We start from the raw sequence: 55,442 nt of genomic DNA, 5'->3' as shown, positions 1-55,442 counted from the left end.
GCCCGCTGGATCGCGAGGCCGACGTCGCTCATCTCCTCGGAGATGCCGGAGAAGGACTCGGCGATCCGGGTCTGCGCCTGGGCCGCCGTGTAGGTCGCCTTGATGGTCTCCTTCTTGGTACGGAAGGCGTCCACCTTGGCCTGGAGGCGCTGGGCGGCGAGGGTCAGCTTCTCCTCTTCGCCCTGCAGCGTCTGGTGCTGCACCTCCAGGTCGCTGACCTGCTGCTGCAGCGCGGCCCGACGGGACAGCGCTTCCCGCGCCAGGTCCTCGCGGCCGAGTGCCAGCGCCTTGCGGCCCTGGTCCTCCAGCTTGGCGGACTGGCCCTGCAGCTGGTTCAGCTGGAGTTCGAGCCGCTTGCGGGAGGTGGCGACGTCGGCCACGCCCCGACGGACCTTCTGCAACAGCTCCAGCTGCTTCTGGTAGGAGTAATCGAGCGTCTCCCGCGGATCCTCGGCCCGGTCAAGGGCCTTGTTCGCCTTCGCGCGGAAGATCATCCCCATACGCTTCATGACACCGCTCATGGGCTTCGCGCGCCCCCTTCTGACGGACTCGGCTCCAGCTCTTCAACAGGATCCACAGTACGGGCCCTGCCTCCATTACCGCACTGTTCGGAGCGGGATGCGCTCCTCCCCAAGGACGAATGCGTGCGGTGTTTCCTCCCGCGCAGGGAGTAGACGGACCCCGGGGAGACCACGCCCGCCCCGCGCGCACACCGCCCAAGACGCAGTCCGTTAGCAGATCGTTCCCGCCCTGCACGGGGTTCATGCCCACCACCCCGTACCCTTGGGCTTTGTGTTCCGTAGCCGTTCGAAGGACGAGAAGGCCCCCACCGACAAGGTGACGGCGGACCTCTCCACCAAGCAGCCCCGCGACCCCGAGGCCCCCAAGGGCCGCCCGACCCCGAAGCGGAGCGAGGCGCAATCACAGCGCCGTCGCGCCGCGAAGGTGCCGACCGACCGCAAGGAGGCCGCCAAGCGGCAGCGCGAGGCACGCCGCGCCGACCTGGCCCGCCAGCGCGAGGCGCTGGCCAGCGGCGACGAGCGCTACCTGCCGGCCCGCGACAAGGGTCCGGTGCGCCGCTTCGTGCGCGACTTCGTCGACTCGCGGTTCGCCATCGCCGAGTTCTTCCTGCCGATGGCCGTGGTGATCCTCGTGCTGTCGATCTTCGGCAACAAGAACCCGGGCCTGCAGAACATCTCCCTGCTGCTCTGGCTCGGCGTGATCATCCTGATCGTGCTCGACTCGATCGGCATCTGGATCCGTCTCCGGAAGCAGCTGAAGGAGCGCTTCCCGAACGAGCCGAAGCGGGGCGCCATCGCCTACGGCTTGATGCGCACGCTCCAGATGCGCCGACTGCGTCTGCCGAAACCCCAGGTCAAGCGCGGAGAGCGACCCTGACTGCCGAAGGCTCGGAGTTCGACGGGGCCGCCTTCGGTACGGCCACGTCGGAGCCGGAAGGCCCGGTCCTGCCCGTCGTCACGCACTGGCCCGCCGGCCCCGGCGGCCTTCGTGACACCATCCGGCAGGAGCTCGTCGCCCGTCAGCTCGACGAGCAGATAACCGGCCGCTACCCGGTGGGACAGCGGCTGCGCATCCTGGACGCCGGCATGGGGCAGGGCACCCAGGCCTTGCGCCTGGCGCGGGCCGGGCACACCGTGACCGGTCTGGAGTCCGACCCCGAGCTGTTGCAGACGGCACGGGAATCGCTGGCGACGGAGCCCGCCGGAATCCGCGAGCGGGTCCGGCTGATCCAGGGCGACGGGCGCGAGACCGGGGTGCACTTCCTGCCCGGCAGCTTCGACGTCGTCCTCTGCCACGGCGTGATCATGTACGCGGACGAGCCGGACGCACTGCTCGCGGGCCTGGCCCGGATGCTGGCCCCCGGCGGCCTGCTGTCCCTGGTGGTGCGGAACGCCGAGGCCCTCGCCATGCGGCCGGGGCTCGCCGGCGACTGGTCGGGGGCGCTCGCCGCCTTCGACTCGGACGTCTACACCGATGACAACGGCACGAAGGTGCGGGCCGACCGGCTGGACGTGCTCACGATGACCCTCGCGGGGATCGCGGCACCGCTGCACGCCTGGTACGGGGTGCGGGTCTTCACCGAGGACCTCCCGGCGGACGCCGGACTTCCGGCCGCGGAGGAGCTGGAACGGCTGCTCGCCGCGGAGGACCGGGCGGGACGCACGGAACCGTACCGCCGGGTCGCGGGGCTGTTGCACCTGTGCGGGGTCCGCGGCTGACCGACGCCCGGACGGACACCCGGGTACCGCCCCGGATCCCGTGCCGTGGTGCCGAAGGACCACGAAGGACCACGAAGGGCCGGGGCGACGTGGACGGTGCGGTGCCCCGCGCCCCCACGCCTCCCCTGCCGGTGACCGGGTGCCGTGGCCGGAAGGCGGCCGGGCGGCGCGGCGGCACGGCGGGGCCGTGCCGGTCGTCACCGACCGGTGGACCGTTCCGGCCCTCGGCGCTACCCCTCCGCGTCGAGGGGCATCGGACCGTAGACCTTGGCCCCGTCCTCCGAGAGGGTCACCTGGTCCGCACCGCCCGAGAGGAGGTCGCGCCAGTGCTCACCGATCCAGCTCTCGGCGTCGCCCTGGGTGGTGAACTCCTCCGGAGCCACCACCGGCTCGACCTCGGTGCCGTCGGACTTCTCGAACCGCCACGTCCATGCCATGTACGCCTCCTGGCGCTCACCGGATGATCGGTTTCCTGCCCGCAGCGTAGCCGGGCGCGCACGCCCAGCGGCGGCGCGGGAGGATCTGAGGGTGGAACTGACTCTGCTCGGCACCGGCGCACCCCCCGGACTCCCCCGCCCCGACTGCCCCTGCGCGGTGTGCGCCCGTTCCCTCGGGCCCCGGGCCCGGGCCGCGACGGCGCTGCTCGTGGACGGGGCCCTGCTGCTCGACCTGACCCCGGGGGCCGCGCTCGCCGCCGCCCGGTCGGGGCATTCCCTGGTGGGGGTGCGGCAGGTGCTGCTGACCCATCCGCACGACGGACCCGCCGTGGACGTGCCCGCCGGACTTCCCACCGCGGGGCGGGTGCCGGACGGACGGGAGCTGACCCTGATCAGCGGTCACCGGGTGCGGGCCGTGGCGATGGACTCCCCCGGCACCGGGTACGAAGTGGTCTCGGCCGACGGCGAACGGCTGCTCTACCTGCCGCCGGGCGGGGCCGCTGCGGGCCTGAACGGGAACGGCCTGCAGCCGTACGACATGGTCGTCGCCGACGTCACGGGCCGGCCGGACGGGCTCGCCCGGTTGCGGGCGACCGGTGCGGTGGGTCCCACCACCGAGGTGATCGCGGTGCACCTGGACCACGACGTGCCGACGGGCCCCGAGCTGGAGCGGCGGCTCGCGGCGGCGGGGGCGCGGACGGTGCCGGACGGAACGACGCTGTACGTCGGCGAGTACCACGAACTGCCGGACGTGCCCCGGCGGACGCTGGTGACCGGCGGGGCCCGCTCCGGGAAGTCGGTGGAGGCGGAACGGCGCCTGGAGGCCTTCCCCGAGGTGCTGTACGTGGCGACGAGCGGCACCCGGGAGGGCGATCCCGAGTGGTCCGAGCGGGTGGGGCTGCACCGGGAGCGGCGGCCCGCTTCGTGGCGGACCGCGGAGACCTGCGAGCTCGTCCCGCTGCTCGCGGCGGACGGGCCGGCCCTGCTCATCGACTGCCTGTCCCTGTGGTTGACGGACGCCATGGACCGGGTGGGCGCCTGGGACGACGCCACCTGGGCGGCGGGCGGACGGGCGGCACTGCGGGAGCGGACGGCGGCGCTGGTGGCGGCGGTGCGGGCGACGCGCCGCACGGTGGTGGCGGTGACGAACGAGGTCGGCTCGGGGGTGGTGCCGGCGACCGCCGCGGGGCGCCGGTTCCGGGACGAGCTGGGCCGGTTGAACGCCGCCTTCGCCGAGGAGTGCGAGGAGGTTCTCCTCGTGGCCGCGGGGCAGGCCCTCGTGCTGCGCGGGTAGGGTGCGATCACCGATGGCCCTCGCTGATTTGTCACAAGGCGGAACCCGTGAACCTGGACGACTTCTCCGATCTGATCGAGCGCCCCGACGGCGGGATACGGCGTGACGCCGAGGAGCGCCGGGAACGGCTGACCGTGCCGCCGGGGGCGCTCGGCCGGCTGGACGAGCTGGGCGAGTGGCTGTCGGCCGCGCAGGGCTCGGTCAAGGTGCGGGCGATCGAACAGCCGAAGGCGGTGCTGTTCGCGGGCGACCACGGGATCGCCTCGCTCGACGTGTCCGGCCGCACCGCGGGCACCACGCACGAGTTGGTGCGCGCGGTGCTGGAGGGGACGAGCCCGGTGGCCGTCCTGGCCCGCGCGACGGGCGTGCCGGTGCGGGTCGTGGACGCCGGTGTGGACTGTGCCCCGGAGCTGCTGCCCGCCGAGGTGGTGCGGCACCGGGTGCGGCGCGGCAGCGGGCGGATCGACGTCGAGGACGCGCTGACGGTCGAGGAGGCCGAGGCAGCGGTCCGGCTGGGCATCGCGATCGCCGACGAGGAGGCCGACTCGGGCACCGATCTGGTGGTGCTCGGGGACCTGAGCGTCGGCGGGACGACCCCGGCGTCCACGCTGATCGCCGCGCTGTGCGGCACGGACGCCTCGGTGGTGACCGGCCGGGGCGGTGCCGGGATCGACGACCTGGCGTGGATGCGCAAGTGTGCGGCGATCCGGGACGCGCTGAGGCGGGCCCGACCGGTGCTGGGCGACCAGGTGGAGCTGCTCTCCGCGGTCGGCGGCGCGGACCTGGCGGCGATGACCGGGTTCCTGCTGCAGGCCTCGGTGCGGCGGATGCCGGTGATCCTGGACGGCGTGGTGGGAGCCGCGTGCGCGCTCGTGGCGCAGCGGGCGGCCTTCCGGGCGCCGGACTGGTGGCTGGCGGGTCAGGTGAGCGGTGAGCCGGCGCAGACGAAGGCACTGGACCGGATGGCGCTCAACCCCTTGCTGGACCACGGCGTCCATGTGGGTGAGGGAACCGGGGCACTGCTCGCGCTTCCCCTCGTCCAGGCCGCGGCGGCACTCGCCGCGGAGCTGCCCGAGCGCCCGGATCCGACCACTCCGGACGCCGTGGAAGGTGTGGACGGGGAGGCCTGAGCCCAGACGGAATCGTCAGCTCCGGAGGCGGTCACGCGCGACGCGCGCATGGCCGCCTCCGGCGTCTCCGCACGACAAGTGGCGCCCCATATGATCGCTTTTCATGGGAGAAGTCCGTTTGTCTGCCGAAGCAGTGACCCGGAGCAGCACCCCGCGGGGCAGCACCACCCGTTCGCGGCGCAGCGCCACGTTCGCCGTCTGGTACTTGCGCGTCGTGACGTTCATCAACTTCCTGAGCGCCGTCTGGGTCTCGCTCGGGCAGGACCTGCGCCGCCACAACCAGGACGACTACTTCACCCCGTACCTGCTCACCGCGGGCTTCGCCTCGGGGGTGTTCACCCTCTTCCTCGCGATCACCATGCGGCGGCGCAAGCGGGCCGCCTGGATCCTCAACCTGGTGCTCAGCGGCCTCTTCCTGCTGCTCTTCGCGCTCGTGATGCTCTTCCCGGAGATCCGTCAGCACACCCAGAACTGGATCTCGCTGGTGCTGACCGCGACCTTCGTGCTCGCGCTGCTCCTCGGCCGCAGGGAGTTCTACGCGAAGGGCGACCGCTCCAACCCCCTGCTCGCCGGGGCCGTGGCGGTCGGCGGACTGCTCGTCACCTCGCTGCTCGCCGCCGTCCTGGTGACCGTCACCAACGAATCCACCGGAAGTTCCAGCTTCCCGGACCGCTGGAAGTACGGCCTGATGCGGCTGGTGACGCTGGCGTCCGACGACTCACGCTTCGCCGGGATCAGCACGCCCGGCTGGGTCGACGTCACCATCAACGTGCTGTCCACCCTGCTGCTCTTCGCGGTGCTCTTCGCCGCCTTCCGCTCCCGGCGGGCCGTCGATCCGCTCACCGAGGAGGACGAGGAGCGGCTGCGGGCGCTGCTCGACAAGCACGGCGAGCGGGACTCGCTCGGCTACTTCGCGTTGCGCCGGGAGAAGAGCGCGGTCTGGTCGCCGAGCGAGAAGGCCGCGGTCGTCTACCGGGTGGTCGGCGGGGTGTCCTTGGCCTCGGGCGACCCGATCGGCGATCCCGAGGCCTGGCCCGGCGCCATCGAGCCCTGGCTCGCCGAGGCACGCGAACACGGCTGGATCCCGGCGGTGATGGGCGCCGGCGAGGAGGCCGGGGTCATCTACGGCCGGCACGGGCTGGACGCCCTGGAACTGGGCGACGAGGCGATCGTGGAGACCGACGAGTTCACCCTCGACGGACGGGCCATGCGAACGGTCCGACAGGCCTTCAACCGGGTGAAGCGGGCCGGGTACGAGGTCCGGATCCGACGCCACGAGGACATTCCCGCCGGGGAGATGGCCGCACTGCTGCGCAAGGCGGACGACTGGCGGGACGGCGCGACCGAGCGCGGCTTCTCCATGGCGCTCGGTCGGCTCGGCGACCCCCGGGACGGCCGCTGCGTGATGCTGGAGTGCACCGACGAACGGGGCGAGCTGCGGGCCCTGTTGTCCTTCGTCCCCTGGGGACCGAAGGGCCTCTCGCTGGACCTGATGCGCCGCGACCGGGAATCCGAGAACGGCCTGATGGAATTCATGGTGATCGAACTCCTCCAGCGGGCCGAGGAGATCGGGATCACCCAGGTCTCACTGAACTTCGCGATGTTCCGGTCCGTCTTCGAACGCGGCTCGAAGCTCGGGGCGGGACCCGTGCTGCGCATGTGGCGTTCCCTGCTCAGCTTCTTCTCCCGCTGGTGGCAGATCGAGTCGCTGTACCGCGCCAACGCCAAGTACCGACCGATCTGGGAGCCCCGGTTCATGCTCTTCGAAAAAAGCGCCGACCTGCTGCGCATCGGCCTCGCGGCCGGCCGCGCCGAGGGGTTCCTGGAGGCTCCGGGACTGCCGAAGTGGCTGCACCGCAGGCATCTGGAGGGCGGACGTTGATCCGCGGGGTCCGGAGGTTCGTCCACCGCGAGTGGGGACCCCTGTTCGGCACCGTACGGACGGCACTCGTCACCCGGGGGTGGCGGGCGGTTCCGCTGACGCTGACCGCCGTCGGCCTCACCGCGCTCTTGCAGGTCGTGCAGAACCAGGACTGGGGGTACCCACCGGTCCAGGCCGTCGGGTCGGTGCGGGCCGAGGACCCGCTGTGGGCCGCCCTCCTCCGCACGCCGCTCTCGCTCTTCGTCCCCGCGCTCGACCTGCCGGTGTGGGGCGCGCTCGCGCAGGTGCTGCTGGTGTTCGGGATCGCCGAGATCTGCATCGGGCGGTGGCGGACGCTGGGCCTCGCCTATCTGGCGACACTGGCCGGCACGCTCTATGCCCGCCTGGGCATCGCGCTCGGCCCGGACGGCCCGCTCGGGCTGCCCGCCACCGACGCACAGGTCGTCGACACCGGCCCCTCGGCGGCCGTGGTGGGCCTCGCCGTGTACGTCTGCTGGCGGTACGGGGCGCGGTGGACGGGGGCGCTCGTCGTCGTCGCCATGGTCGTCGAGGTGCTCGTGAAGCCGAACCTGGCGGGGAAGGAGCACCTGGCGGCGATCATCGCCGTCCTCGTCCTGATCGCGGTCCGGGGCCGGCGCGGGCGGCGTCAGGCCGGCGGGGTCGGCCCCCGTCCGGGGACGCGTTCCTGGAAGCCGCCGATCAGGTCCTGAAAGCGGCGTCGCCATCTGGTCCAGCGCCGGTCGTGCCGGTAGGTGCGGATCTGGGACCGGGCCCTGGCCCGGTGGCGACGGCCGTAGAAGTGTCGGGACCACCAGGAGCCGGGGCGGGCGAGGCGAACCGCCCCGACCACCGCGACGAAGGGGATGAAGGTCCCGAACACGGCCATCCGGAACTTCCCCTTCACCAACGCGACCAGGACGAAGAGGAAGTTCAGCACCAGGGTGAGCACGACGGTGGCACGGTCCTGCCGTTCGTCGGCGGTCACGCCCTCGACGCCGAGCGGCGAGAAGCCGCCGAGCGCAAGCCCCACCAGGGCCGCGGTGAGCGCGACCACCTCGACGCTCTTGCGGCCGTCTTCCGACCAGTACACGTCGTCGAGGTGCAGGATGAGCGCGAACTCGTCCAGGACGAGACCGGCGCCGACCCCGAAGACGACCGCGAAGACGGACGCTCCGACGCCGTGCCGGCCGCTGAACACCGCGCCGAAGCCGCCGAGGACCGTGAGGACGACGCCGGGCACGACGTGATGGATGTGGAGCCCGCCGGAAGAAACGTTCCGGAAGGGCCCCTTCCCGGCCCGGATGAGTCGGGTGACGGCACGGGTGACCAGGAAAGTCAGGACGAACGAGGTCAGAGCGAGCAGCATCGGGAGCTTGCCCGGCTCGACGATGTTGCGGGAGAACCAGTGACCCATGCCACCCCGTTCCGATATGTGCGATATGCGCAATCTACCGTTCGAGGGCGAGGATTACCCTGCCCGGATGGACGGCCTGCGTTTCGCCTTCGGAACCCTCACCGTGTTCCCCACCCGCATCACCCGCTGGGACCGGGACGCGGCGCGGGCCGGCATGCTCTGCGCCCCGGTCGCCGGTCTGGCCCTCGGCCTCTGCTCGGCCGCGCTCGGCGGGGCCTTCTTCGCGCTCGGCGCGGGGCCGCTGCTCGCCGCCGTCGTCACCGCGGCGGTCCCCGCCGCCCTCACCCGGGGCCTCCACCTCGACGGCCTCGCGGACACCGCCGACGGCCTCGGCAGCGCCAAACCGGCCGAGGACGCGCTGCGCATCATGAAGCAGTCGGACATCGGCCCGTTCGGGGTCATCGCCCTGGTCTTCGTCCTGTTCGCCCAGGTCGCCGCGCTGTACGAGCTGTACGAGGAGGGGTGGGTGCACGGCACGGTCGCCGCCGTCCTCACCGCCGTCCTCGCCCGTCTCGCCCTCACCCACGCGTCCCGCCACGGCGTTCCCGCGGCCCGTCCGGAGGGCCTCGGCGCGATCGTCGCCGCCACCGTCCCGACCAGGTCGGCCACCCTCCTGACCGGGCTCGTCCTGGTGCTCTGCGCCTCGGCGGGCCTGCTCCTGTCCCCGTACCAGGCCATCCACAACGTCCTGGCGGCCGGAGCGGCCCTCTGCACGGCGGCCCTCCTGCTCCGCCGGTGCGTGCGACGGTTCGGCGGGGTGACCGGCGACGTGTTCGGCGCGGTCGAGGAGACGACGGCGACGGTGGCACTGATCGCCCTGGCCCTGGGGTGATCGCTGCCCGGTCACGGACCGGGCGCGACCACCGGCGCCGCTGCTGCTAGCAGGGCTGCCGCCACACCCCCAGCTCGTACTTCTTCCGCATCGAACTGAGGCCCAGTTCCTTCGCCCGGGGGCAGAACCGGTCCGTCGTCAGCTCGTACTCGACGTGGAAGACGGCCTTGCCCGCCGCGACGAACGGGGCGAGCCGACCGCACTCGTCGTACTCCGCGCACTGCTCGTTGACCGCGAAGTCGAAGTCCGGGAGCAGCTTCGGGATCTGGTCCAGGTCGTTCTTGAGGCCGACCGCGAGGCCGCGCTCATGGGCGAGGCGGGCGACGAGCCGGTTGTAGCGCAGTTGGTCGGCGGCGGTGAGGGGGAAGCCGGTGTCGTTCTTGTAGCCGTCCATGTTGTCGGGTTCGACGGCGTCGAAGCCCTTGTCCCGGCACATGTCGAGGCGCTTCGCCATGAGGGGTTCGAGGAGGTCGGTGCGGCGGACGTCGAGCCAGCGCTCGCCCTCCCAGCCGTTGCCCTTGCCGAGCAGTGACTCCGGGAAGGCGTCGGCATCGGGGCGGAAGTCCTCCCAGGCGCCGGTGGAGAGGTAGCAGATCACCTTGCGGCCCCGGTCGTGCAGGTCCCGCACGGTGGACGCCGGGTGGTCGAAGCCGTCGATGTCGTACACCGGGACGTCGACCGTCGGGTCGAGCCTGCCGCTGAGCTGCCACTGCCAGGCGAGCCCCGGAACCGGCCGCCAGCGGTCCTCCCGGGGGGGCTTCGCATCGGAGTCGGGAGCACCGCCGCAGGCCGTGGCGAGGAGGAGCAGCCCCAGGAGCAGGGGCGGCGTGCGCCTCCCGGGGCGGGCGCGGCCGGTGCGGGGGGAACGGCTCGTCGGGTGCGCTCGTGCCGTCGCACGGACTCGTCTCATCGGGCGGGCTCCAAGAGGTGCGGAAGGGTGCCCCAGGGGTGTGCACCGGTGCCCGGGACGGTGCAGTGCACCGGGGTGGCCGGACGCACTTCGGCGGGGGCTGCGTAGACCAGGTGGCAATAGTGCGGGGCGACCGGCAGGGAGAGGGTCCGGTAGGTGTCCCAGGGGCCCTCGAAGGTGACGAGGAGGTCGGCCTGGGCCTCGTAGCCGGGGTCCGGTTGGGCGCCGTGGTTGAAGACGAGGGTGGCGGCCCCGGCCGCCCGGGAGGCGACCGCGATCCGTTGGTAGTGGGCGAGCGCGGCGGGTGCGGTCGCCACCTGGTCCAGGAAGGCGCCGTCGGCGCCGTACCAGTCCCGGTGGCGAAGCAGTTCGGCGATCACCTCGGCGTGCGGGCGACGGCCGTAGGCGGTGTCCACGTAACCGAGGACCCGGACCCCGGCCGCCCGGAGCCGCCCGGCGACCCCGGCGAACGCCGGGTCGGGCGCCTCGCCCGCGCCGCTCGCCGGGTTCAGGACGACGCCGTACAGCGACGGGGCCGCGGCGACGAGGGCCGACCAGGCCTCGGGTCGCTCGGCCGGGTGCTCGTAGTAGGGCACCAGGAGGGAGGGGGGCGTCATGGCATCCCTAGTGGCGGTGGGCGGTCGGTCGTACCAGCAGAGCACAGGTCAGGACGGCGAGCACGGTGGCCGCCCCCGCCGCGGCGGCCGGCCCCGCCGCGGGCTGCACGGCCTGGGCTCCTGCCGCGACCAAGCAGGTGGTGGCGGCGCTGAGCACCGCGCCGAACGCCTGGAGGAGCAGCCCGAGCCAGAGCACGGCACCGATGAGGAGCAGGGTGATCAGGCGCGGGAGCGTCGGCCAGGACGCCCCCGGCCAGGCCAGGGCCGCGGCGAGGGCCAGGGCGAGCAGGACGGTGAGGTAGCCGCCGAGGCAGAGCACCAGGGTGCCGGTGATCGCCCGGCGGAACTCGCGGGCCGTGGTGAGGGTCCGCAGCCGGCTCAGGCCCTGGCCGCGGAAGCGGTGCAGCAACCACTCGGCGGGCCCCATGGAGAGGGTGAGCGCGATGACCGCCCCCACGCCGCTGACCAGGGTGTCGCCCGTGCCGGCACGGAGGACGAGCAGACCGCTGCCGAGGCCGAAGAGGCCGTACGGGAGGGAGGCCGCGCGCGAGGGACCGCCCCGGCCTCCGGCGCCCCGGTGCAGGCCCGGGCGGAGCACGAGCCCGGCGAGGGCGACGGAGGCGGTGAGCGGGGCGAGGAGGAGCCCGACGCGCAGGAGGGCGGGGAGGTCCCAGTGGAGGGCGGGTGCCGCGCCGGAGAGCGGCAGCAGGGCGCAGAGCAGGGCCCGTTCGCGGCCGAGGACCAGGAGGACGGTGGCGGCGGCGAGGTAGAGCGACTGCCCGGCGGCGAAGGCGGTGGCGGCCGTCTCGGTGGGCGCTGCGGCCGCGAGGGCGACGGCCGTCCCGACGGCGGCGCCGGTCGGGGCGCCGACGAGCAGGGTGCGGGCGGCGGCGGGCCGGTCGCCGAGACCGAGCCAGGTGTGGGCGCGGTGGGACAGGGCCTGGTTCCAGACCCAACCGGTGACGGCACCGGCGAGCAGGGGGACGGTTCCGGCGGGCAGGCCGAACCGGCCCTGCTCCCCGGCGAGCAGGGGTGCGGCGAGGACGTATGCCAGACCGGGGAGCGCGAAGACGAGGCCGCGCAGCAGACAGCCCGCGAGCTCGCTGTGCCAGGCCCGGCCGGACGGCGGCTCCGGCTCCGGGTGGTGGCGCTCCACCCGTGCGTAGAGGTCCTCGGCGAGCGCGAAGGAGTCGGCGCGGCCGTAGGTGAGCCGGATGTGGTCGTCGGTCATGCCGTCGGACTCCAGGACGGCGGCGATCTCGTCCGGGTGAACGGCGGCGGCGGCGAGTTCGCCGAGCCTCTCGGTGAGTTCGTCGAGCGGATCTGCCGCGAGCCCGTCTCCGTCGGGGGGCGGGGGGACGGTGGGGGGCGCGGTCCGGGAGCCCCCGGGGTCCGGAACGGGGGCCGGGGGTGTGGGTGGGGCCGGGGGTGAGGGTGTGGGTGGGGTCGGGGGCGTGGGTGGGGCCGGGGCACCGCCCGGGACCGCTCCCCCCGTCCCGGGAGCGGCCCGGCCGGCCGGCCGGCTTTCCGGGCGTGCCCCGGAGGCCGGGGGCGGGGCGTGGCCCGGCCGGGTGGACGGACGTTCCCGCCGGGGGCGGGGGATCGCCGGAAGGGGCGTTGCGCCCGCCGCGGGGGGTTTCAGCCAGAGGGAGCCGCTCATGCCGGGGTGCCTCCTGGGACGAGGGCCGCGGACGTGCGGCGCGGGGCGGGAATGCTCAGGCGCAGCGGCTCCCGGGGCGACGGCACCGGTTGCGGCGGTCGGGCGCCCGCCAGTTCGCGGTAGATCTGGCGGAAGCCGTCCACCGAGCGGCGCAGGGTGAAGCGGTCGACGACCCGCTGTCGGGCGCGGCGGCCCAGTTCGGCGCGTCGGGCGCCGTCGCGGAGCAGTTCGGAGACGGCGGCGGCCATGACGGCCGGTTCTCGGGGCGGGACGACGATGCCGGTGTCCCCGACGGCCTCCCGCACTCCCCCGACGTCCGTGGAGACGGTGGCCCGACCGCAGGACATGGCTTCGATGAGGGAGAAGGGAAAGCCCTCGCTGATGGAGGAGAGCATGACCACGCTGCCGGCCGCGTAGGCGGAGGGGACGTCGGAGATGCGCCCCTCGAAGGTCACCCCGTCGGCGACACCCAGTTCGGCGGCGAGCTTCTCCAACCGGGTCAGGTACTCCTCGTTCCCGGCCGGAACCGGACCGAACAACCGCAGCCGGAGTGCGGGGAGTTCGGCCCGGCAGATCGCATAGGACCGGATCAGGGTTTCCAGGTCCTTGATGGGGTCGACGCGCCCGCACCAGCTGAGGGTGGGGATCTCGGGCTCGGGTCCGGCTTCGGGGAAGAGCGCCGGGTCGACGCCGTTGTAGACGGTGCGGATGCGGGCGGCGGGGGCGCCGCCGCGCTCCTCCCACCGCCGGTTGTACTGGTTGCAGGGGGTGATGAGGTCGGCCTTGCGGTAGCCGAGGGTGTTGAGTTCGCGGTAGAAGCCGAGCATGAGCGCCTTGACCGGCCAGCGTTGGGCTTCGGTGCGGTAGCCGAGGTAGCGCTCCCGCAGGTAGATGCCGTGTTCGGTGAGCAGGAAGGGCACCCCCTCGAAGTGCTGCGCGGCGAGGGCGGGCAGGGTGGCGAGACCGCTGGAGACCGCGTGGGCCACGCTGCCGTCCGCCACCCGGGCGGCGAGCGGGCGCAGGGCGTGCTCCAGGAGGTCGGTGGCGGTGAGGGCGTCGTGGACGGTGGGCCGGGCCGCAAGCGTCGGCAGGTGCGGCATGGTCCAGATCCACATGAGGGAGCGGAGGGCCGGCTCGGAGCGGAGGGCGGCGGTCAGCCGTCCCTGTCGGGCGAGTTCGGCCAGTTCGTACAGACCGGAGCCGAAGTCGCAGTCCGCCTCGGGGTCGAGGAGGGCGAGCAGCAGCCGCTCGTACGCGGCGAGGAAGCGGCGGCGTTCGCGCCCCCGCAGGGGTCGGCGCGCGCCGACGGGGGCGCACCCCCCCTGCGGGAGGCCCCAGAGGGGGTACGCGGTGTGCCGGATGACGTTGGGCGGCAGCTCCCAGGTGACGGGTTCGCGGCCGTTGCCGGTGAGCGCGAGGACCTCGAAGTCGACCTCGGGCATGCCGCGGACGAGTTGGTCGCACCAGGTGCTGACGCCGCCGTGGACGTGTGGATAGGTGCCTTCGGTGAGCATGGTCACGTAACGGCCACTGCTCGGCATGTGCGGTTCCCCCCGGGGAAGTGCTGGTCGGGACGCGCTGCTCAGGCGGTCGGGAGCGTGAGGGTGACGGCGGTCTGGAGCGGTTCGGGCGCGGTCCAGGCGGAGCGGGTGCCCGCGTAGGCGGTGCCGAAGGCGGTGCTGCCGAGGAGGAGCTTCTTGCGGGTGCCCTCGGGGGCGGTGACCGGAACCGTGACGCCGGAGGGCGCCTTGACGGTGACCGTGGTGCCGATGCGGTAGGCGGTGACCTTCCCGGCGGCGAGGGCCTGGTCCCAGGCGGCACGGCGGTTCAGTTCGGTGCCGACGTCCTTCTGGGCCGGGTTCACCAAGGGGGCGTTCGGTGCGAACAGGGCCCGGTAGTCGGCGAGCACCCGGTCGAGGACGGGGTAGAGGAGGCGCTCTTCGGCCAGGTTGGACTGGTGCACGTAGTGCGGTCGGGGGTCGTTGCCGAGGACGTGGGAGAGGGCGATGCGGGCTTCCTGGGGCACGATGTGGTCGGCGTAGCCGGTGGCCGTGGGGAGCGGGGCGGGCAGACAGGTGGAAGCCGGGTTGGACTCGCAGATGCCGCTTCCGCCGTCGGCCCGTGAGGTGTAGACCCAGTTGTACTCGTCGGCCATCTCGGCGGCGGTTCCGACGTTGTAGTACACGTTCATGGGGTGGCGGGGCACGGTCTTCGCGGCGCCGGTGCCGACGGGGCGCTGCTGGGGTTCGCGGGAGTTGTCGCTCGCGATCCACTTCACGCCGTTGTCGGCGAGGGCGGCGGCGAGGTGGGGATTGTCGACCGGCTGCTGGGGCAGGGTCTTGAGGCCGGAGTGCTCACCGGTGACGAGTTCGCTGCGGTCGACGGAGATGCCCTTGCCGACGGCCCAGTCGTGGTTGTCGCGGATCTGGCGGGAGATTTCGGAGCGGCTGACCCAGAGGGTGCTTCCCGCGGCGTTCTCGGCGCACTTCCAGGGGACGGTGCTGTTGTCCTGGACGCAGCCGAGGAAGGGATGGGTGTAGGTGTGGTTGATCCACCGGTACTGGGCCCGGTCGGCGACGAGCCGGTCGGTGAGCGCATCGGTGCCGCCGTGCTCGGCCTTCCACTCCTCGCCCTGGCCGCCGTTGTAGACCATGTCGAGGGTGAAGCCGGAGGACTTCTGCCAGGCCGCGGCGTACTGGGCGTCGGCGGCCGTCATGCGGATCGGGTTGACGCCCTCGCCGTCGTCGTCGACGCAGTCGAAGTCGCCCGGGGTGCAGTTGAGGGCGGTGTCCCAGCGGGCGTCGGGTGCGAAGACGTCGTCGACGTGGACGGAGAGGTAGTTGCGGCCCTGCCCGAGGTGGACCCCCTGGGTGAGCCATTCGACGATGCCGCGGGCGAGGGCGCGGAACTGCCGCTGGTACTGGTTGTAGGCGAAGGTGACGACGAGTTCGCGGCGCCCGTCGGCCGCGTACTCGCCGACGAGGCTGGCCCGGCCGCCGCCGTCGACGGGGACGTCGACGTAGCTGGTGTAGCCGGCACGGGGGCGACCCGCGTATCCGTAGCTCTCGGAGATCGTGGGGTCGTTGTCCTCGAAGGTGAGCTCTCCCGCCAGGTAGCGGAAGGGGCCCGCCTGGCCCGCCGCGGTGATGCCGGCGGTGGTCCCGTCGAGGACGCCGGACCAGCCCCCCTGGTCGGTGTAGTCGAGGCCGACGCCGGGGTGCGACCAGGTGTAGGCGTCGACCTGCGGGATCCCGAAGGTCCGCTCGTACGCCTGGAGGGCGGTGTGCTCGGCGGAGTCGGGGCCGAAGGCGCTCTCGTGGGGCAGGACGACACCCTGGTACTTGGCGCGGGGGCGTCCGCCGACGGTGTCGCTGAGGAAGGCCGTGTCGAGGACCGGCCGGTTCGGGTCGTTGAGGTCGATCCTGCGGTACGGGACGCCGGAGCCCTGCAGCTCGGCGGTGATCGCCCCGACCGCGCTGCCGCCGTCGTCGACGACGAGGACGGTGAGGTCCACCCGGGGCGCCGTCTCGGCGACGGCCTGCGCGGACGGGACGATGGTGGCGAGCAGCGCGGCGGCGGCGAGGGCCGCGATCCGGCCCGTACGAGGAGCCGTGCGGGCTCGACGGGACGCGGTTCCGGGCATACGGATTCGGTCGGAGTCCATGGCGGTATCCCCCCTCGACGGAGCCCGCTCGAATCGGCAGGCTCCGTGGAGATGTCGCAGATGAGGCAAAGAACGGTGTGTCGCCCTTGCATGAATGAGGCGAGTGTGACCGGGCCGCAGCGGCCGAAAGGGTAAACATGAAAGAGACACCACGGATGAGTGAATCACTGCCGCCGTGAGCGAACCGGGCGAGCGAGCGTAGGCTCGTTCTCGGCGCTCTCCGGGCCGAAATACGATGCGGCGGGCACGGTCGGCCCATCCCTCGACCGCCACAGAACTCAATGGAAGCGAGATTTCACCACCGTGACTGCTCTCACTCTCAGCACTGCCGGCGCGGCGACGCTGCGCGCCGACGTCCTCGTCGTCGGCGTCGCGAAGTCCGGGAAGGCGCTGGTCGTCGCCCCGGGCGCCGAGGCCGTCGACAAGGCCTTCGAAGGCCGGCTCGCCGCCGTCCTGGAGACCCTGGGCGCCTCTGGTGCCGAGGGTGAGGCGACGAAGTTGCCCGCCCCCGCCGCACTGAAGGCCCCGGTCGTCCTGGCCGTCGGCCTGGGCGCCGCCCCCGAGGACGACGAGGCGTACGACGGCGAGGCGCTGCGCCGTGCCGCCGGCACCGCCGCCCGGGTGCTGACCGGCACCAAGAAGGCCGCGTTCGCGCTGCCGATCACCGCCCCCGAGGACGCCGCCGCCATCGCGGAGGGCGCGCTGCTCGGTGCGTACTCCTTCACCATGTACCAGGAGGAGGGCAAGGACGCGAAGAAGCCCCTCGCCGAGGTGGCCCTGCTCGGTGCCAAGCCGCGCGACAAGGCCTACAAGGCCGCCGCCGAGCGCGCCCAGGCCGTCGCCGGGGAGATGAACCGCGCCCGTGACCTGATCAACATGCCGCCGAACGAGCTGACCCCGGCCGCCTTCGCCGCCGCCGCCCAGGCCGCCGGCAAGGAGCACGGCCTCAAGGTCCAGGTCCTCGACGAGAAGGCGCTCGCCAAGGGCGGCTACGGCGGCATCATGGGCGTCGGCAAGGGATCCGAGAACCCGCCGCGGCTGGTCCGGATCGCCTACGCCCACCCGAAGGCGGAGAAGACCCTCGCCCTGGTCGGCAAGGGCATCACCTACGACTCGGGCGGCATCTCGCTGAAGCCGGCCGGCCACAACGAGACGATGAAGTGCGACATGAGCGGTGCCGCCGCCGTGTTCTCCTCCGTCGTGGCGGCGGCCCGCCTCGGCCTGGAGGTCAACGTCACCGGCTGGCTCGCCCTTGCGGAGAACATGCCGTCCGGCTCCGCCACCCGCCCGGGTGACGTGCTGAACATGTACAGCGGCAAGACCGTCGAGGTCCTGAACACGGACGCCGAGGGCCGGCTCGTCCTCGCCGACGCGCTGACCAAGGCCTCCGAGGAGAACCCGGACGCGATCGTCGACGTGGCGACCCTGACCGGCTCCATGGTCATGGCGCTCGGCAACCGCACCTTCGGCATCATGGCCAACGACGACGACTACCGGACCGCGATCCACGAGATCGCGGACGAGGTCGGCGAGCAGTCCTGGCCGATGCCGCTCCCGGCGGACCTGCGCAAGGGCATGGACTCCCCCACCGCCGACATCGCCAACATGGGCGAGCGGATGGGCGGCGGCCTGGTGGCCGGCCTCTTCCTCCAGGAGTTCGTGGGCGAGGGCATCACCTGGGCCCACCTGGACATCGCGGGTCCGGCCTTCCACGAGGGCGCCCCGTACGGCTACACCCCGAAGGGCGGCACCGGCTCCTCGATCCGCACCCTGGTGAAGCTGGCCGAGCGCACGGCGGCCGGCGAGCTCTGAGCGGTCGCGTGACGAGGACGGCCCCGGGCCCGGTGCCCGGGGCCGTTCCTGTTCGCTCGCGACGAAATCCGTAGGTTCACACGCCTTCGTGACCCGGCCGTACGGACGATCGGTCGTCTCAGAGCCCGGCCCCGCGTCCCGCCGTCCGTCAACAAGTGCGAAGATGGGTTCTCGGCAGGACAGGGCCCCCACCACAGGGCCGAAATAAAGCGGCCGGACACCAGCCGCCGCCAGGTCGTCGACGACCGGCGACGAGCGCACATGCATGGAGGACGTGACGTGGCGAACGACGCCAGCACCGTTTTCGACCTAGTGATCCTCGGCGGCGGTAGCGGCGGTTACGCCGCGGCGCTGCGCGGAGCGCAGCTGGGCCTGGACGTCGCACTGATCGAGAAGAACAAGCTCGGCGGCACCTGCCTGCACAACGGCTGCATCCCGACGAAGGCCCTGCTCCACGCCGGCGAGGTCGCCGACCAGGCGCGCGAGGCGGAGCAGTTCGGTGTCAAGGCCTCCTTCGAGGGCATCGACATCAAGGCCGTGCACAAGTACAAGGACGACGTGATCTCGGGCCTGTACAAGGGGCTGCAGGGGCTCGTCGCCTCCCGCAAGGTGACCTACATCGAGGGCACCGGCCACCTGTCCTCCCCGACCTCCGTCGACGTGGACGGCCGTCGTGTCGAGGGCCGTCACGTCCTCCTGGCCACCGGCTCCGTGCCGAAGTCCCTGCCCGGTCTGGAGATCGACGGCAACCGGATCATCACCTCGGACCACGCGCTGACCCTCGACCGGGTCCCGGAGTCCGCCATCATCCTCGGCGGCGGCGTGATCGGCGTCGAGTTCGCTTCCGCGTGGAAGTCCTTCGGCACCGACGTCACCGTGATCGAGGGCATGAAGCACCTCGTCCCGGTCGAGGACGAGAACAGCTCGAAGCTCCTCGAGCGGGCCTTCCGCAAGCGCGGCATCAAGTTCAACCTCGGCACCTTCTTCCAGTCCGCCGAGTACACCGACAACGGCGTCAAGGTCACCCTGGCCGACGGCAAGACCTTCGAGGCCGAGGTCCTCCTGGTCGCCATCGGCCGCGGCCCGGTCTCCGCCGGCCTCGGCTACGAGGAGCAGGGCGTCGCGATGGACCGCGGCTACGTCCTGGTCGACGAGCAGATGCGCACCAACGTGCCGACGATCTCGGCCGTGGGCGACCTCGTCCCGACGCTCCAGCTCGCGCACGTCGGCTTCGCCGAGGGCATCCTCGTCGCGGAGCGCCTGGCCGGCCTGAAGGCCGTCCCGATCGACTACGACGGCGTGCCCCGGGTGACCTACTGCCACCCCGAGGTCGCCTCCGTCGGCATCACCGAGGCCAAGGCCAAGGAGATCTACGGCGCGGACAAGGTCGTCGCCCTGAAGTACAACCTCGCGGGCAACGGCAAGAGCAAGATCCTCAAGACCGCGGGCGAGATCAAGCTCGTCCAGGTCAAGGACGGTGCCGTGGTCGGCGTCCACATGGTCGGTGACCGCATGGGCGAGCAGGTCGGCGAAGCTCAGCTGATCTACAACTGGGAGGCGCTGCCGGCCGAGGTCGCGCAGCTCATCCACGCCCACCCGACGCAGAACGAGGCGCTCGGCGAGGCCCACCTGGCCCTGGCCGGCAAGCCCCTGCACTCCCACGACTGACGCTCACGTCATCACAGGGCGCGACGACCACTTTCCGCAATTCGTTAGGAGCAACTGAAACCATGTCGGTTTCCGTAACCCTGCCGGCGCTCGGCGAGAGCGTCACCGAGGGCACCGTCACCCGCTGGCTCAAGGCCGAGGGCGAGCGCGTCGAGGCCGACGAGCCGCTGCTCGAGGTCTCGACCGACAAGGTCGACACCGAGATCCCCGCCCCCGCCTCGGGCATCCTGGCCTCCATCAAGGTCGCCGAGGACGAGACGGTCGAGGTCGGCGCCGAGCTCGCCATCATCGACGACGGCACGGGCGCCCCGGCCGCCGCCCCGGCGCCGGCCGCCGAGCCCGCCCCGGCTCCGGCCGCCGAGGCTCCGGCCGCCCCGGCCCCCGCCGCCCCCGTGGCCGAGGCTCCGGCCGCCGCCCCGGCCGGTGGTGCCCAGGGCACCGACGTCGTGCTGCCCGCGCTCGGCGAGTCCGTCACCGAGGGCACCGTCACCCGCTGGCTGAAGTCGGTCGGCGAGAGCGTCGAGGCCGACGAGCCGCTGCTCGAGGTCTCCACGGACAAGGTCGACACCGAGATCCCCGCCCCCGCCTCCGGCGTCCTGCTGGAGATCGTCGTCGGCGAGGACGAGACCGCCGAGGTCGGCGCGAAGCTGGCCGTCATCGGCGCCGCGGGTGCCGCTCCGGCTGCGGCTCCGGCCGCCCCGGTTGCTGCTCCGGCTCCGGCCGCCCCGGCCCCCGCCGCCGCCCCGGCTCCGGCCGCCCCGGTTGCTGCTCCGGCTCCGGCCGCCCCGGCCCCCGTTGCCGCCCCGGCTCCGGCCGCCCCGTCCATCGCCCCGGCCGTGGTCACCCCCGTTCCGGCGACCCCCGCGGCCTCCCCGGCCGAGGACGGCGCGTACGTGACGCCCCTGGTCCGGAAGCTCGCCACCGAGAACGGCGTCGACCTGGCCACGGTCAAGGGCTCCGGCGTCGGCGGTCGCATCCGCAAGCAGGACGTCCTCGCCGCCGCCGAGGCCAAGAAGGCCGCCCCGGCTCCCGCCGCCGCCCCGGCCGCCGCCGCTCCGAAGGCCCCCGCCCTGGAGGTCTCCCCGCTGCGCGGCCAGACGGTCAAGATGACCCGCATGCGCAAGGTCATCGGCGACAACATGATGAAGGCGCTGCACGGCCAGGCCCAGCTGTCCTCGGTCGTCGAGGTCGACATCACCAAGCTGATGAAGCTGCGCGCCCGGGCGAAGGACGCCTTCGCCGCCCGCGAGGGCGTCAAGCTCTCCCCCATGCCGTTCTTCGTGAAGGCGGCGGCCCAGGCGCTGAAGGCCCACCCGGTCATCAACGCCCGGATCAACGAGGACGAGGGCACGATCACCTACTTCGACTCGGAGAACATCGGCATCGCCGTGGACTCCGAGAAGGGCCTGATGACCCCGGTCATCAAGGGCGCGGGTGACCTGAACATCGCCGGCATCTCCAAGGCCACGGCCGACCTGGCCGCCAAGGTCCGCGGCAACAAGATCACGCCGGACGAGCTGGCCGGTGCGACCTTCACCATCAGCAACACCGGTTCGCGCGGTGCGCTGTTCGACACGATCATCGTCCCGCCGAACCAGGTCGCCATCCTGGGCATCGGCGCCACGGTCAAGCGTCCGGCCGTCATCGAGACCGCCGAGGGCACCGTCATCGGCGTCCGCGACATGACCTACCTGACGCTGTCCTACGACCACCGCCTGGTGGACGGCGCCGACGCCGCCCGCTACCTGACCGCCGTCAAGGCGATCCTGGAAGCCGGCGAGTTCGAGGTCGACCTCGGTCTCTGACCGGACCCCCGAGGCGCAACGTAACGAGCCTCACCAGCGGCGCCCCCGTTCGGAAGTGTTTCCGGGCGGGGGCGCCGCCGTATTGTCTAAGGGTCAACACTCCCCGAGGAGCCGCTTCATGACCGTCCCCGTCGTCCACTCGCTGCGCGAGCAGATCCGCGAGCACATCGTGGAGGGGATCGTCAGCGGCCGCTGGAAGCCGGGCGAGCGCATCGTGGAGCGCCGGATCGCGACCGAGCTGGAGGTCTCCCAGACCCCCGTCCGCGAGGCGCTGCGCGAGTTGGAGTCGTTGCGGCTGATCGAGTCGGCGCCCAACAAGGGCGTCCGGGTCCGCAACCTCACCGCCGCGGACCTGGAGGAGAGCTACCCGGTGCGGGCCGGCCTGGAGCAGATCGCGGCCGAGTTGGCGGCCGGACGGCTGGCAGCGGACTGCTCGGCCCTGGAGCCGCACGTGGCGGCCCTGTACGAGGCGGACGCGGCCTCGGACGGGACGGCGCAGGTGCGGCACACGGTCGCCTTCCACCGGGAGCTGGTGAAGGCCGCCGGGAACGGGGTGCTGCTGCACACCTGGGAGACGCTGGGCATCGAGGTCTTCACGGCCCTGTCGATCCGCTGGCTCGGCACGGTCCAGAAGTCGTACGCAGAGGAGCACCAGGAGCTGGTGGAGGCCTTCCGGCGGGGCGATCCGAACATCGGCGCCCTGGTGAAGGCGCACGTCCTGGGTTGCGCGCCACGGGCCTGAGGCCTCCGTGCGGATGAGCGGGTCCACCTGCCGGTGGGCCCGCTCATCCGTGCGGGCGTCTCCTCGGCCGACCGTTCCCACCTGCGGAAACGGCGAATCAACGCGGCACCGGGTGCCCTTTCTGTTGGCACCCTGTGCCGACTTTCTCGATCTGAAGAGGTTTTCCCCTTCAACCCTTTGATCGATCATCGATCGTAGGTTTACAGTCTTCGGCGGGCCACACCCGGCCCTTCGCCCTGTCCTGCCAGACAAGGCACCCATCTCCACCCACCTGTCCGGAAGGCGGCGATCATGACCGATCCCGTAGGCAAGATTCCGAGCGAGCTCGACCAGCTCCCGGACCGTGACACCGAGGAGACCGCCGAGTGGGCGGCCTCCCTGGACGCCGTCACCAAGGCCGCCGGCCCCCACCGGGCCGCCTACCTGATGCGCCGCACGCTCCAGCACGCCGAGGGTGCGGGCCTGGCCCTGCCCAAGCTGCTGGAGACGGACTACGTCAACACCATCCCCACCTCCGCCGAACCCTCGATCGCCGAGTTCGGCGGCGACGAGGAGATGGAGCGGAAGATCACCGCGTGGAACCGCTGGAACGCGGCCGCGATGGTCACCCGCGGTTCCAAGTACGGCGTCGGCGGCCACATCGCCACCTTCGCCTCCGCGGCCTGGCTCTACGAGACCGGCTTCAACCACTTCTTCAAGGGCAAGGAAGCCGACGGTTCCGGCGACCAGCTCTACATCCAGGGCCACGCCTCCCCCGGCATCTACGCCCGCGCCTTCCTCGACGGGCGCCTGAACGAGTCCCACCTCGACCACTTCCGGCAGGAGTCCGGCGGCAACGGCCTGCCCTCCTACCCGCACCCGCGCCGTCTCCCCTGGCTGTGGGAGTTCCCCACCGTCTCCATGGGCCTCGGCCCGCTCTCCGCGATCTACCAGGCGCGCTTCAACCGCTACCTGACGAACCGCTCCATCAAGGACGTCTCCGCCTCGCACGTGTGGGCGTTCCTCGGTGACGGCGAGATGGACGAGCCCGAGTCGACCGCCGCCCTCGCCCTGGCCGCCCGCGAAGGCCTGGACAACCTGACCTTCGTCATCAACTGCAACCTGCAGCGCCTCGACGGCCCGGTCCGCGCCAACTTCAAGATCGTGCAGGAGCTGGAGGCCCAGTTCCGCGGCGCCGGCTGGAACGTCGTGAAGTCGCTGTGGGGCAACGCCTGGGACGAGCTGTTCGCGCTCGACACCACCGGCGCCCTCGTCCGCCGTCTGCGCGAGGTGCCGGACGCACAGGTCCAGACGTACCAGACCCGTGACGCCGCCTACATCCGCCAGGACTTCTTCGGCAAGGACCCGGCGCTCGTCGCGATGGCCCAGCTGCTCAGCGACGACAAGATCCTGGAGTGCTTCCACCTGTCGCGCGGCGGCCACGAGCCGCGCAAGGTGTACGCCGCCTACAAGGCCGCCCTGGAGTTCAAGGGCGCGCCGACGGTCATCCTGGCGCAGACCGTCAAGGGCTTCACCCTGGGTGAGGGCTTCGCGTCGAAGAACGCGAACCACCAGATGAAGAAGCTGACGACGGACGAGTTCAAGAACATGCGTGACCTCCTCGAGCTGCCGATCCCGGACGCGCAGTTCGTCGACGGCCAGGTGCCGTACGGCCACCCCGGAGCCGACTCCCCCGAGGTCCGCTACCTGCAGGAGCGCCGCGCGGCCCTCGGCGGTCCGGCCCCGGCCCGCCGCACCCATGCGCTCGCCCCGCTGCCGGCCCCGGCCGAGAAGGCCTTCGCCGCCTTCGACAAGGGCTCCGGCGCGCAGTCGATGGCCACGACGATGGCGTTCGTGCGCCTGATGAAGGACCTGATCCGCGACAAGGAGACCGGCAAGCGCTGGGTCCCGATCGTGCCGGACGAGGCCCGCACCTTCGGCATGGAGTCGCTGTTTCCGTCGCTGGGCATCTACTCACCGAAGGGCCAGACGTACGAGCCGGTCGACCGCGACCAGCTGATGTACTACAAGGAAGCCGTCAACGGCCAGATCCTGAACGAGGGCATCACCGAAGCCGGCTCGATGGCCGACTTCATCGCCGCGTCCACCGCCTACGCGACGCACGGCGAAGCGATGATCCCCTTCTACATCTTCTACTCGATGTTCGGCTGGCAGCGGACCGCCGACCAGATGTGGCAGCTCGGCGACCAGCTCGGCCGCGGCTTCCTCGTCGGCGCGACCGCCGGCCGCACCACCCTGACCGGTGAGGGCCTCCAGCACGCCGACGGCCATTCGCCGGTGATCGCCGCGACGAACCCGGCCGCGCTGACGTACGACCCGGCGTTCGCCTACGAGGTCGCGGTCATCGTCAAGGAGGGGCTGCGCCGGATGTACGGCGAGGCCGCCGAGGGCGAGGACCGGGACGTCTTCTACTACCTGACGGTCTACAACGAGCCGATGCCGCAGCCGGCCAAGCCGTCCGGGGTCGACGAGGGCATCATCAAGGGCCTCTACCGCTTCAACACGGCGGAGTCGGCCGGTCTCGACCTGCCGGCGAACGCCGCGCGGATCCAGCTGCTCTCCTCCGGCACGGCCATCCACTGGGCCCTGGAGGCGCAGAAGCTGCTCGCCGCCGAGTGGGGCGTGGCCGCCGACGTGTGGTCCGCGACCTCCTGGACGGAGCTGCGGCGCGATGCCCTGGAGGCGGACGCGGCGCTGCTGCGGGGCGAGGAGCAGGTGCCGTACGTGCGCCGGGCCCTGGAGGGCGTCGACTCCCCGGTCCTCGCGGTCTCCGACTACATGCGCCAGGTCCCGGACCAGATCGCGCAGTGGATCGAGCAGGACTACACCTCGCTGGGCGCCGACGGCTTCGGCCTCTCGGACACCCGCGACGCGGCCCGCCGCCACTTCGGCGTCGACGCCCAGTCGATCGTCGTCGCGGCGCTGGCCCAGCTGGCCCGCCGCGGCGAGGTCCGGGCGACGGCCGTCAAGGAGGCGCGCGAGCGCTACGGCCTGTAGGGCCGACCGCCACGATCGAGGGGCCGTGCTTCGTACGAGACCGTACGGGGCACGGCCCCTCGGCCGTACCGTGGCGGTCCTCGGCTCCGGGGCGGGGGCCGGAGCCCGGGCCTCCGGAGGATGGGAGGGTGGAGCCCATGCGCGCCGCCCGCCTCATCAAGATGGTCCTGCTCCTCCAGTCGCGTCCGTCGATGACGGCCGCCGCACTGGCCGCCGAGCTGGAGGTGTCGGAGCGGACCGTGGCCCGGGACGCGCTCGCCCTGTCGGAGGCGGGGGTGCCGGTGTACGCGGCCCGGGGCAGGGCAGGTGGCTACCGGCTGGTCGGCGGGTACCGCACGCGCCTCACGGGGCTGGCGCGCGGCGAGGCCGAGGCCCTGTTCCTGTCGGGGCTGCCGGGCGCCCTGCGGGACATGGGGCTCGCGGACGCGGCTTCGGCGGCCCGGCTGAAGGTGTCGGCGGCGCTGCTGCCCTCGCTGCGGGACGCACACGAGTCGGCGACCCGGCGCTTCCACCTGGATGCACCCGGGTGGTACCAGGAGCCGGAGACCCCGGAGCTGCTCCCCCCGGTGGCGGAGGCGGTGTGGGACGACCGGCGGCTGTCGGCCCGGTACCGGCGCGGGGACGGGACGGAGGTGGAACGGCGGCTCGAACCGTACGGCCTCGTCCTCAAGGCGGGCGTCTGGTACGTGTGCGCGCGTTCCGGTTCCGTCGTCCGCACCTACCGGGTGGACCGGTTCACTGCGGTGGAGGCGGCCGGGGAGCGGTTCGACCGGGACCCGGACTTCGAGCTGTCCGCGTTCTGGGAGGAGCGGTCGGCGGAGTTCGCCCGCTCGCTGTTGCGGGCCGAGGTGGTGCTGCGGCTCTCACCGGCGGGCGCCGACCGGTTGCCGCACGTCACGGACCGCGGAGCGGCCGGGGAGGCGCTGGCGTCGGCCGTCCGGGACGGGGACGACGACCGGGTGACGGTGCGGCTCCGGGTGGAGAGCGAGGAGGTCGCCCTCGGCCAGCTCCTCGGCCTCGGTGCGGACGCGGAGGTGCTCGCCCCGGCCGCGCTCCGGGAGCGGTTCGCGGCGACCGCACGGGGATTGGCCGCGCTGTACTCCTGAGGCGTCCGCGGACCGGCCCGGAGGGCGGACGGCCCGCACGGGCCGGCCCGGGAGCGCCCGGCGGGCTCCTCCGCCCTACCGGTGGTCGGCCACCGCGGGCTTTCCGGTCTCCTTCGCCACCAGGAAGCCCCAGCAGTCCGGGCGGGAGCCGTCGGCGTCGGTGAAGCCGTACTCGGCCGCCAGGTGCCCGCTGGAGAGGGACCGGCCGGTCCACCGGTGCCGTTCGGGGTCGGCGGCGAGGGCGGCGACGGCCCGGCCGACGTAGACGGGCGACTCGGAGATGCCGAAGTCGGGGACCTTGCCGAGGGCGTCGCGCCAGTTCTCCTCGGTGACGCCGAAGGAGGCGAGCATCTGCTCGGACCGGAGCCAGCCGGGAGTGACCGCGACGGCCGTGCCGCCGTACTCCGCCAGCTCCTCCGCGAGGCCGAAGGCCATGCGGATCGGGGCGTTCTTGGCGAGGTCGTAGTAGAGGTTCTCGCGGAAGCGGGGGCCGTTGTAGGCGGCGGTGCCGTCGGTGACCTCGACGAGGAGTCCGCCGGGGTTGCGGATCAACAGCGGAAGCGCGAGGTGCGAGGTGATCGCATGGGTGTGCACGCCGAGTTCGAGCATCCGCAGGCCGTCGGCGAGGTCGAGCTCCCAGCTCTTCCTGCCGAAGGCGGAGCCGATGAGGTGCTCGCCGCCCCAGAGGTCGTTGACGAGGACGTCGAGACGGCCGCGCTCCCGGTCGACGCGGTCGACCAGGGCCCGGACCCGTTCGGGCTCCAGGTGGTCGGTGGGGACGGCGATGCCCTCGCCGCCGGCGGCCGTCACCAGTTCGGCGGTCTCCTCGATGGTCTCGGTGGTGCGGCCGACCTCGCTGGGTCCCCCTCGGGTGGTGCGGCCCGTGACGTAGACGGTGGCTCCGGCGGTGCCGAGTTGGACGGCGATGGCCCGTCCGGCGCCCCGGGTGGCACCGGCGACCAGGCAGATCCGCCCCTTCAGGGGTGTGTCGTGCGTCGTCATGGGCACCAGGCTGGCAGGAAAGTACGACACCTTCTGTCCGGATTCATTTCGGGCTTTCCGGGTGCGTCGGATCCCGCGAGCCACGATGCTGGTCCCGTGATGGACGAGACCGAGTTCTGGGAGATCATCGACTCCACCCGCGAGGCCGCCGAGGGCGACCCCGAGGAGCAGGCCGATCTGCTCGTGGAACGGCTGACCCGGCTGGACCCCGACTCGGTGCTCGACTACGCGCGCCATTTCGAGGCCCGTTACAACCGGGCGTACCTCTGGGAGCTGTGGGGTGCCGCGGCCGTGCTCTTCGACGGGGCCGGTGACGAGGTCTTCGACTCCTTCCGGTGCTGGCTGATCGGGCAGGGCCGGGAGGTCTACGAGGGGGCGGTGCACGATCCGGACGCGCTCGCGGAGCTGCTCGGCGACTTCGACGTGGAGATCGACGGGGACGGCGAGGAGATCGGCTTCGCGGCGGACGAGGCGTACGAGCAGTTGACCGGCGGCGAGACTCCCGACCTGGGCATTCCGATGCCGGGAGGAGAGCCGCTGGGCACCCCCTTCGACCTGGAGGACGACGACGTGCTCGCGGGCCGCTTCCCGCGGCTGTGGGAGCGCTTCGGCTCGGCGTAGGCCCGGGATGCCGGCTCCGCGCGGGCCGGGGACGCGGACGGGGAGGGTGCGCGCCCCGGACCGGCGGGACCGGGCGGCCGGTCAGAAGTGGGTGCCGCCGTCGATGCGGACCTCGGTGCCGGTGATGAAGGCGCCGTCCTCGGAGGCGAGCATCGCGACGACGCCGGCGACGGTCTCGGGGCCGGCGAAGCCCTGTCCGAGGGCGGGGGCGAGCTTCGCGAAGAGCGAGAAGTCGGTGTCCTCCGGGAGGCCCGGGCCGACGCTCTGGCGGCTGGCGCCGGTGCCGTCGGTCATGCCGGAGGAGATGGAGCCGGGCTGGACGGCGGTGAAGCGGATGCCCTGCTTGGCGTACTCGGCGGCGAGCGCGTGGGTCATGGACTGGATGCCGCCCTTGCTGGCCGCGTAGGCGGACATGTAGGGGTGGGCGAACACCGCGGAGGTGGAGGAGAAGTTCACGACGGCGGAGCCGTTGCCCTCCAGGAGGGCGGGGATCGCCTCGCGGATCACCAGGAAGGTGCCGGTCAGGTTGACCCGGATCACCTGCTCGAAGGCTTCCAGGCTCGTCTCGTGGGTGTGCGAGGAGCGCAGGATGCCCGCCGCGTTGACCAGGACGTCCAGGCCGCCGAGCGCCTCGACGGCGGCGGCGACCCCGGCCCGTACGGAGCCCTCGTCGGCGACGTCCACGACGACGGTGGTGAGGCGGTCGGCGGCGTCCCCGGCCTTGGCTGCGGTGTCCTTGAGGCCGTCCTCGCTGATGTCCGCGGCGACGACCCGGCCGCCCTCGGCGAGGACGCGCAGGACGGTGGCCTGGCCTATGCCGGAGCCGCCGCCGGTGATGAGCGCGCGGCGTCCTTCGTAACGGGTCAGCTGGTTCATGGCGGCAACCTCTCGATGTCGAGCTTCCTGGGAACGCCGCCACGGTACGCCGGAGTGGCACGTTTTGCCACACCTGCACCTCGCGCACGTACGACATCCGCGGGCGTACGCTTCGTGGGGTGAGCACCAAGTCGAAGGGCGCCGCGCCCCCCTCCCCCTCACTGACGGAGCGCCGGAAGGCCGCCACCCAGCTGGACATCGCCCGTGCCGCCGCCGAGCTCTTCGCCGAGCACGGCCCCGACGGGACCACCGCCGAGGAGATCGCACGACGGGCCGGGGTCGCCCTGCGCACCTTCTACCGCTACTTCCGCTCCAAGCAGGACGCCGTCGCACCGCTCCTCGCGAGCGGCGCCGACCGGTGGCGGGAGCAGCTCGCGGCGACGGCGACGGAGGGCCGGGCCGGCCTTCCGGAAGCCCTGGAGCGCTCGATCGCCGCATCGCTGACCCCGGAGACCGACGCGGAGGCGGAGGCGCTGCACTGGACGCGCGGACTGCTGCGGGCCGCCGCCGGGGACCCCGCGCTCCGGGCCGTCTGGTACCGGGTCAACCAGGAGTCCGAAGAGCGGCTGCGCGGGGTCCTCGGCGCGCTCGCCGGACCGGACGCCACCCCGCTGGAGGTGCGGCTCGCCGCGGCAGCGGCCACCGATGCCGTCCGGATCGCCCTGGAGAGCTGGGCGGAGGCGCCGGAGGACGACGCCGGGGCACCGGCCGCCCTCGCCGTCCGTTGTCTGCGCGAGCTGATCGGCGGCATCCGACTGATGGGGCCCGGCAGCGACGGCGGGCACGGGACCGCCGCGCCGGAAGGGCCGGCGGACCTCCGGGCGTGACGGTCGGCCGCCGCCCCGGCCTCAGCCGGCCAACAGGCGGCCCATGAGCACGTCGTCCACGTACGCCCCGTCGAGCAGGAACTCCCCCGGCAGCACGCCCTCGACCGCGAAGCCCTCGGAGGCGTAGAGCGCACGGGCCGGCCCGTTGTGCCCGAGGACCCGCAGGGTGATCCGGACGGCCCCCTGGGCCCGGGCCCGGTCCATCGCGGCCCGGAGCAGCTCTCGGCCGACGCCCTGGCCCCGGGCCGCTTCGGCGACCGCCAGGCCCTGGATCTGGCGGACGTGGGAGTTGGCGGCGAGCGGTGTCGACGGCACCACCCGTACGTAGCCGACGAGCCCTCCCCCGCGCACCGCCACGAGGTAGTCCCCGGGCACGTGGCGCGCGTCGAAGAAGGGTTCCTCCGGCCCGGGCGCGGGTTGCACCGCGTGGAGGGGTGACCAGGTGACCCGGTCGAGCTCGGCGAGTGCGGCGTCGTCGCCCTGGACGGCCGTCCTTATCTGCGTCTCCGACACGATCATGGTGGTCACTGTGCCATGCACCGGCCCGGGGAGGGCAGGATGGTGGACATGCAGCGTTCCGTCCTCCGCAAGCGCGTCGCCGTCACCGGCGCCTCCGGGCTCATCGGCTCGGCCCTGGTCCGTTCCCTGCGCGCCGACGGCCATGACGTCCTCCGTCTCGTCCGCCGCCCGGCCCGCACCGCCGACGAGGTGGAGTGGGATCCGAAACGGCTGCACGTGGACGCCGCCGGGCTCGTCGGCGTGGACGCGGTCGTGCACCTGGCGGGCGCGGGCGTCGGCGAACGGCGCTGGAACGAGGAGTACAAGAAGGAGATCCGCGACAGCCGGGTGCTCGGGACCACCGCGATCGCCCGGGCGCTCGCCTCCCTCGCGGACCCCCCGGAGGCACTGGTCTGCGGCACGGCGCTCGGTTTCTACGGGGACACCGGCACCCGCGCGGTGGACGAGAGCGCGCCCGCCGGCGCGGGCTTCCTGCCCTCGGTCTGCGTGGAGTGGGAGGCCGCCGCCGCGCCGGCCGAGGAGGCCGGCATCCGGGTCACGTACGCCCGCACGGGGCTGGTGGTGGCCCGGGAGGGCGGGGCGTGGGGGCGGCTCTTCCCGATCTTCCGCGCCGGGCTCGGCGGCCGGATGGGCGACGGCCGCCAGTACTGGTCGTACATCTCCCTGCACGACGAGGTGGCCGCCCTGCGCCACCTCGTCGACACGCCGTCCCTGTCGGGGCCCGTGAACCTGACGGCCCCCGAGCCGGTCACCAACCGCGAAGTGACGGCGGCCATGGGCCGGGTGCTGCGCCGACCGACCCTCTTCGCGGTGCCCGCCCCGGCGCTGAAGCTCGTCCTCGGCGACTTCGCCCAGGACGTGCTGGGCAGTCAGCGGGTGCTCCCCGGGCGCCTGTTGGAGACCGGATTCGACTTCGCCTTCCCGACGATCGAGGACTCGATCCGGGCGGCCTCGCGCTGACCGCGGGCCGCCCCGACCCCCTCGGCCGGCCCCTGTGCTCCCCCGTGCTGCGTGCACCCCGCCGCGCGCGGGACGACTTCCGTGGGAGCGCTGCCTAGGCTCGATGCCCACCGCTCGATACGAACTGCGAACTCCGGCATTCCGGTGGCCGGTTGGGGGCATAAGGCATCCCACCGGCGGCGCCGACCTGGGGAGGGGCACGTGCTCAGTACCGCAAGTAGCGCACAGCACAGGGACGTCGGGGAGTCCGTCGACGTCGTCATCGTGGGAGCCGGCATCGCGGGGCTCGCGGCTGCCCGCGAACTCATCGACGCCGAGCTCACCGTCGCCGTCCTGGAGGCGGAGCCGCAGCTCGGCGGCCGGCTGGCCACCGATTCGGTGGACGGCTTCCGGCTCGACCGGGTGGGACCGCTGCTCACCCTCTCGCCCGAGGACCTGCGGGCGACGCCGGGGCTCGACGGGCTCGCGCTGCGGCCGTTCGCCCCCGGGGTGCTCGTGCACAGCGACGGTCGGTACGGCCGGTGGGGCGTTCCGCACCCGCGCCGGGCGGGCGGCCACCGGAGCGGCGGGGTCCACCGGGGCGTGGGGGGAGCGTTCAGCGTGGCGCGCGCCCTTGCGAGCGCCCCCCGCAATCCGAGCGCTTCGCTCGACCAGGCCCGGCTGGGAACGTCCCTCGTCCGACTCGCCGCGACCCCGGCCCAGCGGCTGTTGACGCGCCCCGAGCGGAGCGCACGGGAGGCCCTGTCCGCACGGCTGCCGGCCCGCACCGTCCAGGGAGTGCTGCGGCCCCTGCTCGCCGCGCTCCTGGCCGACCCCGACCTCACCACGTCGAGCCGCCGTGCGGACCTCGCCCTCCGGGCCTTCGCCCTGGGGCGGCCCGCCGTGCCCGCGGGCGGTTCGGCGGCGCTCCCGGAGCTCTTGGCCGCCGCACTGCCCCCGGGCACCGTCCGTACCGGCGTCCGGGTCACGGACGTGTCCGTCGCCCGGGTCGTCACGGCCGAGCACGGCGTCCTCGGCTGCCGTTCGGTACTCCTGGCCACCGGGGCCCGGGCGGCGGCAGAACTCCTTCCGGGACTGCGGGTGCCCGGCTTCCACCCCGTCACGGTCCTCCACCACACGGCCCCGCTGCCGCCCACCACGGACCCGACGCTGCTCCTGGAGTCCGACCCGGGCGGGCCGGTGGCCCACACGGCGGTGATGAGCGCGGTCGACCCGTCCCGCGCTCCGGCCGGCCGCACCCTGATCACCTCGACGGTGCTCGGGGCGCCCCCGGACGACACGGAGCGCCGGGTCCGCAAACACCTGGCCACGCTCTACGGCACGTCGACGGACGACTGGGAGCTGCTCGCCCTCCACCACACCCCGGACGCGGTTCCGGCGATGCCCCCGCCCCACGACGACCGCCGCTCGGTGCGGCTGCTGGCCGGCCTGTACGTCTGCGGGGACCACCGCGACACCAGCACCGTCCAGGGCTCGCTGGGCTCGGCCCGGCGCGCCGCGACCGCCCTGCTGGCCGACCTCGGCGTCCGCCTCCCCCGGGCGGTGCCGGCGAGCGGGGCGGCCTGACCCCGCCGGAACCGGGCCCGGTCGGCTCCCCGCCCGGCGCGCGGGAGGGGAGCCGACCGGCAGGGCCGTGCCGGGCCGCCACGGGCGGGCTCGCCGGGCCGGGCGCCGCCCCCGATGCGCGGGCCCGCCCGGCCCGACGGGCCCGTCAGCCGATGGCCGCCACCCGGTCCCGGTAGCTGCGGGCCGCCGCCGCATCGCGGTAGGGCTCCAGACGGCGCTCGAAGTCGCGCACGTACTCCACGGCCCGCGCCGACCGCATCTCCGCGGCCTGCTGCGCCGCCTCCGCGCCCAGCGCGCACGCCTGGTCGAGCTCTCCCAGGGCAAGGCGTGCGCTGGCGAGGACGACCCGGCAGAAGAGGCGGCTACGGGCGAAGCCGGGGGCGCGGAGCTGGAGGGCGCGCTCGGCGTGCTGGGCGGCGGCCCGGTACTGCTGGAGGTCCCGGTGGCAATGGCCCAACTCGTCGGCGAGCTGGGCCTCGTCGAACATCCGGGCCCAGTACGGCACCTCGTCACCGGGCCGGGCCGTCTCCAGGGCCCGCTCGGCGCGGACCAGAGAGGCACTGCACGCCCGGGCCTCCCCGAGGACCGCATGGCCCCGCGCCTCCACGGCGTGCAGCATCGACTGGACGACGGGGGGCGCGGCGGGCCCGACGCCCTGCTGGGCGACCCGGGCGAGCTGCACGGCCTCCCGCCCGTGGCCGAGGTAGACGGCCTGGCAGCTCATGGTGAGGAGCACGTACGAGCCGTAGGCCCGGTCCCCGGCGGCCTGGGCGAGGCGCAGCGACTGGACGAAGTACCGCTGGGCCAGGCCGTGGGCGGCGATGTCGTAGGAGGTCCAGCCGGCGAGTCGGGTGAGGTCGGCGGTCGCGGCGAAGAGGCGGCGGCCGGTGGCTTCCCCGTACGTGCCGCGCAGCATCGGCTCGGCCTCGTGCTCCAGGTAGCGGACGAGGGCCTGGCGGGCGTGCCCCCCGCCGTAGGCGTGGTCGAGGGTGCGGAAGAGCTCGCCCACGGAGCGGAGGGCGGCGATGTCCCCGCTGGAGACCCGCTGGCCGGGCCCCCGGTCCGTGCTCCGTTGGCGGGGCACGGAGGAGCGGCCCTGGGGCGGAACCCGCGGGTCGTGGGCGGGGGTTTGGTTCGGGGCCGACGGGCGGGCGGCGGGGCCTGGCGGGAGCTCCCCGCGGCCGACGCGCTCGTCGGCCCGGCCGATCAACCAGTCCCTGCTGGGAACGACCAGACCGGCCGGGGTGAAGGCGATCTTGCGGAGTTCGGCGTGGCTGCCTGAGTCCTTGCGCCACAGGCCGCTGACGATGTCGACGGCCTCTTCGGGGGTGGCGGCGAACTCCAGGCCCGCGTAGACGGGCGCGCAGGCGTCGAGGCCGAGGTCCTGGGCGGAGAGGCGGCGCCCGAGGCGACGGGTGAAGACCTCGGCGATCAGGGCGGGGGTGGTGCCGCGCGGCTGTTGGCCGCGGAGCCAGCGGGTCACGGAAGTCTTGTCGTACCGCAGGTCGAGCCCGTGTTCCAGACCGAGCTGATCGACCCGTCTGGCGAGGCCCGCGTTCGAGAACCCGGCCTCGGCGATGAGCGCGGCGAGCTGGCGGTTCGGGATGCGCTGCGGTGGTCGTTCCGTCATCAGCTGTACGGTCTCCTGCCTTCCGGGTCCGGGCGACAGTCCCGTCGGACCCTCGTGGAACGGCGCGAATTTAGCGGTCCTCGCGGCCCGTACCGCCACCTTCGCCCCACATTCATCCGATCGTGTGAGGATTGATGGCATCGCTGACGCATGTGCCTCCGGTCACCTGCCCGAGGGACGTCCGCGACACCGCCGTACAGTGGCATGGGCGCGAATGACGCATGGTGCCGAGCCGGCCCGGGATGATCCCCGGTCCCCGGTGCGCGGCACCCAGGAGGAGGCATGGCCGTGAGTGAGCTGCGATTCGTCCGCCTTGGGTTCGGCGCGGAAGCCGTCGACTACCAGGTGGCCTGGGACGAGCAGCGCGAGGTGCACGCCGCGCGGTTCGCCGACGAGATCGACGACACCTGTCTGCTGCTGGAACACCCTCCGGTCTACACGGCCGGGCGGCGCACCCAGGAGAACGAGCGCCCGCTGGACGGGACGCCGGTGGTGGACGTCGACCGGGGCGGCAAGATCACCTGGCACGGCCCCGGCCAGCTGGTCGGCTATCCGATCATGAAGCTGCCCCGTCCGGTGGACGTCGTCGCGCACGTGCGCCGCCTGGAGGAGGCCCTGATCCGCACGGCCGCCGAGTTCGGCGTGGCGACGACGCGGATCGAGGGGCGCAGCGGGGTGTGGGTGCTCGGAGACCCGGTGGAGCAGCGCCCCTCCCTCGGCGGCCTGTCGCTGGACTTCGACCCCCGCCTGAACGACGAGGAGTTCGACCCCCGCCTGAACGGCCCGGAGTACGCGCCGTCGAACGCGGGCCAGCGCCGCGAGGACCGGAAGCTCGCCGCGATCGGCATCCGGGTCGCCAAGGGCGTCACCATGCACGGCTTCGCCCTCAACGTGAACCCGGACAACGCCTGGTTCGACCGGATCATCCCGTGTGGCATCCGCGACGCGGGCGTGACCTCGCTCGCCAACGAGCTGGGGCGGGACCTCTCGATCGAGGAGGTGCTCCCGGTCGTGGAGGAGCACCTGCGGGACGTCCTGGAGAACGCGGAGCTCAAGCCGCGCGAGGTGGAGCGGGCCGCGGAGCCGGCTTCCGCCTGAGGAATGCCGAGCTCTGGCCATGGGTTGGTCAGAGCGTCAAGGCATGGGAAGCAACGGGCGTACCCTGGTGTGCGCCGAAGAATCGAAGCTACAGGAGCCGATGTGTCCGCAGTCGCACCCGACGGACGCAAGATGCTGCGCCTGGAGGTCCGGAACGCCCAGACCCCCATCGAGCGCAAGCCCGAGTGGATCAAGACCCGCGCGAAGATGGGGCCCGAGTACACGAAGATGCAGGGCCTCGTGAAGAGCGAGGGGCTGCACACGGTCTGCCAGGAGGCGGGCTGTCCCAACATCTTCGAGTGCTGGGAGGACCGGGAGGCCACCTTCCTCATCGGCGGCGACCAGTGCACCCGGCGCTGCGACTTCTGCCAGATCGACACGGGCAAGCCCGAGGCGCTGGACCGCGACGAGCCGCGCCGCGTGGGCGAGTCGGTCGTCACCATGGACCTGAACTACGCCACCATCACGGGCGTCGCGCGCGACGACCTGGAGGACGGCGGCGCCTGGCTGTACGCGGAGACGGTGCGCCAGATCCACCAGCAGACGGAGGGGCGCGCCGACGGCCGGACGAAGGTCGAGCTGCTGGCGCCCGACTTCAACGCGGTGCCGGAGCTCCTGGAGGAGGTCTTCGACTCCCGCCCCGAGGTCTTCGCGCACAACGTGGAGACGGTGCCGCGGATCTTCAAGCGGATCCGTCCCGGCTTCCGGTACGAGCGCTCCCTCGACGTCATCACGCGGGCCCGCGACTACGGTCTGGTCACGAAGTCGAACCTGATCCTCGGCATGGGCGAGACCCGCGAGGAGATCAGCGAGGCGCTCCAGCAGCTGCACGACGCCGGCTGCGAGCTCATCACGATCACCCAGTACCTGCGCCCCTCGGTGCGCCACCACCCGGTGGAGCGCTGGGTGAAGCCGCAGGAGTTCGTGGAGCTGAAGGAGGAGGCCGACGAGATCGGCTTCTCCGGCGTGATGTCGGGCCCCCTGGTCCGCTCCTCTTACCGCGCGGGACGCCTCTACCAGCAGGCCATGGAGCGGCGCAGTCGAGCCGGAGCGTAGGGTGCGGGTCCGTCCGAGGAACGAGGACGGGCACGCGCCCGCAGCGGTGGCGAACCGCAGCGCGACCGAGAACCCCGGGCGGCGGGCCCGGTCGCTTCCGAGGTCGACCAGCGACACCAGCGTGTGAATCTTCGCACAAGTAGTTACTCGCCAGTAGTGGCTGGATTTCATGCGGTCCGCACGACCCCGCAGCTCAGCGGGGACGTGCGGGCCGCACTGTCGTTCGCCCGTGCGCCCGACCGGCCGCATCAACGTTTCATCAGTGTTTGACCACCGGGTCACGCCCTGGTAACACCGATCTGTGAGCCTGGTTTCACCCACCGCCACCACCCGCTCACCCCCCGCCTCGTCTCACCCGCAATCGAGGGAGGACCCCGACATGCCGGCCGCATCGACGCACGTCCGCGTCACCGCGATCCCGTCCGTCACCGACGCCCTGAAGGCCGTGGAGGCACTGCTCCTGGGCGCCGGACAGCGCACCGCCCGGCGCAACGCCTGGAACTCCGTGCTGGAGGACCGCCGTCGCGCCAAGGACCGGGTCGAGGCCGAACACGTGATGGAGGTCGCGTCGGGGCGGGCTTCCCGAGCCACGTAAACTTCAGGACATGGCGAGGAAGGCAAACACGGGCAGCGCTGACGCTGCGAACCCCGGGCGACTGAAGCAGATCGCCCTCACGTACCAGATGACCCGGAAGGCGGACCCCAAGGTCGGCCTGGTCGTCGCGGGCGTGGGCATCGGCGTACTCGGTGTCCTCCTCGCGATCGGCTTCCTCATCGGTCATCCGGTCTACCTGGGCATCCTGGGCTTCGTCCTGGGCCTCCTGGCGGCGGCCATCGTCTTCGGACGACGCGCCGAGAGCGCGGCCTTCGGGCAGATGGAGGGCCAGCCGGGCGCGGCGGCCGCAGTGCTGCAGAACGTCGGGCGGGGCTGGACGACGACCCCCGCGGTCGCGATGAACCGGAACCAGGACGTCGTGCACCGCGCGGTCGGCCGGGCCGGCATCGTACTGGTGGCCGAGGGCAACCCGAACCGGGTCAAGACGCTGCTCGCGGCCGAGAAGAAGCGGATGAGCCGCGTCGTGGTGGACGTGCCGGTGCACGACATCATCGTCGGCGACGGCGAGGGCCAGGTGCCGCTGAAGAAGGTCCGCACGACCATGCTCAAGATGCCCCGGGTGCTCACCGGCCCGCAGGTCACCATCGCCAACGACCGGCTGCGCGCGATGGGCGACCTGATGAGCAACATGCCGCTGCCGAAGGGTCCGATGCCCAAGGGCATGCGGATGCCGCGCGGCGGAAAGATGCGCTGACGACACCCACTCGAACGGAAGGGCTCCGGACCACACGGTCCGGAGCCCTTCCGGCATTCTGGATCCGACCGCCCCGCAGTCCTCGACGCGGTCCTCGAACCGGTGTCCCGCGCCGCTCAGATCCGGATCTGCACGGCACCGGAGAGGCGGTCGTGGAGACCGCGGCCGTCGCGGTCCCAGATCAGGGCGGGGATCGCCAGGCAGACCAGCAGGGAGCGGAGCGCGGCGCGGAACGGGGCCAGACGGCCTCCGTTGACGGAGACCACCCGCAGGCCGAAGATCCGCTTGCCCGGGGTCGAGCCGACGGTGCCGACCGTCAGGACGCCCAGCACGAACAGGATGACCAGCGCCCAGTTGCCCGTCGCCTGGTTGTAGCCGTCGGTGATCAAGCCGTATGCGATCAGCAGGCAGAGGGCCCAATCGAGGGCGAGGGCGCCGAGGCGCCGGCCGGGGCGGGCGATCGAGCCGGGACCCTCCTCGGGCAATCCGAGCTGCTGACCGCGGTAACCGAAGTCGACGCCGGCGTCCTCGGCCGCCGCGCGGGGGCCGGAGAGCCAAGATCCGAGTGCTTGCCTGTTGTCCACCCGACCACCGTACTGCGCCCGTTTTTGATCACTTCGGCCCGGGTGGGAATACGGGCTCGGCGAGGACGCCCGCACCCACCCCGGTTAACTTCGACGAAACAAATGGGTCACGCTTGAGAAATCCCGTCTGCCTATGGTCGGGTCCAGCGTGTGCCACCGCACTGGCCGCACGACCGAGCTGCAACCCCGCCCCTCCCCGGGCCGGGAGTAGGAGGAGTTGGATGTCCCAGAACAACGGGTTCCAGAACGCCGACGAGGTCCAGAAGTTCATCAAGGACAACGACGTCAAGATGGTCGACGTCCGGTTCTGCGACCTTCCGGGTGTGATGCAGCACTTCACGATCCCGGCGACGGCTTTCGACCCGGCGGAGGAGCTCGCCTTCGACGGCTCGTCGATCCGCGGCTTCCAGGCCATCCACGAGTCCGACATGGCGCTCCGCCCCGACCTGTCGACGGCCCGGGTGGACCCCTTCCGCCGCGACAAGACGCTGAACATCAACTTCTTCATCCACGACCCGATCACGGGCGAGCAGTACAGCCGTGACCCGCGGAACATCGCGAAGAAGGCCGAGGCGTACCTCGCCTCCACCGGCATCGCCGACACCGCCTACTTCGGTCCCGAGGCCGAGTTCTACGTCTTCGACTCGGTGCGCTTCGAGACCTCGGCGAACCAGGGCTTCTACCACATCGACTCCGAGGCCGGCGCCTGGAACACCGGTGCGGAGGAGAACAACCGGGGCTACAAGGTCCGCTACAAGGGCGGCTACTTCCCGGCCCCGCCGGTCGACCACTTCGCCGACCTGCGCTCCGAGATCTCCCTGGAGCTGGAGAACGTCGGCCTCCAGGTCGAGCGCCAGCACCACGAGGTCGGCACCGCCGGCCAGGCCGAGATCAACTACAAGTTCAACACGCTGCTCGCCGCGGCCGACGACCTGATGCTCTTCAAGTACATCGTGAAGAACGTCGCCTGGCGCAACGGCAAGACCGCGACCTTCATGCCGAAGCCGATCTTCGGTGACAACGGCTCGGGCATGCACGTCCACCAGTCGCTGTGGTCCAACGGCGACCCGCTGTTCTACGACGAGGCGGGCTACGCCGGCCTCTCGGACACCGCCCGCTACTACATCGGCGGCATCCTCAAGCACGCCCCGTCGCTGCTCGCCTTCACCAACCCGACGGTGAACTCGTACCACCGCCTGGTCCCGGGCTTCGAGGCCCCGGTCAACATGGTGTACTCGCAGCGCAACCGCTCCGCCGCCATGCGCATCCCGATCACGGGCTCGAACCCGAAGGCCAAGCGCGTCGAGTTCCGCGCGCCGGACCCGTCCTCGAACCCGTACCTCGCCTTCTCGGCGCTGCTCCTCGCCGGCCTCGACGGCATCAAGAACAAGATCGAGCCGATGGAGCCGATCGACAAGGACCTGTACGAGCTGGCTCCGGAGGAGCACGCCAACGTGCCGCAGGTCCCGACCAACCTGGAGGCCGTCCTCTCCGCCCTGGAGGGGGACAACGAGTACCTGCAGGCCGGCGGCGTCTTCACCTCGGACCTGATCGAGACCTGGATCGACTACAAGCGCACCAACGAGATCGCCCCGATCCAGCTGCGCCCGCACCCGCACGAGTTCGAGCTCTACTTCGACCTCTAAGCCCCACCCGCTCCGCGAGCCGGGGGTCCGTCGCTCCGACGCTCCCCCGCTCCGCACGGAGTCCGCAATGCGCAAGGGGTCCGGCGCCGTCTTCGCCACGCTTCGGTGAAGACGGCGCCGGACCCCTTCCGCGTCCGCCCCGACGCGACCGGCGACGGCGCCCGGCATCCCGCAGGAGCCGCGTCGACCCGGGCACCCCGCTCCGCACGTACGTCCGGCCGCGCCCGCACGCGACGGCGCATCACGGCACGCCCGTCAGCGGGCCTTCGCCCATGTCACGGCATGATCACTCCCTCCGCGGGCCACGCACGGATTCGACACACTGACCGGATGCGCATCAAGATCAGCAGCCTCGTAGCCACCGCCGCACTCGCCACCACCCTCACCGCCTGCGTCAGCACCGGTGACCTCACCACCACTCCGGCCAAGAGGCCCACCGCTCCCGCCGCCTCCGCCACGACCGCCGGCGCCCCGGAGGAGGAGGCCGCCGGGAAGGAGGCGTCCATCGGCGACACCCTCACCCTCAAGGGCATCGAGGACGGCGAACAACTCGCGGCGACGCTGAAGAAGTGGGCCGACCCCGCCGAGTCCAAGGACGAGTTCACGGAGCCGCAGGACGGCATGCGCTGGGTCGCCGCCCAGTTCGAGCTCGTCAACACCGGCACCGCCGTCTACGACGACAGCCCGAGCAACGGCGCCCAGGTCGCCGACACCGAAGGCCAGCGGTTCACGTCCACCTTCGGTGACATCACGGCCGGCCCCTCGATGGCGTCCGCGGTGAAGCTCCCGAAGGGCGAGAAGGCCCTCGGCTGGATCGTGTTCGAAGTGCCGAAGACATCGAAGATCGCCTCGATACAGTTCACGATGAACTCCGGGTTCGCGGACCACACCGGGCAGTGGGCGGTGAAGTAGGGGCCCTCTGGCCGGCCCGTCCGCCCCCTCCCGATGAGGACGTTCCTGCAGGTGGGGCGATGGCCCTCTGGCTTCGCGCCCGGCTTCGGCCTCCGGCTGCGGACCGGACGCGCCAGGGCGGGAGGCGCCACCCCGGTGCTTCCGGGATGACGCCCCCGCGCCGTGTGGTGGCGGAACCGTGCGGAGTCCGGGGTCAGCGACCGTGACGGATCAGGGTGCGGACCATGCGGCAGGTGGCGTCGGAGGGCGGGTGGATGCCGATGTGGTCGGCCGTGCTGCGTATCGTCGCGTTCGTGGCCTTCGACGGGACGTAGACGCCGGCGTCGAGGAGGGCGATCGCGAGGCGCATGGCCTTCAGACGGCGGTTGTGCGACACGTACCACTCGCGGGGCCGTCCCGCGGGGAGCGGCTTCTTCCGGAGCGGCTTCCAGGGTTCGATGGACGGCGTCCGGATCACGGCAAGAGCCATGGGCTACCTCCTGGCGAACGGTGGGTGCGGGCCCTCCCCGGGACCCTCACCTTCACCCTCCATTTTAGGGCCCCGCACTGACAATCGCCCCTGGCCAGAACGGGTTTGGGTGGTGTTGAGGAGGGGCACGGCAGGTACCGTGGGGCCATGGAGATCTGGATCAATCCCGCCTGTTCCAAGTGTCGCAGCGCCCTCACCCTGCTCGACGCGGAGGGCGCCGACTACACGGTGCGGCGCTACCTGGAGGACGTGCCGACGCCCGAGGAGATCCGGGAGGTCCTCAAGCGGCTCGCACTCGAACCCTGGGACATCACGCGCACCCAGGAGGCCGCGGCCAAGGAGCTCGGGGTGAAGGAGTGGCCCCGGGACGCGGCGGCCCGGGAGCGGTGGATCGAAGCGCTGTCCGAGCACCCCGAGCTGATCCAGCGGCCCCTCATCACGGCGGAGGACGGCACCGCCGTGATCGGGAGGACCGAGGAGGCCGTGCGGGACGCACTGTCCCGCTGACCGGGGGCCCGGGGCGCGGGGCGGTCGGGGAACCGGGCGGGTCGCCTCCCGGAGGGGCCGCGCCGCCGCCCCCACGGTTCCCGGAGGACCGGCGGCCGCCCGGTGTTTCCGTCACGCGCCCGCACGGCGCTCCGCCTCGGTGAGGACCTCCGTGAGGCGCAGGCCGAAACGGGCGTCACAGGCATGCGGCTCGCCCGTGCGGGCTGCGGTGACGAGCGCGTCCACGGCAGCGGCGAAGGCCTCCACCGCGCCGTTCCAGCGGGGCAGGTCGGCCCGGCCCCGGGTGCCGTACAGGCTGAGGGTCGCCCCGGCCGCCTCCGGGGGTGCGCTCAGGGTGAGCGTGGCCGTGCTGCTCGCTCCCGAAGCGTGGCGCAGCACCAGATGGCGGGTGTCGTCCGGGCCCGGAACGGCGGTGACCTCGGTGACGTCACCGAGGACCGGCAGATAGACGGAGAGGACGTGCGGGCCGACGTCCCACAGGCCGCCCTTCTCCTTCCGCCAGGGCGAAGCCGCGTACGCGCTGGCGGATCCCGGACCGTAGAGGGAACCCAACCAGTGGGCCTCGCCGAGGAACCAGCCGCCCGCCGCGGCCCGTTCGTCGATCCAGCGCGCCGTCGGCTCCGCGAACCGCAACGTGCAGAAGACCACCGAGGCGACCCCCGCCGCCGCCACCGCACCGGTCACCTCACGGGCGAGTTCCACCGTGGTGGCGACCGGCTTGTCGAGCAGGACGTGGCAGCCGGCCGCCGCCGCCCGGACCGCGAGCGGCGCCTGGACGTCGGGCGGGAGCGCCAGGGCCACGGCGTCGCTCGCCTCGAACAGGGCCTCCACGTCTGCGTACGCACGCGTGCCCGAGGCCCGGGCGAGCTCGGTCGCCGCCTCGGCGCGCCTGCCCCACACCCCGCTGAACGTGATGCCCGGGTGTCCGGCCAGCGCGGGCGCGTGCGTCCGGGCCGCCCAGGGGCCGGTGCCGAGGAGTCCGATGCGGGGCTTCGCCCCCAGGTGCTTCGCCATGCCCCCAGTCTGCCGGCCGGGGGCGGGTCGCGACCGGCCGCCCCTCCTCCCCGCGGGACCCGCGCGGACGGTTCGGGGCCCCGAAACCCACTGGCGGGCATCCCCCGGGCCGGTGCTAGCGTTCCCGTGCCGGCCGCGGGACTCCGGTGCGACTTCCGGAACCTGCCTCTGAAGCAACGTCTTCGCTGTTCGCGCCCTCCTTCCCCGGCCGGCACCCGGACCGGAAAGGCAAGGGCCGCATGTCCGAACTCGTCGCCGCCGAGGACGTCCTGCTCTTCGTGAACGCGGCCGTGACCTCCACCGGCCAGCGGGAGTTCCGCTCCTCCGCCGCCGAGCAGCACTTCTCGCTCGCCTTCCTCCACGCGTACGTGCGCGTCAACTACCGGCCCGTGTACGCCGCCGCCCTCGCACTCGACATCAACGACCACAACGCCGCACTCGTCATCGAGCAACTGCTCCGCACTCCCGGGGAGGCGGAGCCGGGCGAGGGCCGGCTGATCGCCGCGCGTCTCGCGCTGCTGCCCCCGCAGCGGGCGTACCGCCTGTTCGGGGCGCTGCGCACCGCCGGGGTCAACAACCGCCGGACCAGGGCGATCGTGCGCGAGTGGCTCGGGAACCGTCCCGATCCGGCGTTGGACGCGGTGAAGTACCGCAGCGGGTTGAAGACCGCCCTGCGGCACGTCCACGGGCGGCTGCCCGACCCCGAGACCGGGGACTTCCTCTTCTCGCCGGGGCGCCGGGTCCGCTACCGGAGCCCCTTGCTCGACGCCCACCGCCGGGCGCACTACGAGCAGGGGGCGCTGTACGAGTTGCCGTTCACCGTCGCCGAGGGGTTCGCCGCGCGGCACGGGGTGCCCCGCGCGGTGTTCCTGGAGCGGATCGCGCCGCGGATGACGCGCCTGGAGCGGCTGCGCACGGACCGGGCGGCCGATCTGTCGGTGATGCCGCTCACCCGGCTCGCGCTGTACGTGCTGGCGCTCCCGTTCGGGGAACGGGTGGCGCGGCGGGCGGAGCTGACCGACGCGCTGCGGGCTGCGGCCCGGCGCGCGGCGGGCCCGTACGCCGGGAGTTGGGGGCGGGTGGCGGCCGTCCTCGACGACAGCTTCTCCTCCTCCGGCTCGGCGGTGAAGCGGCGCCGGCCGCTGGCCGTGGCGCTCGCTTGCCACTTCCTGTTGGAGGCGCTGGCGGCCCCCGGGGCGTACACCCCCTTGTGGACCTCGGGCGGGAGCGACGCCCTGCTCGTCCGCCCCTTCGGGCCGACCCCCCTCGGCCTGCGGGTCCTGGACGCCCTGGAGGGCGGTCCCGAGCGCCTGGTGATCGTTTCGGACGGTTGGGACAACGCCCCTCCGGGCCTCGCGGGCGAGGTGCTGCGGGTCTGGCGGTCCCGCCTGGACCGGGACCGGAGGACGAGCGTGGTGCATCTGAACCCCGTATACGACGCCGAGGGCTTCGACGTGCGGCGGCTCGCGCCGAGCGTGCCCACCGCCGGCATCAGGGACGCGGAGGACCTGGCGGCCCTGGTGGAGATCGCGCAGTTCGCCGAGGGGCGGACGGGCTTCACCGAGTTGCGGGCCTATCTGGACCGGCGGGTGGAACGGTTCCTGAAGGGGGCGGAACGATGAGCCGGATCGATCTGACCGGGCTCGACGTGCGGCCCTCCCAGGTGTGGGGCGCGGTGCGGCTCGTGCCGCTGGTGCGGGCCGAGCCGGTGCCGGGGCTGCGGCTGCACCGGGAGGTCTACGAGGGCTGGGGGGAGACCCGGGTCGACCTCCACGGGCGCGCCGCGTACACCTCGTACGTGCCGCACGGCTTCGTCGCCGACTGGACGGGGACGGGGGCGGAGGCCGCGGTGTACGGCACCCGGATCGGGAGCGGGGCGACGGACGGGGAAGAACGGTCGGGTGGCGGGGACGCGCGCAGGAGCGCGCCCGTCGCGATGCCCGACCTGGTGCCGGTGCGCCGGCCCTTCCGGATGGCCCGGCGGCAGCGGGGCGCCGACGGCCGGGTCGAACGGCGGCTGCGGTTCCTCCCCCTGCACCTGTCCCTGGAAGGGTACTTGGCACTGCACTTCGGCGGGCCGTCGGTGGCCTGGGACGACATGTCCCGGGAGGCGGTGCGACGGGGCCTGTCACCGCGGGCCGAGGCGGCGTACGCGGGGTGGGCGGTGCCCGGGCTGGCGGAGGCGCTGCGGGTCTTCGAGCTGCACCCGGGGCAGTGCGGGCTGCTGCTGTACGTGGCCGACGCGCTGGCCGCGGCCTTCGTGGTGCCGCACCCGGAGGACTACCGGTTGCTGCATCCGACACTGGTGGAGGACCTCTTCGGGGAGCTGGTGCACCAGTACGCGCACTACGGTGCCCCGGTTCCGGAGTTCACGGCACGGATCCGGGACGGGGCCGGCGGCATCCGCGACCTCGCGGACCTGCGGGCGGCGGCCCGGGAGCAGGAGCGGGCCTGGGCGGCGGCACACGACGGGATGATGGCGCGGGACCTGAGGGAGACGCCGTACGCCTTCGAGCGGGTCCGGCGGGCGGGCCCGTTCGAGCTGTACCGTTTCCTTCCGCCGTTCGAGCGGAACGGGCGGGAGCAGCACATCGGTGAGGTGATCACCGACGGGAAGGGACGGGCCGCCTACCTGAAGACCTTCCGGCTCTCCGAGAACCAGATCCGGAAGGGGTACCTGCTGCAGCGGCTCGCGGGGTGCGACTGGCACCTCGGGCGGACCGCGGAGGCGCTCGGGACCTCGTACACCGAGCTGCTCCGGCGGGTGAGGGGGGCGGGCCTCGGGGCGCTCCTCGACGCCCACGGGGTCGCACGGCGGTCGCGGGACGTGCAGGAAGGCTGAGTAACACGGGGTTCACAAACGAGCAACCGACGGGAAATCCCGTGTTGCGAAGCTGCGGTCGAACAGAAACCGCGCAGTCAGCGCAGAGACCGCAGCTCCTCGCAGTGCCGCGAGCCGAGGCGGAACCCCGCAGCAGCACGCCAAAGGATGAGACCCGTGACCTTCAAGGCTGAGTACATCTGGATCGACGGCACCGAGCCGACCGCGAAGCTTCGCTCGAAGACGAAGATCATCGCCGGTGAGTCCCTCGCCTTCGACGAGCTGCCGATCTGGGGCTTCGACGGTTCCAGCACCAACCAGGCCGAAGGCCACGCCTCGGACCGCGTCCTGAAGCCGGTCTTCTCCTGCCCGGACCCGATCCGCGGCGGCAACGACATCCTGGTGCTGTGCGAGGTCCTCAACACGGACATGACCCCGCACTCCTCCAACACCCGCGCCGCGCTGGCCGAGGTCGCCACCCGGTACGCCGCCCAGGAGTCGATCTTCGGCATCGAGCAGGAGTACACCTTCTTCGACGGCGCCCGTCCGCTCGGCTTCCCGGCGGGCGGCTTCCCGGCCCCGCAGGGCGGCTACTACTGCGGTGTCGGCGCGGACGAGATCCACGGCCGCCCGGTCGTCGAGGCGCACCTGGAGAACTGCCTCAAGGCCGGTCTCGGCATCTCCGGCATCAACGCCGAGGTCATGCCCGGCCAGTGGGAGTTCCAGGTCGGCCCGCTGGCTCCGCTCGAGGTCGCGGACCAGCTGTGGGTGGCCCGCTGGCTGCTCTACCGCACGGCCGAGGACTTCAACGTCTCCGCGACGCTCGAGCCGAAGCCGGTGAAGGGCGACTGGAACGGCGCGGGCGCGCACACCAACTTCTCCACCAAGGCGATGCGCGAGGGCTACGACGCGATCATCACCGCGTGCGAGTCGCTCGGCCAGGGTTCGAAGCCGCTCGACCACGTCAAGAACTACGGTGCCGGCATCGACGAGCGCCTGACCGGTCTGCACGAGACCGCCCCGTGGGACGAGTACTCCTACGGCGTCTCGGACCGCGGCGCCTCGGTCCGCATCCCGTGGCAGGTCGAGCAGGACCAGAAGGGCTACATCGAGGACCGCCGCCCGAACGCGAACGTGGACCCGTACGTGGTGACCCGCCTCATCGTGGACACCTGCTGCGAGGCCCTGGAGAAGGCCGGCCAGGTCTGATCCCGGTCGCTTCGGCACCTCTTCCCGGAGGGGCGCCCACCGCTGCACGCGGTGGGCGCCCCTTCGTCGTGGCGCACGGGGACCGCGGTCAGCACGGGGAGACGGTCGGTGGGCTCCCCGCGTCCGGCCCGGGCGGCGGGCACCGTGGCCGCGGCGTTCCGCCGCCGGCGGAATCCTCCGGGAGCAGAACTCCCTGGCCTCCCGCACACCGGGCGGGCAGGCTCGGGCCATGAAGCTACTGATGCTCGGAGGAACGGAGTTCGTCGGCCGCGCGATCGCCGAGGCGGCCGTCGACCGGGGCTGGGAGGTGACGGTCTTCCACCGCGGCACCCACGCGCCCCCGGCGGGCGTCCGGGTGCTGACCGGGGACCGCACCGCGGCGGGGGGGCTCGCCGCCCTCTCCACCGGCTCCTGGGACGTCGTCGTGGATACCTGGTCGGCGGCGCCCTCGGCGGTGCGGGACGCGGCCCGGCTGCTGGCGGACCGGGCCGGCCGGTACGCGTACGTGTCGAGCCGCTCCGTGTACGCCTGGCCGCCCGCCGCCGGACTCGCGGAGGACGGTCCGCTGGTCGAGGGTTCCCCGGACGACGGGGAGGTGCCGTACGGGGAAGCCAAGCGGGGCGGGGAGCTCGCCGCCACCGCGGCCTTCGGTCCCGAGGGCGCGCTGCTCGTGCGGGCGGGCCTGATCCTCGGTCCGTACGAGAACGTGGGCCGGCTTCCCTGGTGGCTGGGACGGATCGCACGGGGCGGGGCCGTTCTGGCACCGGGGCCGCGGACCCTGCCGCTCCAGTACGTGGACGTCCGCGACCTGGCCGCGTGGACGCTGGACGCGGCGGCGGCCGGGCTCTCGGGACCGTACAACCTGGTCTCGCCGCCCGGGCACACCACCATGGGCGGGCTGCTCGACGCCTGCGTGCGGGTGACCGGTTCCGAGGCCGTGCTGCACTGGGCTCCGCCGGAGGCGGTCCTCGCCGCCGGCGCGGCGCCCTGGACGGAGCTGCCCGTGTGGTTGCCGCCGGGGGAGATGTTCGACGCCCTGTACACCGCCGACGTCTCGCGGGCGCTCGCCACCGGGCTGCGGTGCCGACCGGTCGGGGAGACGGTGGCCGACACCTGGAGCTGGCTGGAGTCGCTCGGCGGGGTCGCCCCCCACCGTGCTGACCGCCCGGGGGTCGGGCTCGCCCCGGAGCGGGAGGCAGAGGTCCTGGCGGCGCTCGCGGAGGGGTGAGGGGCGGTCGGGGCGGCTCCCGCGCGGAAGTCTCCCGGAGCGGCGCAGGGGCGCGGACCCGCCGGGAGTCGGTCGATCCCTTACGGTCGACAGGAACGCGCACGAACCGGAGGAAACCGACGCCATGCCCGCCATCCCCGCCGCCTCCGTCGCCAACCTCCGCGATCTCGGCGGCCTGCCCCTCGGTGACGGGCGCTCGGTCCGGCCGGGGCTCGTGCTCCGCTCCGCGCAGCTCGACCGGCTCGACCCCGCCGAGCCGGTGATCGCCGGCCTCGGCATCCGGACCGTCGTCGACCTCCGGACCGGGGTCGAGCGCGGCGAGCGGCCCGACCGGCTCCCCGCCGGCGCCCGGCTGCTGGTCGCGGACGTCCTCGCCGACTACCTGGCGGGCAGCGGGCTCCCGCCCGCCGCCCGTCTGAAGGCCCTGCTCGCCGACCCGGCGCTCGCCGAGGAACACTTGAGCGGGGGCCGGGTCCGCGCGGCCTTCGCCCGGACCTACCGGACCTTCGTCTCCGGTGATGCGGCCCGTGCCTCCTACCGCGCCCTGCTCGGCGAGCTGGGCGCTCCGGGCGCGGGGCCGCTGCTCTTCCACTGCTCCGCGGGCAAGGACCGGACCGGCTGGGCGGCCACGGTCGTCCTGTCGTTGCTCGGTGCGGACGAGGCGACGGTGCGGGCCGAGTACCTGTCGGTCAACCCGGCGGTGCGCTGGGCGTTCGCGCCGATGATCGAGGGGTTCACGGCCCAGGGCGGCGATCCCGAGCTCGCGCTCGAACTGATCGGGGTGCTGCCGGAGTACCTGGACGCGGCGCTCGATGAGGTGGAGGTGCGGCACGGGTCGATGGAGAAGTACGTGCGGGAGGGACTCGGCGTCCCGGACGGGGTGACGGAGCTGATCCGGGAACGGCTGACGGTCACCGCGGCCTGAGCTCCGTGGTCGGGCCCCGGCGGGAGGACGCGACGGGGCGGTCCGGACCCGGCGGGGGTCCGGCGGGGCGGACGGGACGGCCCGGGAAGCACCACGACCGGAACCGGGGTGACCATCAGAAGAATCGCTCGTTCTGCTGAACGTGAGCACCCAGGATCTCCGTCCCGCACCCGTGGGCCCCGTCGACGTCGAGCAGGCCGAGGCCGCGCTCGTCGAGAGCTATGCACGGTTCGTCCGCATCGCCTATCTCGTCCTCCCGCCGACCCTCGGCCGCAACCGCCGGGTGCTGACCGCACACGCGCTCGTCCAGCGGTCACTGCCGCGCCGACGGGTTCCCGGCCCTGCCGTGCCCGGGCCCCGGCAGGCCGAGGACGCGGTCGATCCCGGCTATGCGTACGTGCGGGTCGAGGTGCTCCGACAAGCCCTGGTGGCCGGCCTTCCGCTCCGGCGGCTCGCGCTGCCGCAGCGGGCCCAGTTCCCGCCGCTGCTGCCGCACGTGTGGGGGCTCCGGCTCTTCCCGCGGGTGGGCGGCGCCGATGAACTCGCCCTGGACCAGAAGTTGTCCCGGCTCTCCGGGCCGGGCCGTGCGGCGTACGTGCTCCGCGGCCTGGAGCGCCAGGGCGATCCGGAGGTCCTGCGCGTGCTGGCCGCAGCCGGCGTCGAGGACCCGGCGGCGGCACTGGCGGAGGCGGACGCGCTGGAGGAACCCGGCGCGGCGGCGGGGGCGGACGCCACGGCCGGGGCCGGCGGGCGGCCCGTTCCCGGCCCGAGCGGTGAGCGGGCCGGCCGCAACGGGGGAACCGAGGAGTCGGAGGGGGTGGCGGCCCCTTCCGGGGGGCCGGGCGGACCGACGGAGGGTGTCCCCGGGGGGCCGACCCTCCCCCGGGGCGCCAGCGGCGCCACGCTGCTGGAGTCGGACGAGTTCGACCCCTGCGCGCTCCAGGCCCGGCCGACCGATCTGATGCGCCGGCGCCAGCACGCGAGGGCCGCGCTCGTCGCCGTCACCGCGCTCGTCGTGTGCGGAACGCTGCTCGGGCTCCCCGGGGACGGCTGGGGCAGAAACGGTGCTGCCGCCCCTTCGTACGCCCGCAACCCCGCCGCCGAAGCCGCCCTCGACCCCGCTGCGGTCAAGCGGGTGGGACCCTCGGTGTGGCCCGGGGCGACCCGGCGGGACTTCTCCGCCTGGCCGGCGCGCGGCGGGCTGGCCGGGGACGGCGAACTCCTGCGGCGGGCGCTCGCCGTGTGGGCGCGGCCCGGCGCCTCCGTGCACGCGTCCGCGACGCCGGGGACGCCCGTCGGGCCGCCCATGGGGCCGCCCCAACTGCTGTTCGCGGACCGGGTCGACGGGATGCGGGTGGTGCTCTTCCACGACGGGCTGCGGGCCGTGCGGTACGCGGAGCCGGTCGAAGGGACGGCCGGGGCCGCCCTGGACTTCGCGCGGACGGACGGGGCCGACGCGGTCGGTTCGGCGGCGCTGGTCGTGTCCCGCGCGGCGGGCAACGTGCGCTATCTGACGGCCCCCTGGGTGCGGGAGACGGCCGTACGGGACCTCCTCTCGCCGACGAAGGACCCGCGCCCGCTGCAACGGAACGCCACCGGGGTGACCGATCCCGTGCCGGGCCCCGCTTCCTCGGGCGCTTGCACCCGCTGGAACGCCCTTCGGGTGCAGGACGGTTCGGGGGTCCGACTGCTCACCGACCTCGGCGAGTTGGCGCCCGCGCGGCTGTTGTGGGGGGCGCCGACCTCTCCGGCGGATGCGACGGGGCGCGAGGCGCGGGAGGCCTGGGCGCGGACGGCGTGCCAGCTGACCGCGGTGCGGGCGCGCGGGGTGCGTTCGGTGAACGCATGGCGGTTCGCGGAGCAGCCGCTCCCGGAGGGCGCCGGGAGCGGAACCTGGCTGTGCACCCGTGCGGAGACCTGGCGGGGCACCGGCAGCCGGGTCCTGGCCCAGTTCCTCGTTCCGTCGCCGGAGGTTCCGGCCGCGCTGGCGGCCAGCGCGGAGGGGTCGTCGGCCTGCGGGGTGCGCAACCCCCGGATGCTCGCCGGCGTGTTGTGGCGGGCGCCGGGCGGCGACTGGTTCGTCCTGGCGGCGGGTAGCAAGGACTTCGTGTCCCTGCGGGTCTCGGGCGGGGTGGAGGCCAGGGGGCGCGGCCCGTTGCTGGCGGTGCCGACGGAGGCGGGCGCGCGGGCGGACCTGGCGGGGACGCTGCGGGACGGGACGCACTGGACCGCCCCGCGCTGAAGAGGGGCCAAAAAGACGCCGCACGGATCTGTTGCCAGCGCCCTACCCCTCAGTACATTGACGTCATGTCTAATACGCAGCCTGCACCGGTGGCGTCGGAGCACGTCGAACTCAAGGCCCGCAAGGTCTCCTTCGACTGGGAGGGGACACCGCTCCACTGGGTACCGGGCGACCCCTTCACCACCCACACCATCAACGTGCTGCACCTGCTCCTGCCGGCCGGCGAGCGCTGGTTCGTGCACGTCTACAAGCAGGCGCTGCCGCACATCACCGACGACCGGCTGCGCGAGGACGTCATCGGCTTCATCGGCCAGGAGGCCATCCACTCCCAGGCCCACGACGACGTCCTCCCGCACCTGCGGAAACAGGGACTCGACCCCACTCCGTACACCGCGCAGATCGACTGGTTCTTCGAAAAGCTCCTCGGGGACCGGACCCTGCCGCCCGGTCGCCCGCGCCGCTGGTGGCTGAGGGAACGGGTCGCCCTGATCGCCGCCATCGAGCACTACACCGCCTTCCTGGGCGACTGGGTCCTCAACGCCGAGGCACTCGACCGGGTCGGCGCCGACCCGACCATGCTGGACCTGCTGCGCTGGCACGGCGCGGAAGAGGTCGAGCACCGGGCCGTCGCCTTCGACCTCTTCATGCACCTCGACGGCGGCTACCGGCGCCGCGCCCGCACCTGGGCGCTCGCCTTCTCCACCCTGGTCTTCCTCTGGCAGCGGGGCATCCGCTTCTTCATGGAGAACGACCCCTCCCTGCTCGACCCGAAGGCCTCCTTCGCGGACTTCGTCCGCAAGGGCCGCCAGGGCCTGCTGCCCTCCACCCCGGCGATGCTGCGCTCGGTCCCCCGCTACCTCAGCCGCTCCTACCACCCCACCCAGGAGGGCGACACCGCCCAGGCCATGGCCTATCTGGCGGCCTCCCCCGGCGCCAACGGAGGACGCTGATGCCCCGGTTCACCACGGTCGCGCTCGTCGCCGGAGCCGCGCTGCTCGCCCGTCGCGCCGTCCGCAGCCGCATGTCCACGGCCCCGCTGTGGCCGATGCCCTCGCTCGACGAACCCGTGTCGGGGTACGGCCGGGGCAGCACCGTCCCGCGCAAGGTCCGGGTGACCGGACGCACCACCCCCGCCGAGGGCGTCGTCGAACTGCGCCTGGAGGGCGACGGGCTGCCCTCCTGGCAGCCGGGCGCCCACGTCGACCTCGTCCTGCCGTCGGGCCTCGTCCGGCAGTACTCGCTCTGCGGCGATCCGGCCGACGCCCGTGCCTACACGGTGGCGACGCGGCTCGTCGAGGACGGTCGGGGCGGCTCGCGCGAGGTGCACGAACGGCTCCGGGAGGGCATGGAGATCGAATTCCGGGGCCCCCGCAACCGCTTCCCGCTCGTCGACTCCCCCGCGTACGTCTTCGTCGCCGGCGGCATCGGCATCACACCGGTCCTCCCGATGCTGCGCGCCGCCGAGGCGGCGGGAGCGGACTGGCGGCTGCTGTACTGCGGGCGCACCCGAACCACCATGCCCTACCTGACCGAGGTCGAGGAGTGGGGCGGCGACCGGGTCACCGTGGTGGCCGAGGACGAGTCCGGCCGCCCCGACCTCGGTTTCCTCGCACGGCTGGCCCCGGAGACCGCCGTGTACTGCTGCGGACCCGAGGGCCTCATGGAGGCGGTGAGCGCGGGGATGCCGGACGGCAGGACGGCGCGCCTGGAGCGCTTCACGGCCGCCACCACCGCGGGCGGCACCGCCTTCGAGGTCGAACTGCGGCGCACCGGACGCACCTTGACGGTGGCGGCCGATCAATCGCTGCTGGCGGCGGTGCGCCGGGAACTGCCCGACCTCACGTACTCCTGCCAGCAGGGCTTCTGCGGGACCTGCCAACAGCGGGTCCTGGAGGGCGAGGTCGACCACCGGGACGAGCTCCTCACCGAAGCCGAGCGGAACGACTCGATGCTGATCTGCGTCTCGCGCTGCGCCGGGAAGCGACTCGTCCTCGACCTCTAGGGATCAGGGCAGCACCAACCAGTCCAGGGCCAGCGCGGTCAGCAGACCGCCGGCCAGGAGCCAGGTGCCGAGGCGGGTGCGGCCGTTGCGGGAGAGTTCGATCACGATGCCGCAGAGGATCATGGCGAGGCCGTAGACGCCGACGACGAGGACGGACGTGCGGCTCGCGCGCCGCACCACGAGCACCACGGCGAGGGCGACCAGGAGCACGGACGCGGCGGCGACCCGCAGGCGCCGCGCCTGCTTCGGCGTGAGCCCCTCCCCCCGGACCCCGTCGGGGACCTCCGACTCCTCGGAGGACAGGGGTGGTTCGGGGGTTCCGGGGGCCTTCGGGGCGGCACCGGCCCCGCGGTCCCCTCGGGTCCCGCCGACCCCGTCGGCCTCCGGTGCGTCTGCCGTCGGGGTGTCCTGGTCGGAAGCGCTCATGGGGCAGGAGCGTAACGGACACCGTTAGGCTGTTGGCATGACGACCGGGGTGCGCCGCAGGATGGGCGTCGAGGAGCGCAAGCAGCAGTTGATCGGGGTGGCCCTCGAACTCTTCAGCAGCCGCTCTCCCGACGAGGTGTCGATCGACGAGATCGCCGCGGCCGCGGGGATCTCGCGACCACTGGTCTACCACTACTTCCCCGGCAAGCAGAGCCTCTACGAGGCGGCGCTGCGGCGGGCGGCGGACGAACTGGCGGCCCGGTTCGTGGAACCGCCGAGCGGGCCGCTCGGGGCCCGGCTGCTGCGGGTGATGAGCCGCTTCTTCGACTTCGTGGACGAGCACGGGCCAGGTTTCTCGGCGCTGATGCGCGGCGGTCCCGCGGTGGGCTCCTCCACGACCAACGCCATGATCGACGAGGTCCGACAGGCGGCGTACGAGCAGATCCTGGCGCACCTGGAGGTCGAGGCGCCCACCGCGCGGCTCGAACTGGTCGTCCGCTCCTGGGTGTCGCTCGCCGAATCGACGGCGCTGCTCTGGTTGGACGGGCGCCGGGTCCCGCGCGCCGAGCTGGAGTTGCAGCTGGTGCACGACTTCGCGGCGCTGGCTGCGGTGAGCGCCGCGCACGACGCGGAGATGGCGGAGGTCCTGGTCCGGATCCTCGCGGACGAGCCGGCCGACGGCCCCTTCGGGGACCTGATGGCCCGGCTCGCCGCGCTGCTCCCGTCCGCGGCGCCCGTCGTGCCCGATCAGCGCTTGCGGTAGGACGCCTCCAGGTCGCGCACCTCGACGAAGAGGAGGACTCCGTCCGTCGCCTTGAGGTGTCGGGGCAACAGGTCGAGCACGGCCTCCGCGAGCCGGGCCTTGGCCCCCTCCGTACGGCCTGGCAGCAGGGCGACCTCGACGTGCACGCTCGCGGCGACGGTCCCGCCGTCCCCGACGACCGTCTCTTCGACCTCGCGGAAGCGGGTCTTGCAGTCCTCGACCGCGGCGTCGACGGTCTCCGCGACGAGCGGGTGCAGGGCCAGCGCGAAGCCGCGCCGGTCGAGGGGCGCGGAGTAGTCGACGGTGATCTGCGGCATGGGGTCACTCCTGGTGAGGGGGCTGTCTGGCCACACCCTTACGGTGGGGGCCATGGACGCACAAGTGACCTTCCGGCGAGCGGGCGAACACGATCTGGACCTCTTGGCGGGGTTGTTCGACGGGGCCGCGCACTGGATGGTGCGGAACGGGATCGACCAGTGGAGGCCCGGGGCCAAGGGGCCCGCGCACTTCCGGGAGCGGATCGCCGCGGGTGAGGTGTGGCTGGCCGTGCACGGGAGCCGAGCGGTCGGCGCGTACGAGCTGTGGTGGGAGGACCGGGAGGTCTGGGGGCCGCAACCGCCGGTGGCGGGGTACGTGCACCGGCTGATGACCGACCGGGGGGCGGCGCCCGCCGGTGCGGGACGGGCCCTCCTCGCCCACGCGGAGGGCCGGATCGCCGCCTCGGGCCGGTCCTTGGCCCGGCTGGACTGCGAGGCGCACAACCGGCGTCTGGAGACCTATTACGAGGAGGCGGGGTACACGGCCGTCGGCCCGCCCCGGGAGAAGGTCGGGGCCGACGGCCGGCGGTACGCGGTGCAGCCGATAGAGAAGGACCTGGCGTGACGGGTGCCGCAGCGCGGCGCGGGCCCCGGGGCCCGGCCGCCGGCCCCGCCCCCGGGCCGCAGGTCCGGTGTACCCCGGGGACACCGCCCCCCACCCGGCCGGCCCCCGGGCCGGGGCCGCGGCCCGCGCGTCCCCCC

At 73.0% G+C, this 55,442-nt stretch carries 51 protein-coding genes (1 of these 51 running past the window's edge); 34 read left to right on the top strand and 17 right to left on the bottom strand.

Annotated elements, in window-relative coordinates; translation table 11 throughout:
- On the bottom strand, nucleotides 1–521 hold the 5' portion of the coding sequence (locus ACFW22_RS26525; protein WP_386409091.1) for a PspA/IM30 family protein. Its footprint begins 274 nt before the window's first position; only the first 521 of its 795 coding nucleotides appear in the window; the start codon lies at nucleotides 519–521; the stop codon falls past the left edge of the window.
- Nucleotides 522–792: 271 nt separating this feature from the next.
- Between ACFW22_RS26525 and ACFW22_RS26520 the strand changes: the two genes are divergently transcribed.
- Both ACFW22_RS26520 and ACFW22_RS26515 read left to right on the top strand, forming a co-directional pair.
- On the top strand, nucleotides 793–1,398 hold the full coding sequence (locus tag ACFW22_RS26520) for a DUF3043 domain-containing protein (protein WP_386409089.1): 606 nt from the start codon (nucleotides 793–795) through the stop codon (nucleotides 1,396–1,398).
- A 119-nt stretch (nucleotides 1,399–1,517) separates the two neighbouring features.
- On the top strand, nucleotides 1,518–2,240 hold the full coding sequence (locus tag ACFW22_RS26515) for a class I SAM-dependent methyltransferase (protein WP_386409105.1): 723 nt from the start codon (nucleotides 1,518–1,520) through the stop codon (nucleotides 2,238–2,240).
- A 230-nt stretch (nucleotides 2,241–2,470) separates the two neighbouring features.
- Here the strand turns inward: ACFW22_RS26515 and ACFW22_RS26510 are convergent, their stop codons facing one another.
- Complete coding sequence (locus tag ACFW22_RS26510; RefSeq protein ID WP_386409086.1) at nucleotides 2,471–2,677, bottom strand: hypothetical protein; 207 nt, start codon at nucleotides 2,675–2,677, stop codon at nucleotides 2,471–2,473.
- Between the two features lie 91 nt (nucleotides 2,678–2,768).
- Between ACFW22_RS26510 and ACFW22_RS26505 the strand changes: the two genes are divergently transcribed.
- The 4 genes from ACFW22_RS26505 to ACFW22_RS26490 all read left to right on the top strand — a co-directional run bounded on the left by ACFW22_RS26505 (nucleotide 2,769) and on the right by ACFW22_RS26490 (nucleotide 7,693).
- Nucleotides 2,769–3,971: a bifunctional adenosylcobinamide kinase/adenosylcobinamide-phosphate guanylyltransferase gene (locus ACFW22_RS26505; protein WP_386409084.1), complete on the top strand. Its 1,203-nt coding sequence runs from the start codon at nucleotides 2,769–2,771 to the stop codon at nucleotides 3,969–3,971.
- A 47-nt stretch (nucleotides 3,972–4,018) separates the two neighbouring features.
- A complete protein-coding gene (gene cobT / locus ACFW22_RS26500; RefSeq protein ID WP_386409082.1) occupies nucleotides 4,019–5,101 on the top strand; it encodes a nicotinate-nucleotide--dimethylbenzimidazole phosphoribosyltransferase in 1,083 nt (360 codons plus the stop codon).
- A gap of 103 nt (nucleotides 5,102–5,204) precedes the next feature.
- Nucleotides 5,205–6,983 carry a phosphatidylglycerol lysyltransferase domain-containing protein gene (locus ACFW22_RS26495; RefSeq protein WP_386409080.1) on the top strand — a complete coding sequence of 593 codons (1,779 nt, stop codon included), beginning with the start codon at nucleotides 5,205–5,207 and terminating at the stop codon, nucleotides 6,981–6,983.
- A complete protein-coding gene (locus tag ACFW22_RS26490; protein ID WP_386409078.1) occupies nucleotides 6,980–7,693 on the top strand; it encodes a hypothetical protein in 714 nt (237 codons plus the stop codon). Before ACFW22_RS26495 ends, ACFW22_RS26490 begins: the two co-directional genes overlap by 4 nt.
- Here the strand turns inward: ACFW22_RS26490 and ACFW22_RS26485 are convergent.
- Nucleotides 7,630–8,397, bottom strand: coding sequence for a hypothetical protein (locus ACFW22_RS26485; RefSeq protein ID WP_384882308.1), 768 nt, complete (start codon nucleotides 8,395–8,397; stop codon nucleotides 7,630–7,632). The two genes, ACFW22_RS26490 and ACFW22_RS26485, sit on opposite strands and share 64 nt — an antisense overlap.
- 67 nt (nucleotides 8,398–8,464) lie before the next feature.
- Between ACFW22_RS26485 and cobS the strand changes: the two genes are divergently transcribed.
- Nucleotides 8,465–9,229 (top strand): adenosylcobinamide-GDP ribazoletransferase, encoded by a 765-nt coding sequence (cobS, locus tag ACFW22_RS26480; protein ID WP_386409076.1) that lies wholly within the window; start codon nucleotides 8,465–8,467, stop codon nucleotides 9,227–9,229.
- Between the two features lie 46 nt (nucleotides 9,230–9,275).
- Here cobS and ACFW22_RS26475 read toward each other — a convergent pair whose 3' ends face one another.
- The 5 genes from ACFW22_RS26475 to ACFW22_RS26455 form a co-directional block, all read right to left on the bottom strand.
- Nucleotides 9,276–10,139: an endo alpha-1,4 polygalactosaminidase gene (locus ACFW22_RS26475; RefSeq protein ID WP_386409074.1), complete on the bottom strand. Its 864-nt coding sequence runs from the start codon at nucleotides 10,137–10,139 to the stop codon at nucleotides 9,276–9,278.
- On the bottom strand, nucleotides 10,136–10,756 hold the full coding sequence (locus ACFW22_RS26470; RefSeq protein ID WP_386409072.1) for a spherulation-specific family 4 protein: 621 nt from the start codon (nucleotides 10,754–10,756) through the stop codon (nucleotides 10,136–10,138). Before ACFW22_RS26470 ends, ACFW22_RS26475 begins: the two co-directional genes overlap by 4 nt.
- 7 nt (nucleotides 10,757–10,763) lie before the next feature.
- Nucleotides 10,764–11,987, bottom strand: a complete 1,224-nt coding sequence (locus ACFW22_RS26465) for a hypothetical protein (protein WP_386409070.1) — start codon at nucleotides 11,985–11,987, stop codon at nucleotides 10,764–10,766.
- Nucleotides 11,988–12,412: 425 nt separating this feature from the next.
- Nucleotides 12,413–13,957, bottom strand: coding sequence for a GT4 family glycosyltransferase PelF (gene pelF, locus ACFW22_RS26460; protein ID WP_386409068.1), 1,545 nt, complete (start codon nucleotides 13,955–13,957; stop codon nucleotides 12,413–12,415).
- 41 nt (nucleotides 13,958–13,998) lie between these two features.
- Nucleotides 13,999–16,080, bottom strand: coding sequence for a hypothetical protein (locus ACFW22_RS26455; protein WP_386409066.1), 2,082 nt, complete (start codon nucleotides 16,078–16,080; stop codon nucleotides 13,999–14,001).
- A gap of 303 nt (nucleotides 16,081–16,383) precedes the next feature.
- On the opposite strand from ACFW22_RS26455, the gene ACFW22_RS26450 reads away from it, so the two are divergent.
- The 6 genes from ACFW22_RS26450 to ACFW22_RS26425 all read left to right on the top strand — a co-directional run bounded on the left by ACFW22_RS26450 (nucleotide 16,384) and on the right by ACFW22_RS26425 (nucleotide 26,210).
- A complete protein-coding gene (locus tag ACFW22_RS26450; RefSeq protein ID WP_386409064.1) occupies nucleotides 16,384–17,892 on the top strand; it encodes a leucyl aminopeptidase in 1,509 nt (502 codons plus the stop codon).
- 279 nt (nucleotides 17,893–18,171) lie between these two features.
- Nucleotides 18,172–19,560 carry a dihydrolipoyl dehydrogenase gene (lpdA, locus tag ACFW22_RS26445; protein WP_384886916.1) on the top strand — a complete coding sequence of 463 codons (1,389 nt, stop codon included), beginning with the start codon at nucleotides 18,172–18,174 and terminating at the stop codon, nucleotides 19,558–19,560.
- 62 nt (nucleotides 19,561–19,622) lie between these two features.
- Nucleotides 19,623–21,365, top strand: a complete 1,743-nt coding sequence (gene sucB, locus ACFW22_RS26440) for a 2-oxoglutarate dehydrogenase, E2 component, dihydrolipoamide succinyltransferase (RefSeq protein WP_386409062.1) — start codon at nucleotides 19,623–19,625, stop codon at nucleotides 21,363–21,365.
- A gap of 118 nt (nucleotides 21,366–21,483) precedes the next feature.
- The gene (locus ACFW22_RS26435) at nucleotides 21,484–22,107 is read left to right on the top strand and encodes a GntR family transcriptional regulator (protein WP_190102521.1); all 624 of its coding nucleotides are present in this window, start codon (nucleotides 21,484–21,486) and stop codon (nucleotides 22,105–22,107) included.
- 291 nt (nucleotides 22,108–22,398) lie between these two features.
- On the top strand, nucleotides 22,399–25,104 hold the full coding sequence (gene aceE / locus ACFW22_RS26430) for a pyruvate dehydrogenase (acetyl-transferring), homodimeric type (protein WP_386409059.1): 2,706 nt from the start codon (nucleotides 22,399–22,401) through the stop codon (nucleotides 25,102–25,104).
- A gap of 137 nt (nucleotides 25,105–25,241) precedes the next feature.
- On the top strand, nucleotides 25,242–26,210 hold the full coding sequence (locus ACFW22_RS26425; RefSeq protein WP_386409103.1) for a helix-turn-helix transcriptional regulator: 969 nt from the start codon (nucleotides 25,242–25,244) through the stop codon (nucleotides 26,208–26,210).
- 75 nt (nucleotides 26,211–26,285) lie between these two features.
- Here the strand turns inward: ACFW22_RS26425 and ACFW22_RS26420 are convergent, their stop codons facing one another.
- Nucleotides 26,286–27,212 carry an SDR family oxidoreductase gene (locus ACFW22_RS26420; protein ID WP_386409057.1) on the bottom strand — a complete coding sequence of 309 codons (927 nt, stop codon included), beginning with the start codon at nucleotides 27,210–27,212 and terminating at the stop codon, nucleotides 26,286–26,288.
- A gap of 99 nt (nucleotides 27,213–27,311) precedes the next feature.
- Between ACFW22_RS26420 and ACFW22_RS26415 the strand changes: the two genes are divergently transcribed.
- Entirely contained in the window at nucleotides 27,312–27,833 is a 522-nt protein-coding gene (locus ACFW22_RS26415) for a DUF4240 domain-containing protein (protein ID WP_386409101.1), read from the top strand.
- Between the two features lie 81 nt (nucleotides 27,834–27,914).
- On the opposite strand, the gene ACFW22_RS26410 is transcribed toward ACFW22_RS26415, so the two are convergent.
- Complete coding sequence (locus tag ACFW22_RS26410; RefSeq protein WP_386409055.1) at nucleotides 27,915–28,709, bottom strand: SDR family NAD(P)-dependent oxidoreductase; 795 nt, start codon at nucleotides 28,707–28,709, stop codon at nucleotides 27,915–27,917.
- A gap of 119 nt (nucleotides 28,710–28,828) precedes the next feature.
- Here ACFW22_RS26410 and ACFW22_RS26405 point away from each other — a divergent pair, with 119 nt between their 5' ends.
- Complete coding sequence (locus ACFW22_RS26405; RefSeq protein WP_386409053.1) at nucleotides 28,829–29,536, top strand: TetR/AcrR family transcriptional regulator; 708 nt, start codon at nucleotides 28,829–28,831, stop codon at nucleotides 29,534–29,536.
- Between the two features lie 21 nt (nucleotides 29,537–29,557).
- Here ACFW22_RS26405 and ACFW22_RS26400 read toward each other — a convergent pair whose 3' ends face one another.
- Complete coding sequence (locus ACFW22_RS26400; RefSeq protein ID WP_386409051.1) at nucleotides 29,558–30,055, bottom strand: GNAT family N-acetyltransferase; 498 nt, start codon at nucleotides 30,053–30,055, stop codon at nucleotides 29,558–29,560.
- Between the two features lie 39 nt (nucleotides 30,056–30,094).
- Here ACFW22_RS26400 and ACFW22_RS26395 point away from each other — a divergent pair, with 39 nt between their 5' ends.
- Both ACFW22_RS26395 and ACFW22_RS26390 read left to right on the top strand, forming a co-directional pair.
- A complete protein-coding gene (locus tag ACFW22_RS26395) occupies nucleotides 30,095–31,015 on the top strand; it encodes a TIGR01777 family oxidoreductase (protein ID WP_386409049.1) in 921 nt (306 codons plus the stop codon).
- A gap of 201 nt (nucleotides 31,016–31,216) precedes the next feature.
- A complete protein-coding gene (locus ACFW22_RS26390; RefSeq protein WP_386409047.1) occupies nucleotides 31,217–32,581 on the top strand; it encodes an FAD-dependent oxidoreductase in 1,365 nt (454 codons plus the stop codon).
- A 145-nt stretch (nucleotides 32,582–32,726) separates the two neighbouring features.
- Here ACFW22_RS26390 and ACFW22_RS26385 read toward each other — a convergent pair whose 3' ends face one another.
- The gene (locus ACFW22_RS26385) at nucleotides 32,727–34,211 is read right to left on the bottom strand and encodes a regulator (RefSeq protein WP_386409045.1); all 1,485 of its coding nucleotides are present in this window, start codon (nucleotides 34,209–34,211) and stop codon (nucleotides 32,727–32,729) included.
- 288 nt (nucleotides 34,212–34,499) lie between these two features.
- Here ACFW22_RS26385 and lipB point away from each other — a divergent pair, with 288 nt between their 5' ends.
- From lipB to ACFW22_RS26365, 4 genes are all read left to right on the top strand, one after another.
- Nucleotides 34,500–35,309 carry a lipoyl(octanoyl) transferase LipB gene (lipB, locus tag ACFW22_RS26380; protein ID WP_386409043.1) on the top strand — a complete coding sequence of 270 codons (810 nt, stop codon included), beginning with the start codon at nucleotides 34,500–34,502 and terminating at the stop codon, nucleotides 35,307–35,309.
- A 102-nt stretch (nucleotides 35,310–35,411) separates the two neighbouring features.
- A complete protein-coding gene (gene lipA, locus ACFW22_RS26375) occupies nucleotides 35,412–36,365 on the top strand; it encodes a lipoyl synthase (RefSeq protein WP_384884910.1) in 954 nt (317 codons plus the stop codon).
- A 379-nt stretch (nucleotides 36,366–36,744) separates the two neighbouring features.
- Nucleotides 36,745–36,960: a hypothetical protein gene (locus ACFW22_RS26370; protein WP_384884908.1), complete on the top strand. Its 216-nt coding sequence runs from the start codon at nucleotides 36,745–36,747 to the stop codon at nucleotides 36,958–36,960.
- Nucleotides 36,961–36,970: 10 nt separating this feature from the next.
- A complete protein-coding gene (locus ACFW22_RS26365; protein WP_386409040.1) occupies nucleotides 36,971–37,675 on the top strand; it encodes a DUF4191 domain-containing protein in 705 nt (234 codons plus the stop codon).
- Nucleotides 37,676–37,791: 116 nt separating this feature from the next.
- On the opposite strand, the gene ACFW22_RS26360 is transcribed toward ACFW22_RS26365, so the two are convergent.
- Entirely contained in the window at nucleotides 37,792–38,259 is a 468-nt protein-coding gene (locus tag ACFW22_RS26360) for an RDD family protein (protein WP_386409038.1), read from the bottom strand.
- A 221-nt stretch (nucleotides 38,260–38,480) separates the two neighbouring features.
- On the opposite strand from ACFW22_RS26360, the gene glnA reads away from it, so the two are divergent.
- On the top strand, nucleotides 38,481–39,905 hold the full coding sequence (gene glnA / locus ACFW22_RS26355; protein ID WP_386409036.1) for a type I glutamate--ammonia ligase: 1,425 nt from the start codon (nucleotides 38,481–38,483) through the stop codon (nucleotides 39,903–39,905).
- 330 nt (nucleotides 39,906–40,235) lie between these two features.
- Nucleotides 40,236–40,817, top strand: a complete 582-nt coding sequence (locus ACFW22_RS26350; RefSeq protein WP_386409034.1) for a DUF4352 domain-containing protein — start codon at nucleotides 40,236–40,238, stop codon at nucleotides 40,815–40,817.
- A 193-nt stretch (nucleotides 40,818–41,010) separates the two neighbouring features.
- Here the strand turns inward: ACFW22_RS26350 and ACFW22_RS26345 are convergent, their stop codons facing one another.
- On the bottom strand, nucleotides 41,011–41,286 hold the full coding sequence (locus tag ACFW22_RS26345; RefSeq protein WP_384882539.1) for a hypothetical protein: 276 nt from the start codon (nucleotides 41,284–41,286) through the stop codon (nucleotides 41,011–41,013).
- A 147-nt stretch (nucleotides 41,287–41,433) separates the two neighbouring features.
- On the opposite strand from ACFW22_RS26345, the gene ACFW22_RS26340 reads away from it, so the two are divergent.
- Nucleotides 41,434–41,793, top strand: a complete 360-nt coding sequence (locus ACFW22_RS26340; RefSeq protein WP_386409031.1) for an ArsC/Spx/MgsR family protein — start codon at nucleotides 41,434–41,436, stop codon at nucleotides 41,791–41,793.
- Nucleotides 41,794–41,904: 111 nt separating this feature from the next.
- On the opposite strand, the gene ACFW22_RS26335 is transcribed toward ACFW22_RS26340, so the two are convergent.
- On the bottom strand, nucleotides 41,905–42,807 hold the full coding sequence (locus tag ACFW22_RS26335) for a Gfo/Idh/MocA family protein (protein WP_386409029.1): 903 nt from the start codon (nucleotides 42,805–42,807) through the stop codon (nucleotides 41,905–41,907).
- A 239-nt stretch (nucleotides 42,808–43,046) separates the two neighbouring features.
- Here ACFW22_RS26335 and ACFW22_RS26330 point away from each other — a divergent pair, with 239 nt between their 5' ends.
- From ACFW22_RS26330 to ACFW22_RS26295, 8 genes are all read left to right on the top strand, one after another.
- Entirely contained in the window at nucleotides 43,047–44,429 is a 1,383-nt protein-coding gene (locus ACFW22_RS26330; RefSeq protein WP_386409027.1) for a hypothetical protein, read from the top strand.
- Nucleotides 44,426–45,649: a hypothetical protein gene (locus ACFW22_RS26325; RefSeq protein WP_386409025.1), complete on the top strand. Its 1,224-nt coding sequence runs from the start codon at nucleotides 44,426–44,428 to the stop codon at nucleotides 45,647–45,649. The genes ACFW22_RS26330 and ACFW22_RS26325 overlap by 4 nt, the downstream gene beginning before the upstream one ends.
- A gap of 156 nt (nucleotides 45,650–45,805) precedes the next feature.
- The gene (gene glnII, locus ACFW22_RS26320) at nucleotides 45,806–46,837 is read left to right on the top strand and encodes a glutamine synthetase (protein WP_386409023.1); all 1,032 of its coding nucleotides are present in this window, start codon (nucleotides 45,806–45,808) and stop codon (nucleotides 46,835–46,837) included.
- 229 nt (nucleotides 46,838–47,066) lie between these two features.
- Complete coding sequence (locus ACFW22_RS26315) at nucleotides 47,067–48,065, top strand: NAD-dependent epimerase/dehydratase family protein (protein WP_386409021.1); 999 nt, start codon at nucleotides 47,067–47,069, stop codon at nucleotides 48,063–48,065.
- Nucleotides 48,066–48,189: 124 nt separating this feature from the next.
- Nucleotides 48,190–48,990, top strand: coding sequence for a tyrosine-protein phosphatase (locus tag ACFW22_RS26310; RefSeq protein WP_386409019.1), 801 nt, complete (start codon nucleotides 48,190–48,192; stop codon nucleotides 48,988–48,990).
- 142 nt (nucleotides 48,991–49,132) lie between these two features.
- Complete coding sequence (locus ACFW22_RS26305; protein ID WP_386409017.1) at nucleotides 49,133–51,232, top strand: hypothetical protein; 2,100 nt, start codon at nucleotides 49,133–49,135, stop codon at nucleotides 51,230–51,232.
- A 65-nt stretch (nucleotides 51,233–51,297) separates the two neighbouring features.
- Nucleotides 51,298–52,182, top strand: coding sequence for a metal-dependent hydrolase (locus tag ACFW22_RS26300; RefSeq protein WP_386409015.1), 885 nt, complete (start codon nucleotides 51,298–51,300; stop codon nucleotides 52,180–52,182).
- Nucleotides 52,182–53,234 carry a PDR/VanB family oxidoreductase gene (locus tag ACFW22_RS26295; RefSeq protein ID WP_386409013.1) on the top strand — a complete coding sequence of 351 codons (1,053 nt, stop codon included), beginning with the start codon at nucleotides 52,182–52,184 and terminating at the stop codon, nucleotides 53,232–53,234. Before ACFW22_RS26300 ends, ACFW22_RS26295 begins: the two co-directional genes overlap by 1 nt.
- Nucleotides 53,235–53,237: 3 nt before the next feature.
- Here the strand turns inward: ACFW22_RS26295 and ACFW22_RS26290 are convergent, their stop codons facing one another.
- On the bottom strand, nucleotides 53,238–53,660 hold the full coding sequence (locus ACFW22_RS26290) for a hypothetical protein (RefSeq protein WP_386409011.1): 423 nt from the start codon (nucleotides 53,658–53,660) through the stop codon (nucleotides 53,238–53,240).
- 37 nt (nucleotides 53,661–53,697) lie between these two features.
- On the opposite strand from ACFW22_RS26290, the gene ACFW22_RS26285 reads away from it, so the two are divergent.
- On the top strand, nucleotides 53,698–54,423 hold the full coding sequence (locus ACFW22_RS26285; protein ID WP_386409009.1) for a TetR/AcrR family transcriptional regulator: 726 nt from the start codon (nucleotides 53,698–53,700) through the stop codon (nucleotides 54,421–54,423).
- On the opposite strand, the gene ACFW22_RS26280 is transcribed toward ACFW22_RS26285, so the two are convergent.
- Entirely contained in the window at nucleotides 54,408–54,740 is a 333-nt protein-coding gene (locus tag ACFW22_RS26280; protein ID WP_386409007.1) for a 5-carboxymethyl-2-hydroxymuconate Delta-isomerase, read from the bottom strand. The genes ACFW22_RS26285 and ACFW22_RS26280 overlap by 16 nt on opposite strands.
- Nucleotides 54,741–54,792: 52 nt before the next feature.
- Here ACFW22_RS26280 and ACFW22_RS26275 point away from each other — a divergent pair, with 52 nt between their 5' ends.
- Nucleotides 54,793–55,305: a GNAT family N-acetyltransferase gene (locus ACFW22_RS26275; RefSeq protein ID WP_386409005.1), complete on the top strand. Its 513-nt coding sequence runs from the start codon at nucleotides 54,793–54,795 to the stop codon at nucleotides 55,303–55,305.
- Nucleotides 55,306–55,442 lie beyond the last annotated feature (137 nt).

Origin of the sequence: Streptomyces sp. NPDC058872 (assembly GCF_042743065.1) — a bacterium.
Classification (GTDB): Bacteria; Actinomycetota; Actinomycetes; order Streptomycetales; family Streptomycetaceae; genus Streptomyces.
The sequence above is the reverse complement of the archived record's forward strand: the minus strand, read 5'-3'. Positions and strand labels throughout refer to the sequence as shown.

Excerpts from the sequence above, each read along its gene's own strand:
- glnA (WP_386409036.1), top strand. The coding sequence starts at position 38,481 with ATGTCCCAGAACAACGGGTTCCAGAACGCCGACGAGGTCCAGAAGTTC.
- ACFW22_RS26370 (WP_384884908.1), top strand. The coding sequence starts at position 36,745 with ATGCCGGCCGCATCGACGCACGTCCGCGTCACCGCGATCCCGTCCGTC.
- ACFW22_RS26435 (WP_190102521.1), top strand. The coding sequence starts at position 21,484 with ATGACCGTCCCCGTCGTCCACTCGCTGCGCGAGCAGATCCGCGAGCAC.
- ACFW22_RS26315 (WP_386409021.1), top strand. The coding sequence starts at position 47,067 with ATGAAGCTACTGATGCTCGGAGGAACGGAGTTCGTCGGCCGCGCGATC.
- ACFW22_RS26290 (WP_386409011.1), bottom strand. The coding sequence starts at position 53,660 with ATGAGCGCTTCCGACCAGGACACCCCGACGGCAGACGCACCGGAGGCC.
- ACFW22_RS26455 (WP_386409066.1), bottom strand. The coding sequence starts at position 16,080 with ATGGACTCCGACCGAATCCGTATGCCCGGAACCGCGTCCCGTCGAGCC.
- ACFW22_RS26340 (WP_386409031.1), top strand. The coding sequence starts at position 41,434 with ATGGAGATCTGGATCAATCCCGCCTGTTCCAAGTGTCGCAGCGCCCTC.
- ACFW22_RS26485 (WP_384882308.1), bottom strand. The coding sequence starts at position 8,397 with ATGGGTCACTGGTTCTCCCGCAACATCGTCGAGCCGGGCAAGCTCCCG.
- cobS (WP_386409076.1), top strand. The coding sequence starts at position 8,465 with ATGGACGGCCTGCGTTTCGCCTTCGGAACCCTCACCGTGTTCCCCACC.
- pelF (WP_386409068.1), bottom strand. The coding sequence starts at position 13,957 with ATGCCGAGCAGTGGCCGTTACGTGACCATGCTCACCGAAGGCACCTAT.
- ACFW22_RS26285 (WP_386409009.1), top strand. The coding sequence starts at position 53,698 with ATGACGACCGGGGTGCGCCGCAGGATGGGCGTCGAGGAGCGCAAGCAG.
- ACFW22_RS26335 (WP_386409029.1), bottom strand. The coding sequence starts at position 42,807 with ATGGCGAAGCACCTGGGGGCGAAGCCCCGCATCGGACTCCTCGGCACC.
- sucB (WP_386409062.1), top strand. The coding sequence starts at position 19,623 with ATGTCGGTTTCCGTAACCCTGCCGGCGCTCGGCGAGAGCGTCACCGAG.
- ACFW22_RS26345 (WP_384882539.1), bottom strand. The coding sequence starts at position 41,286 with ATGGCTCTTGCCGTGATCCGGACGCCGTCCATCGAACCCTGGAAGCCG.
- ACFW22_RS26510 (WP_386409086.1), bottom strand. The coding sequence starts at position 2,677 with ATGGCATGGACGTGGCGGTTCGAGAAGTCCGACGGCACCGAGGTCGAG.
- ACFW22_RS26275 (WP_386409005.1), top strand. The coding sequence starts at position 54,793 with ATGGACGCACAAGTGACCTTCCGGCGAGCGGGCGAACACGATCTGGAC.
- ACFW22_RS26365 (WP_386409040.1), top strand. The coding sequence starts at position 36,971 with ATGGCGAGGAAGGCAAACACGGGCAGCGCTGACGCTGCGAACCCCGGG.
- ACFW22_RS26330 (WP_386409027.1), top strand. The coding sequence starts at position 43,047 with ATGTCCGAACTCGTCGCCGCCGAGGACGTCCTGCTCTTCGTGAACGCG.
- ACFW22_RS26395 (WP_386409049.1), top strand. The coding sequence starts at position 30,095 with ATGGTGGACATGCAGCGTTCCGTCCTCCGCAAGCGCGTCGCCGTCACC.
- ACFW22_RS26425 (WP_386409103.1), top strand. The coding sequence starts at position 25,242 with ATGCGCGCCGCCCGCCTCATCAAGATGGTCCTGCTCCTCCAGTCGCGT.
- ACFW22_RS26280 (WP_386409007.1), bottom strand. The coding sequence starts at position 54,740 with ATGCCGCAGATCACCGTCGACTACTCCGCGCCCCTCGACCGGCGCGGC.
- ACFW22_RS26325 (WP_386409025.1), top strand. The coding sequence starts at position 44,426 with ATGAGCCGGATCGATCTGACCGGGCTCGACGTGCGGCCCTCCCAGGTG.
- aceE (WP_386409059.1), top strand. The coding sequence starts at position 22,399 with ATGACCGATCCCGTAGGCAAGATTCCGAGCGAGCTCGACCAGCTCCCG.
- ACFW22_RS26295 (WP_386409013.1), top strand. The coding sequence starts at position 52,182 with ATGCCCCGGTTCACCACGGTCGCGCTCGTCGCCGGAGCCGCGCTGCTC.
- ACFW22_RS26310 (WP_386409019.1), top strand. The coding sequence starts at position 48,190 with ATGCCCGCCATCCCCGCCGCCTCCGTCGCCAACCTCCGCGATCTCGGC.
- ACFW22_RS26415 (WP_386409101.1), top strand. The coding sequence starts at position 27,312 with ATGGACGAGACCGAGTTCTGGGAGATCATCGACTCCACCCGCGAGGCC.
- ACFW22_RS26385 (WP_386409045.1), bottom strand. The coding sequence starts at position 34,211 with ATGACGGAACGACCACCGCAGCGCATCCCGAACCGCCAGCTCGCCGCG.
- ACFW22_RS26465 (WP_386409070.1), bottom strand. The coding sequence starts at position 11,987 with ATGACCGACGACCACATCCGGCTCACCTACGGCCGCGCCGACTCCTTC.
- ACFW22_RS26400 (WP_386409051.1), bottom strand. The coding sequence starts at position 30,055 with ATGATCGTGTCGGAGACGCAGATAAGGACGGCCGTCCAGGGCGACGAC.
- ACFW22_RS26470 (WP_386409072.1), bottom strand. The coding sequence starts at position 10,756 with ATGACGCCCCCCTCCCTCCTGGTGCCCTACTACGAGCACCCGGCCGAG.
- ACFW22_RS26410 (WP_386409055.1), bottom strand. The coding sequence starts at position 28,709 with ATGAACCAGCTGACCCGTTACGAAGGACGCCGCGCGCTCATCACCGGC.
- ACFW22_RS26475 (WP_386409074.1), bottom strand. The coding sequence starts at position 10,139 with ATGAGACGAGTCCGTGCGACGGCACGAGCGCACCCGACGAGCCGTTCC.
- ACFW22_RS26495 (WP_386409080.1), top strand. The coding sequence starts at position 5,205 with ATGGGAGAAGTCCGTTTGTCTGCCGAAGCAGTGACCCGGAGCAGCACC.
- ACFW22_RS26350 (WP_386409034.1), top strand. The coding sequence starts at position 40,236 with ATGCGCATCAAGATCAGCAGCCTCGTAGCCACCGCCGCACTCGCCACC.
- ACFW22_RS26420 (WP_386409057.1), bottom strand. The coding sequence starts at position 27,212 with ATGACGACGCACGACACACCCCTGAAGGGGCGGATCTGCCTGGTCGCC.
- ACFW22_RS26300 (WP_386409015.1), top strand. The coding sequence starts at position 51,298 with ATGTCTAATACGCAGCCTGCACCGGTGGCGTCGGAGCACGTCGAACTC.